This is a genomic window from Xenorhabdus budapestensis (genome assembly GCF_017743015.1).
GTDB lineage: Bacteria > Pseudomonadota > Gammaproteobacteria > Enterobacterales > Enterobacteriaceae > Xenorhabdus > Xenorhabdus budapestensis.
Window position 1 is genome coordinate 3503357 of sequence record NZ_CP072455.1, and the last position, 57671, is coordinate 3561027.

The window sequence follows — 57671 nt, forward strand, 5'->3', positions numbered from 1 at the left end:
ACGTGGCAATAAAGCGTTGTGTAAAACCGGCTTCTTTTAAACTGAAAATCTGATATCTTTCTATTTCGGTCAGTTGTGTATAGGCCATAGTGCATTTTCCTTTGGCGAGAAAGATGCCTACTATAGCAACTGACCGCCTTTCTCAGAAATTGCACTTATTAGTCGAATCCAAGCTATATTTAAACCACGTGAATTTTCAGATTCTGATATTGAGGTTATTGAGTTATCAGAAAAATATGTGAGCAAAGGATATAATGATGAGCTTTATAAATATTATGTTCGTTTTCATGAAAAAAATGATATAAAAACAGGGGCAGCATCAGGTGAGGAAAATTTATTTTTTTATTATAAACAATCAGGAAATTATAAAGTTTGTGGAACATCAACAGATATGTCTGTTCAATATTGTGAAAATAAAACATTTATAGCTAAGTTTTCATTCAGTTCATCATGGACCATTGAAGTAACATCAAAAAATCATCAAAAAATCGGAGTCTGTTTCTGGCTTTATCGCGTATGGCATGGAGCTCTCTGGCAGTATAATGAATGGCAAAAACCTTATAGTTTTTATCTATATGATCAGTATGGTAACTCTGTAAATATCAGGGTGAATGTTACTGGAGGAGGAACTTCTCTTGGGTTCGAAGTTATTAAACATTAGTTGTAGGTGCTATTCCACGCATTCGTGGGTCGTGACGGGGTTCTGTCGCATTAACGACGGCAAATTAGCAAAAATTGCGGTGATTATTTTTTAGGCGAGCAGTAGATAGAAGTATTCCGCGGGAGAAATCGAGATCCCGTACTGTTGCACATACTGACCTTTGCTGAGCATGCAAAGCAATTCTATGCCCGCCAGCAGGGTCTGTGCCTGCCGAAAATTTTTGAACCCCAGCATCAGGCGGATACGCCGTTTAATCCGCCGATGATCCTGCTCTATCAGGTTATTCAGGTATTTGCTTTGCCGAATTTTGATACGATTTTTCTTCGGCTTGCCCGCATTGAGGCCAGCCAGCGCCGCTTTGTTGGCCCCGCTTTTATCGAGGGTCACGACCTCCGGTCGTCCGTGTTGACGAATGCCCTTGTTGAAAAAGCGACGGGCGGCATCGGCATCCCGGTTGGCGGTCAACAGGAAGTCTACCGTATTGCCGGCCGAATCCACCGCCCGGTGAAGATAGCGCCACTGGCCTTTAATTTTGATATCGGTTTCATCCATTCGCCAGCGGCCGCCAACCGCAGGCATCCGGCGTCGGTAACGTTTGACAATCAGTGGAACCAGTCGATGAACCCAGCGGGAGATGGTAGCGTGGTCAACCTCAATCCCCCGCTCCGCCATCATTTCCTCGAGATTGCGCAGGCTCAGGGCGTAGGCCAGATACCAACGAACACATTGGGCCATGATATCAACAGGATAATGGAGGCGTTTAAACGCGTTTCGGATCAGGGACATCGTTCTGGACTCGCTCAAAAACAGGGGAGCTTACCTGATGACCGCTTAATGCGACAGAACCGCCAATCCCAATTTCCCTCCATAATGTCAAAATCAACCGTTTCACCAGTACCAGCGAGGATGCGCTCATTGGCATTGATAATATTAGTCAGTCCGAGCATATCTCTAGCGTTGCCGGTAAAAGAAGACAGGCCTTGTGATAAATAACCGACATCACAAAAATGTTTTACACTGCCTTCTGAAGGTGGGATCTGTTGTGCCAATATTGATGCTAACCAAGATTTGCCAATACCGTTACGGCCCACTAAAGCGTGTTGTTCTGTATGCAAAAAAATATCAATATTAGAAAATAATGGGTTGATTTCACCAGAAAATTGATAGGTTATTTGTCTTGCTTCGATTAATGGTTGATCTTCATATTGCATGAATGATTTTTCCTCAATCTTTAAGATGTAAAATGCTTATTTTTAATTATTGGGCAGAGCCTTATTTGCAATTTTTCCTGTTCATTTCCCAAGTTACCTCACAGTTGTATTTTCTAATTATTGCATTTAAATCAAAAATTTAACCATAAGTGTACAGTGATTGCCACTATGATGTAATTTGAAATCTATTGAGTATCTGTATACATAATATTCTCTTATCTGTGGAAGGTTTGGTAAAAAGAGGTAAGAAGTGACGCAGATCTCGTGATATTAATCCTGTGTTTTTCCCGTAAGGCTGCTTTATTATGGTTTGTGAGAAAGACTATTCTGGAAAAGCATTATGGAAAAAAAACATCTGCATATTGCGGCAGGAATTATTAAAGATAGCAATGATGAAATTTTTATCACCCAACGCCGTGCTGATTCACACATGGGGGGATTTTGGGAGTTTCCGGGGGGGAAGCTTGAACAGGGAGAAACACCAGAACAGGCTTTGATCAGGGAATTAAAAGAAGAAGTTGGTATCACGGTAACTCATTGTGAATTGCTGGAAACTATCACACATGAATTCTCGGACAGAAATATTACCCTTTACTTTTATTTGGTTGATCGGTGGAAGAATGAGCCATTTGGTAAAGAGGGGCAACCTTACCGTTGGATCCCGCAAACTGAATTAGTTGCTGATGAATTTCCACCAGCAAATCGCAGCATTGTCAATTTATTAACTAAAGATTGAACTCATTGAAACAAATATCGCGGTAGTGTCAGATGATTCGATACTACCGTGATATATTTTAGCGAAAAGCACCGTAAACTCTCGCCTAATACAGGCGGGAATATAAAATGTGATTACTAATCCGGTTGTTCACTCCAGTCATCATTTTCTGTGCTGTCGCCCTGGCTGGGGATTTTCTTTTCCTCATTAGCCCACTCGCCCAAGTCAATTAACTGACAACGTTTACTACAAAATGGGCGATGAGGGCTGATTTCACCCCATATTATTGTCTTGCCGCATGTTGGGCATGCGACAGTCAATACTTCAGACATTTTAGTTCTCTTCTCCTGCTTAGTTTGATTGATTATATTAACGGTTCTGTCGCATTAAGCGGTCATCAGGTAAGCTCCCCTGTTTTTGAGCGAGTCCAGAACGATGTCCCTGATCCGAAACGCGTTTAAACGCCTCCATTATCCTGTCGATATCATGGCCCAATGTGTTCGTTGGTATCTGGCCTACGCCCTGAGCCTGCGCAATCTCGAGGAAATGATGGCGGAGCGGGGGATTGAGGTTGACCACGCTACCATCTCCCGCTGGGTTCATCGACTGGTTCCACTGATTGTCAAACGTTACCGACGCCGGATGCCTGCGGTTGGCGGCCGCTGGCGAATGGATGAAACCGATATCAAAATTAAAGGCCAGTGGCGCTATCTTCACCGGGCGGTGGATTCGGCCGGCAATACGGTAGACTTCCTGTTGACCGCCAACCGGGATGCCGATGCCGCCCGTCGCTTTTTCAACAAGGGCATTCGTCAACACGGACGACCGGAGGTCGTGACCCTCGATAAAAGCGGGGCCAACAAAGCGGCGCTGGCTGGCCTCAATGCGGGCAAGCCGAAGAAAAATCGTATCAAAATTCGGCAAAGCAAATACCTGAATAACCTGATAGAGCAGGATCATCGGCGGATTAAACGGCGTATCCGCCTGATGCTGGGGTTCAAAAATTTTCGGCAGGCACAGACCCTGCTGGCGGGCATAGAATTGCTTTGCATGCTCAGCAAAGGTCAGTATGTGCAACAGTACGGGATCTCGATTTCTCCCGCGGAATACTTCTATCTACTGCTCGCCTAAAAAATAATCACCGCAATTTTTGCTAATTTGCCGTCGTTAATGCGACAGAACCATATTAACAGCAGGCCAATTCAAATGACAAATGCGTAGGTACAGTACCGTTTTCACTATCCATTGGTAAGAAACGGATAGCAAAACGGGTTTTGTGGCCGGAGATTTGTGGATAAATCAGTGAGTTCAGTACAATATCTAATTTTAATCTCAATAGATCCCCCTCATCAGCATTTCCTTGATAGAAACCGTTATGACTGATTTGCGCAGAGAACATCGTTGAGTGGCGTATCAACCCCAGAATACTTTCTAATGCTTGTTTTAATGGTAACAAACTGTTCAGCCAGGATTTAACTGTCTCATCCCGGATAGATTGTGGTAGATGCAGCCACAGATGTAATGTCGGTAAGTCAAAACTGCAACATCCTCCCGGGATGCTGAGCCGTTGACGCACCATGCTGATGATACGATCTTCTTTGATTTGCTGGCTAAGGCGCGGAGCATGATGTAATGCGATGCTCCGCTCTTTTAGCTGCTCCATCAGTTTGTGAATCATAGGAGTGTCCACATTAGGTGCACTAAACCATTGTTTTAATTTTATTTGTTGACGATCCAGTTCCTTTAATAATTCAGAGCGTACTTCACCACGTTCCAATATCTCAATTAATTCAGCAATCGTACGAAAAAATGCGAGGCTGTTTGCTTGTGAATCCAGATAGCACTGTTTTTCTAGCTGTTGTAGTGAAGATTCAATCCTCAACCATGAACGCATTTTCTCATTTAGTGGGTGTTCAAAAATAATAGTGGAGGTTGCATCACTCATTACGTTCTTCCTGTCTAACTAATTCTGCTTGTTTCAAATAGTTTTGATGTAATCCGATTATACGTGCAGCGAGATCTTGCTCTTTTTGATCGTTAAGGATGACATCATCCGCCTTTTCCAGGCGTTCTTGACGACTGACTTGCGCGGCCAGAATATTTTCGACTTGTTCACGGTTGACGCCATCACGTGTGATTGTCCGGCTGATTTGTATGTCAGGAGGAACATCAACAACCAAGATACGGTTAGCCAAGTGCATTAAGTTATTTTCTATTAACAGAGGAACGACCCAAATGACATAAGGATAACTGACCTGATTTAATTGCCGTTGTGTTTCTGCATGTATTAGTGGATGAAGAAGTGAGTTGAGCCATTGTTTTTCTTCTGGGGCTGAGAAAATCTTCTGACGTAGCGCGGCGCGGTTTAAACTGCCATCTGATAATAAGATGTCGGAGCCAAAGTGTTCTGAGATTGCTTGTAATGCGGGAGAACCAGGAGTAACAACTTCTCTGGCAATAATATCTGCATCAACAAGCGGGACACCAAGGGATGAAAATACATTAGAGATAGTCGTTTTACCGCTACCAATTCCACCTGTGAGTGCAACAATATAATTCATTCTATCCCTTAAAAGATTTCTGATAGCATATGCAAATTGTAACTCAAGGGATGCACATGGGCTATAAACAAACATGTATAATTTCGGTTCTTACAACCCTCGAGAAAAAATAATGATATTGAAAATATGCAAATTAAGCTGTTACATCAAAATAGTACCTAATTGAAAGATAGGCAGGTACATGGCGAGTAGTAGTAAGCCAACAATCACCGCCATAATCAGCATTAATACAGGTTCAAGTAATTGCACTAATTTATCAGCACAGTTGATAAATTGTTCTTGATACCATAACGCTAGATTACCCAAAAATACTTCAAGTTCACCTGATTCTTCACCAATTATGACAAATTGTTTACATAATGGTGGAAAACAGTCTTCTCTTTTCAAGGCACTGCTCATTGGTATCCCTTGCTGGATCTGTCGGTGAAGGCTTTTTATCCCCGTTATAAATAAAGGATGATGCGTTGCATTCAGTGCGCATTCCAGACCGCTGGTTAAGGTTAATCCTGCTTTCTGTGTCATAAACAGAATATGGAATATTTGGCTGGTATGTTGGTAGCTTGTGAGTTTTCTGAAAAGAGGGAGCTTCAGAAGAAGCATTTTTTCCTTTGAGTACAACACCGGGTATCGTAAACGTAGCCAAGAATAGAGGCTGACCAATATTAATATCGTTGTTAAAAATAGTATGCCCCAGTTAATCAGAAAGTCGGATGCTGACAAAACTCCCTGTGTTAATAAAGGAAGTGAGGCATTAAATGCAGAATATACCTGTTTGAATTCGGGCAGGACAACAATCAACATTAGCAAAATGACAAGGACTGTGATGAAGGCGATTATCAAAGGATAGCGATACGCTTTTCGGATCTTTTTATGCAGTATATTTTGTTGTTCTAATCTATCAATGAGTAGTTGGCAGCAGGTTTCGAGTTGGCCGGTTTGCTCTCCTACTGCGATAATTTGGCAAAATAAGGGAGAAAATAATCGGGGATAGTGTTTCAATGCGGTGGAAAATGGCTCTCCCTGGCTGATTTTTTGAATAAGATCTGTCAGTACACATCGCCAAATGATGTTTTTGCATTCTTGCAATAGGATAGTCAGCCCCTGCAACAAAGGGATACCTGATGTCAGTAATGTATTTAGTTGATGGATGAAATGCAGACGATAAGTAATTTCCTTTTCGCTGTAATAAATAAATTTTTTACATTTTATCGTATAAGGTTGTAAATCAAGTTGACTCAGGTACTGGAAAATAGAGTGTTTGTTTCGGCCAATACTTTCTCCTCTTATAATACTTCCTTTTTTATTAACTGCTTGCCATTGATAAATATATTCCATTTTCATTCTGTACTCTCTGCCTTAATATCTATTGGATACGTTTCTTGTCCTGTAATTTGATAAATCTCTTCCAGTGTTGTTGTGCCCTGTTCTACTAATTCCAATCCAGCAGAAAAAAGAGTTGTTTGCTGGTGTAAGATGGGCAGACAGGGAAATTTGTCAGAAGATTTTTCTGATAAAGCTTGCTGGAATTCAGGCTTGATTTCGAGAAATTCATAGATGGCTGTTCTGCCATAATAACCAGAAAAACAGTGTTCACAGCCGACGGCTACCCATTGCTGCACAGTAATTTGTTGTTTTATTTCTCTGTTTTCAAAATGTATGATCGTAGGTTCTTCCATTTTTTGTCGGCAATGAGGGCAAAGTTTGCGAACTAATCGTTGGGCAATAATTAATTTTACACATGATGCAGTGGTATAGCCTGGAATCCCAAGATTTTGCAGGCGAGATAGTGTGTCTATTGTGGAGTTCGTATGCAGGGTGGATAAAACCAGATGGCCTGTTTGAGCGGCTTTCATCGATATTTCAGCCGTTTCGTTATCACGAATTTCACCAACCATGATGATATCAGGATCTTGCCGCAGTAATGCCCGTAAAACTTTAGCGAAATCGAGTCCAATTTTGTTATTTACCTGTGTTTGATTGATGCCCGTTAAAGGAATTTCTACCGGGTCTTCAACACTACAGATATTCTTCTTCGCTTGATTTAAATATTTCAGGCAACTATACAATGTGATAGTTTTACCGCTTCCTGTCGGGCCTGTGACTATAATCATTCCCTGTGGTACACGAAGTTTCTGCTTTAAAAGCTGTAACTGGGACTCAGATAGACCGAGTTGTTCCAATGATAATTGGTGTATGGTGTTTAAAATTCGCAGAACAATTTTTTCTCCATACAGCGTTGGCAAGGTAGATATACGTATTGCATAACTGATTTTATGATCATTCCAGTTAAATTGCCCATCTTGCGGTTGGCGTTTTTCAGCGATATTAAGTTTTGCCATGATTTTTAAGCGAGCAGGAATACCCGTATTTATTTGAGAAGAGGGTGATGGCATAGAATGCAACACACCATCAACCCGAATGCGTATCCGATAGTTGTATTGAGAAGGCTCAAAATGAATATCTGATGCTCTTTTCTGTATAGAGATTGAGATTGTCTGATTAATTAACTGAATGACAGGCGTATCAATATTTTCGGTATAGCTGTCATTCAATTGTGCATCATTGTGGTTATTGTCTGGAATACCTAAGTTTTCTGTTCGATAGATTTCTGTTTCATCATTTTCAGCACAGTAACTTTCTGTACAAGGTATAAATGATCCTTCTTGTGTCAACATGGATTCAATTTTAGCTTTTGGCCAAATATCAAAATTAATTATTGCACCAGAAATAAAACGTAGTGAAGAAATGAACTCTTCATTAGGGGATTGGCTACAGGCAATAGTTATGGTGTAAGCATCCCTTTTTATAATAATTGCCTGATGTTTTTGGCAGAGTTCTTTGATTTTTCTTTCAATTAAAATATTTTCCGTGTTTTTCATTTATTATATTCCTTTGTTGTTTAAATAGATTAATGGTTTTAGTTTGTCCAAATCCCATCTTGGAAAACTGATATTTTTCCATAAGAATGCTTGATCATAGATTGCAATTATTAACTAATGACTAAATTAATGACTTTTAAAACTTCAGTGTCTCCTGACATTTTATTTTCAATGATTCGTTTTCGGCATTACATACCGTTTGCCAATGTGTAATACCTGTTTTAATGTCCTGAATTGGTTTTAAGATGGCATTGAGTCCATTGAGATTTTGTTTACCAACGATAGTTATTTCTCCCATTTTTACAGTTATGGTACTGATATAACGGCTATTGTGACCAGATGGAATGGATGTATGGCCAGTGTTGCATTCTTTGTAGCTTTCTGTTTCAAAATGGCAAATTTCAACACCGGATTTATAAGGTACAATTGCCTGGAGCACATCGGTTAATGCAGCCTTTTGAATATAGCCTTGATAGCTGGGAATACCAATTGCACCAAGGATAGATACAATTGCCATCACAACCATGACTTCCATTAATGTAAATCCTTGTTGATTCATATTATCTCCTTTTTATTTTCTTCTTTTATGTGTTTTTCTGCATATTCTCTCTATATTTTTTCAGAGCAATGCATGATTTTTAATATGAGTTGGTGCTAATAAGGATGGAGATTTTTTTTAAAAAGAAAATGGTGTTAGTACATTTTGTGGAAATGGTTCGAAAAGATAACTATTGATTACATTTTTTACCGGAAAATTTTCGAGCCTACTCGCAAGTGAAAGCACGAGCGAAAATATCTTTCGATTGAAAATGCTAACATACTGATCTGTTACATTTTGATCGGTTGTCTTCCAATTTAGTGGAAAAATTAGCGATGAAACAGTTCGATGGAGTAAGAGAATGAAGTTAAATGAAGGGTGGATTGACGATGCCAGAAAAGTTACTTCTCCACATTATGATTTGCGCCCGGAAAGTGAAATCCCATCATTACTTGTCATTCATAACATTAGTTTACCACCTGGTAAGTTTGGCGGGCCGTATATTGATCAGTTATTTATGAGAACGTTGGATCCCGATGAAGATCCTTTCTTTGAAGAGATAAAAGGGCTGCGTGTTTCTGCTCACTGTTTGATTCGCCGGTTCTGTCGCATTAAGCGGTCATCAGGTAAGCTCCCCTGTTTTTGAGCGAGTCCAGAACGATGTCCCTGATCCGAAACGCGTTTAAACGCCTCCATTATCCTGTCGATATCATGGCCCAATGTGTTCGTTGGTATCTGGCCTACGCCCTGAGCCTGCGCAATCTCGAGGAAATGATGGCGGAGCGGGGGATTGAGGTTGACCACGCTACCATCTCCCGCTGGGTTCATCGACTGGTTCCACTGATTGTCAAACGTTACCGACGCCGGATGCCTGCGGTTGGCGGCCGCTGGCGAATGGATGAAACCGATATCAAAATTAAAGGCCAGTGGCACTATCTTCACCGGGCGGTGGATTCGGCCGGCAATACGGTAGACTTCCTGTTGACCGCCAACCGGGATGCCGATGCCGCCCGTCGCTTTTTCAACAAGGGCATTCGTCAACACGGACGACCGGAGGTCGTGACCCTCGATAAAAGCGGGGCCAACAAAGCGGCGCTGGCTGGCCTCAATGCGGGCAAGCCGAAGAAAAATCGTATCAAAATTCGGCAAAGCAAATACCTGAATAACCTGATAGAGCAGGATCATCGGCGGATTAAACGGCGTATCCGCCTGATGCTGGGGACAGACCCTGCTGGCGGGCATAGAATTGCTTTGCATGCTCAGCAAAGGTCAGTATGTGCAACAGTACGGGATCTCGATTTCTCCCGCAGAATACTTCTATCTGCTGCTCGCCTAAAAAATAATCACCGCAATTTTTGCTAATTTGCCGTCGTTAATGCGACAGAACCTTTAATAAACTGAAACAGCGCCGGAAAGTATCATGTGACGGAATACGGTTCTGTCGCGTTCCCCTTATTATTCTATATTTACACAAAACACCCATAAAAGGGGTTTATATGTGAATGTATAATTGGTATGATAGCCATCTATACACAAAAAAACCATATCAAGGGTATAGCTGTGGAGATAATGGAATGGATAGGATTACAGCAATTAACACATTAGACAAGTTCAGCAAAATGGGAAAACGTATTTTCCTTTTGCGGGATTTGGAAGTTATCTTTGCTGACGACCCTCCTCGGACACTGCAAAAATCTATTGATCGCCTCATCAATGCCGGATTGCTAGTCCGTATCACCAAAGGTGTTTATGCGTATGCGCGGGATGGTCTGGGGTCTTATCCGCTGGAGACAATTTCAACAAATATCCGTCGTGGCGAATACAATTACGTCAGCCTAGAATCGGCGTTGTCTCAGTATGGCCTGATTTCACAAATTCCCATCGACCGACTGACGATTATGTCTACTGGCAGATCGGGAGAATTTGAAACGCCGTGGGGAGTTATTGAGATCACCCACACCAGCAGGGAGCCAAGCGAAATTCTGAAAGGAACATTGGAAAACCGGGGACCACTGCGCATCGCAAGAAAAGAAACGGCTCTTCGTGACTTGAAAAGAGTGGGGAGAAACATGCACCTGGTTCAAATGGAGGAATTTGCGCATGCCTGAGCACGTCAATTTTAACGCCCTTGTCGATGAGGTCATTACCCAAGATGGGCTTGCCAATATCAGGCCTGTCGTGGAGAAAGAGCTGCTGCACTATGACATTCTGTTTTGCCTCGCTAAAGACGGTTTGCTCAGGGAAATTACCTTTCAGGGCGGCACATCGTTAAGACTCTGCTATAGTTCCAACCGATTCAGCGAAGATCTAGATTTTGCTGGTGGCCGTGACTTTTGTTCAACGGACATGAATAGGATTAAGGAGAGCGTGGAAAGTTATCTGGAGGCGCGTTATGGGATTGAAGTCACGGTGAAGGAACCCAATGAGCTTCGAAAGGAGCCGGAGTATGCCGATGTGAAAATCGATAAATGGCAAATCTCCGTCACAACAGCCCCGGAAAGAAAAGATTTACCAAAGCAACGCATCAAAATTGAGATCGCCAACGTTCCGGCGTATACAAGAGATGCGCGTCCATTAAAGCGGAATTACTCCGTGCTGCCTGATGGCTACTCCGAAACCATCGTATCGGTCGAGACACTGGCTGAAATCATGGCGGATAAGTTGATTTCGTTCCCTGTGACAACATCTCACATTCGCCATCGCGATATGTGGGATTTGGTGTGGCTGAAACAGCAAGATGTTGAGCCCGATTTAGACCTAATCAAGAGCAAACTATCAGATTATCGTATTACTGATTTTTACAAACTCGTTCAGGCACGACTGGACTCTATCGACAGCCTTATTGCTTCCGGTAACTTCCAGACTGAAATGAAACGATTTATTCCCGCGCCCGTTTACAACAGAACTATCGAGCAGGATCCTTTTTTACACTATCTCACAACGATCCTAAAAGAATTGCTAACGACTGTGCAAAAAGGATTGTACTCACCGGGAACCCGTACCGTTCCATTCAAAATGTAACGATTAAACCTGTAATCATTCTTAGCCCGACGGGTTCTGTCGCATTAACAGAGAAAGTTTGTACGGAGGTGGGAATGATGACTCTTTATGCAGTCAATCGATAAAATATCTCTGCCGGTGACAATGTCTTATCTTCGGGTTGTGAATATTGCCCTTTACGCAGCATCGAAACGAGCTCTATCCTCGCTAAAATCGTTTGGGCCCGGCGAAACGATTTAAAACCTAACATGGGTCGTATCCGACGTTTGACATGGCGATGCTCTTGCTCAATGCGGTTATTCAGGTATTTATTTTGCCGGATTTCAATCCCCTGCTGAGGCGATCCTTCCGCATTGAGGAGGGTGAGCGCGGCGGTATTGGCCCCACTTTTATCGATAGTCACGACGGCGGGTCTGCCGTGCTGGCGTATCGCTTTACGGAAAAAACGCCGGGCTGCCGTTGCATCGCGGCGAGCGGTCAGCAGGAAGTCAATCGTCTGACCGTCGGTATCGACCGCCCGGTAAAGGTATTTCCACTGACCTTTAATTTTGATATCGGTTTCATCCATTCGCCAGCGTCGCCCTGTGGGACGTTTGCGTCGACGGAATACCTTATCCAGTAATGGAATCAGTCGGATAACCCAGCGATGTATCGTGGCGTGGTCGATGAAGAGCCCCCGTTCTGCCATCATCTCTTCCAGATTGCGCGAACTCAGCGTATAAGCGAGATACCAACGGACACCTTGGGCAATGATATCGACAGGATAATGGAGGCGTTTGAACGCGTTTCGGATCAGGGACATCGCTCTGGATTCGCTCAAAAACAGGGGAGCTTACCTGATGTTCCGCTAATGCGACAGGACTCTGTTTTCTCGTAAGTTTTGTACGGTTCGTAAAGAAACTCCCAACTTTTCAGAGGCACGATCTTGCGTCCAGTTCAATCCTCGCTGCCAAAGGCGCAATTCAAAACCCATCATCAACTTCATACCTTTTAGTACCTAAAGCTTTGTTCATTATATCATTACAAGTGCAAAATTTGTACTTGTAATGATATAAGCTATTCGGTGCATTCAAGCAGAAATTTACGATACTATTTAAGTATATTTTTAATGCACTAATGAACAGGATACCTTTAAACAATAAATGAGCTGATGGAGTTTTCTAGTAGCTTGTGTGTTCAGGTTGTCTGTTGATTCATTGTGTTAGATACACAATATCCAGAGTATCAAAAACAATTAGAAAGATAGAATAAAAAATAAAACATGATTTAAATTAATGGTTCTGTCGCATTAAGCGGTCATCAGGTAAGCTCCCCTGTTTTTGAGCGAATCCAGAGCGATGTCCCTGATCCGAAACACGTTCAAACGCCTCCATTATCCTGTCGATATCATGGCCCAATGTGTTCGTTGGTATCTGGCCTACGCCCTGAGCCTGCGCAATCTCGAGGAAATGATGGCGGAGCGGGGGATTGAGGTTGACCACGCTACCATCTCCCGCTGGGTTCATCGACTGGTTCCACTGATTGTCAAACGTTACCGACGCCGGATGCCTGCGGTTGGCGGCCGCTGGCGAATGGATGAAACCGATATCAAAATTAAAGGCCAGTGGCGCTATCTTTACCGGGCGGTGGATTCGGCCGGCAATACGGTAGACTTCCTGTTGACCGCCAACCGGGATGCCGATGCCGCCCGTCGCTTTTTCAACAAGGGCATTCGTCAACACGGACGACCGGGGGTCGTGACCCTCGATAAAAGCGGGGCCAACAAAGCGGCGCTGGCTGGCCTCAATGCGGGCAAGCCGAAGAAAAATCGTATCAAAATTCGGCAAAGCAAATACCTGAATAACCTGATAGAGCAGGATCATCGGCGGATTAAACGGCGTATCCGCCTGATGCTGGGGACAGACCCTGCTGGCGGGCATAGAATTGCTTTGCATGCTCAGCAAAGGTCAGTATGTGCAACAGTACGGGATCTCGATTTCTCCCGCAGAATACTTCTATCTGCTGCTCGCCTAAAAAATAATCACCGCAATTTTTGCTAATTTGCCGTCGTTAATGCGACAGAACCCTTCTTTATTTAAACTTAGTGCTTAACTTTTAGCGCTTAATTTTCCCCGTCCCCGGCAATATATCGGGCGATAATATCCCCCATTTCATCAGTGCTGACTGCTTTGTCATTACCTGCTAAATCAGCCGTTCGATAACCCTGTTCCAGTGCGTCATTGATAGTGTTTTCAATAGTATCTGCAATATCATCACGTCCAAGGCTATAACGTAGTAACAGTGCTGTGGATAAAATCTGGGCGATTGGGTTAGCGATATTTTTGCCAGCGATGTCGGGAGCAGAGCCGCCAGCAGGTTCATATAAGCCAAATCCTTTTTCATTCAAGCTGGCAGAAGGCAACATGCCCATTGAACCGGTGATCATGGCACATTCATCGGATAAAATGTCACCAAAAATATTAGAGCACAACAGAACATCAAATTGAGAAGGATCTTTGATCAACTGCATGGTGGCGTTGTCGATATACATGTGATTGACTTCAACGTCAGGATATTCCTTCGCAATCTCACTAACGACTTCACGCCACAAAATAGAGCTTTGCAAAACGTTCGCTTTATCAATTGAAGTGACTTTGTGCTGACGTTTGCGAGCGGATTCGAAAGCAATACGGGCGATTCGTTCTATTTCAAAGCGATGGTAGATTTCAGTGTCAAAAGCGCGTTCGTATTTTCCTTCACCTTCTCGTCCTTTGGGTTGACCAAAATAGATCCCGCCAGTTAACTCACGCACGCATAAAATGTCGAAACCTTTCTCCGCAATATCATGACGAAGCGGGCAAAAAGATTCTAAGCCAGAATATAAACGCGCTGGTCGCAGATTGCTGAATAGTCTGAAATGCTTGCGTAATGGTAACAATGCGCCCCGTTCTGGCTGACTGGCTGGTGGTAAATGTTCCCACTTGGGGCCCCCAACGGAGCCAAACAGGATGGCATCTGCTTTTTCACAACCAACGATTGTTGCTTCAGGTAAAGGGCAACCATGTCGGTCAATGGCAATTCCCCCAATATCGTATTCGCTGGTTGTGATGCGAATATTAAAACGATGACGGATAGCTTCCAACACCTTGTAGGCTTGCTTCATGACTTCAGGGCCAATGCCGTCACCAGGTAATACTGCAATATGATGGTGAGTTGATGTTTGTTTGTTTGCAATAGAGTGGTTTGACATCGTTATTCCGCTTCCTTTGTAACGTTCTGAGACACGTTTTTCTGGGAAATATTCTGGTTAATATTTTTAGAAAGAAAGACTTGTATACGTTGCTTTTCTTTTTTAACCTGTTCTGCCTGCCAAATATTGTTCAGGGCGTGGATCATCGCCTTAGCAGATGACTCAATGATATCCGTTTCCAAGCCCATACCATGAAAACGGCGGCCAAAGCATTCCACAATAATATTTACCTGTCCGAGAGCATCCTCACCATGACCTTTGCTGGATAACTGATAGGAGATCAATTTCAGTGGATAACCCGTAACGCGATTAATCGCATGATAGATAGCATCGACAGTCCCATTTCCGGTCGCAGCTTCAGATTTAATTTCATCACCACAAGTCAGACGCACAGTTGCTGTTGGGACAATATTGGTTCCGGATTGGATGCTAAAATAATCCAGTTGATAATATTCATTTTCCTGATGTTGTCGATTAATGAATACCAATGCTTCCAGATCGTAATCAAATACCTGACCTTTTTTGTCTGCTAACCGCAGGAAGGCTTGGTACAGTGCATCAAGATCATAATCCTGTTCCTGATAGCCCATTTCAGTCATGCGATGCTTTACGGCAGAGCGGCCAGAGCGGGAAGTCAGATTCAGTTGGGTATCTTTCAGGCCGATGGAATCTGGTGTCATGATTTCGTAAGTTTCGCGGTTTTTCAGAACACCATCCTGATGAATACCTGACGAATGGGCAAAAGCATTACTGCCTACAACTGCTTTATTAGCTGGAATCGGGGTATTGCAGATTTGGCTGACTAATTGGCTGGTACGATAAATTTCTTTGTGATTAATGTTGGTATGCACTCCCAACATCTGTTGGCGGGTTTTGATTGCCATGATCACTTCTTCCAGTGAACAGTTTCCGGCACGTTCGCCTAAGCCATTAATGGTTCCCTCAATCTGCCTGGCTCCGGCCTGAACTGCGGTAATAGAATTGGCTACTGACATGCCTAAATCATCATGGCAATGGACAGAAATAATGGCTTGATCAATATTAGGCACCCGATCAAATAAAGTTTGGATAATACCGCCAAATTGGTAGGGTATTGTGTAACCGACTGTATCAGGAATATTGATCGTTGTTGCTCCTGCTTTGATAGCCTGTTCTACGATATGACATAAGTTATCGATATTGGAACGACCTGCATCTTCACAGGAAAACTCGACATCATCGGTATAATTGCGTGCTCGTTTGATAGAACGAATTGCCATTTCGACAACATCGTCAAACCCTTTTTTTAATTTATGTTCGACATGCAGGCTGGAGGTGGCTAAAAATACATGCAGACGAAAAGCTTCTGCAACTCTCAAAGCTTCAGCCGCAACGTCAATATCATTATCAACACAGCGAGACAATGCACAGATGCGGCTGTTTTTAATCTCACGGGCAATAGTCTGGACTGATTCAAAATCCCCCGGAGAAGAAACCGGGAAGCCAGCTTCAATGATATCAACGCCCAGTCTCTCCAATGCATAAGCGATTTGCAGTTTTTCTTTCACACTTAAGCTGGCTTGTAACGCCTGTTCCCCGTCGCGCAGAGTTGTATCGAAAATAATGACTTGCTGGCTCATGGTCATGCTCCTGTCAATTGGCTGTTATGTTGAGTTTTAGAGCGCCGAGCCGGTATAAAAAAACCCGCGTACGGCGCGGGTTTTTTTATCTCTGGTAAAGGTTAAATTAGAATTCAGTCTACCAGCATACCGCGCACATTAAAGGCGATTAGTAGTAGGCTTAGTAGACGGAAATTGTGAATCATGTAAGTCAACCTTTAAAAATCTGTTAAACGAGTATTATCGATTCGATATATTTATTGATACGTTATCTGCAAAACAATGTCAAGCAGCATAAATAATGACTTAAGAATAAATAATATTCATTGATAGCTCTTTTTTTGTGCTTATTTTAGCCTTGGTGACTATTTTTTACATTTTTAGCGATGTTTTTATCTATTTTTCATATCAATATATGAAGTAAAATCCGGCCTTAAAGGATAATAGATATGATGTTTGTGCTTTTATACAGATGTTCATTGAAGAGACAGGGATGAAATGAATATTCACTATGGTGTTCTTAGATATATAAATAATAATTATTTATATATTAATAAAAACAATTATTAATGATATTAATTGCTTATGTCATTTTTAGTTGGGAATTGCTAATTGTGATTCATGTAAATTCTTAACCTTTCTGAAGACAATTTTTATAAAAATAAACTTTCTTAAGATAGTTATAGACATTAATTTCTGATAGATAGTTTATTTTTGATGATTTTTAGCGATATATAAAAAGTTGGTTTTGGTTCATATAAGTTTGGCAGTTGGAATACAGTTATTTTATTATTGAATTATTTCTAATTGTTATCCTGTTATTCTCGACTGCTTTTTATACCTAATTCTCTAAGATAAATTGGAATCCATAGGGTATAGATAAGAATATTTCTTATACAAGTGACAATCTCAATTAAATTATAACTAATTGGGTAAATGATCTCATTAATTGATATGGCTTTTTAAAATGTCGAAATTTTACATACATGGTAAAGCTGCCAATATTAATTCCTTAATGAGAACGCTGCAATAAATATAGTGGAGTGAAATTAAATAATGGTTGGATACAACTCAGTGACTACGGGTATGGGAAGAAAAGAACCATGTGAAGTTCAATTACGTAGTGTAGATCTCAATTTGCTTACTGTTTTTGATACCGTTATGCAAATGCAGAACATTACACGCGCAGCTCAGGCATTAGGTATGTCACAACCAGCGGTCAGTAACGCAGTTTCTCGCTTAAAAACGATGTTTGATGATGAGTTATTTGTACGGCATGGGCGGGGTATTCAGCCAACAGCAAGGGCAAAGCAGCTTTTCGGGCCACTTAGGCAGGCACTTCAGATTGTACATAATGAATTACCCGGAGCCGGGTTTGATCCCGATAATAGTACAAGAACATTTAATCTTTCTATTTGCAGCCCACTTGATATCCGTTTAGCCGCTCAAATTGTTGGAGAAATAAAAAAACACTCTCCGAATATTGATGTGGTGATTAAAACACAAATTAGCGACAATATTGAGAGGCAATTAAAATATCATGAAATAGGATTTGTGATCAGTTATACCAAATTTGAACATCCTGATTTTCAGCATTTCCCATTATTTAATGACGAGTTGGTTCTGGCTGTTTCTAAAAACCATCCCAGAATTGATGAATGTATCAATCAACAGCAATTGCTGGAGGAGAGGCATGCGATTGTGACATTAGATAATACTGATTCATTCAGTAAACCTTACTACGAAAATAGTGAATTATTGGATTCGATCTCTTTTCAGGGAACAGATTTAAATAGCGTTCTCAACATTGTGTCTCAGACTTATCTGGTTGCTATAGCTCCTAAATGGATGGTTGAACACTATTCCAAACAATTAAATATACGAGCGGTATCACTGTCCAATAGCGACATTTCTCGTCCTTGTTATTTAATATGGCATGCTTCTATGAACAGAGATAAAGGACACCAATGGATGAAATCGTTACTAAGAGATCTTAGTGCACAAGAATAAGGTGTATTTTACTCTACTTATCTATATGTATTTGATAAATCCTGCAAACTTCCCCCGTCAGGGGGGAGAAGATCTTAAAAATATTCTTCCCCCTTTCATCAGGAATGGGTAGACTGCGCAAAAATAGCTAACACATGTAAGCTGAAAAGTAGTCAGTTATCTTTGCTGAATATGATGAACCGAAGATTTAGAACAGGAATATATTGTGATAACAAATTCTTTGCACTCCTATCACTTGATCACGCGATTACAGCAGCAAATCAGCAAGTATCCTGAAAAGATTGCATTTCGCCAATGGTCACCATCAGAACAGTTTGAGATGAGCTGGCAGGATGTGGATAGGAAAACAAAATCCATCGCAAAATCCTTGTTATCGCTTGGTGTGGAGATTCAGGAAAAGGTCGGTATTTTTGCGCATAACTCAATGGCATGGTCATTAGCGGATCTGGCTATCTTACAGCTACGTGCTGTCACTGTACCGCTTTATTCCACCAGTAGTCGTGATCAAGCCGCATTTATTCTTAATGATGCAGGCGTACGGGTTTTATTCGTTGGAGGACAGGAACAATATGATGTTGCTGTGACTCTGATAGCGTTATGTCCGCAGCTTACTCATCTGGTTGTATTGGATGAATCTGTTGATTTACAAGAATGTCCACAAACATTGTATTTATCGGCATTTATTGCGACCGATTGGTCACAGTATCAATCTGAACTCGATAGCCGTATCGCAGGGCAGAATTTGCATGATCTCTTTACTCTGATTTATACCTCAGGCACAACAGGAGAGCCTAAAGGTGTCATGCTGGATTATCAGAATGTGGCTGCTCAACTTTATCTGCATGACCGGCGACTAACGTTGACTGAGCAGGATGTATCTCTGAGCTTTCTGCCGTTATCTCATATTTTTGAGCGTGCATGGAGTTATTACGTCATGCATACAGGCGCTTTGAATGTTTATCTGACTGACACAAATTTTGTGCGTGAGGCGATGGTTGATGTGCGACCGACAGTGATGTGCTCTGTCCCTCGTTTTTATGAAAAAGTATATAGTGCGATCCTTGAAAAAGTTTCCCGTGCTCCGTTTTGGCGCAGAATGATTTTTCACTGGGCGATCAAACGGGGTGAAAGTCGTTGGTTACGTCAATTAAACAGTAAGAAAGGATGCCCATTTTCGTTATGTGGCGAAAAACTGGCTGATCGGTTGGTATTGGACAAACTCCGCCAAATATTGGGGGGCCGGATCCGTTTTCTGCCAGTCGCGGGAGCACGCCTTGACGATTCCATCATGCATTTCTTCTTGTCTGTTGGACTCAATATTAAGTATGGCTATGGTATGACTGAAACTTGTGCCACTGTTTCCTGTTGGGAAGAAAAAAATTATCTGTTAGGTTCAATTGGTAATCCATTACCCGGAGTTGATGTTCGTATTAGTACAGAGGGCGAAATTCAGGTTCGTGGCCCAATCGTGATGAAGGGATATTTCAATCGGCCGGAAGAAACTGTCCATGCTTTCACCGAAGATGGTTGGTTGCGCACCGGAGATGCCGGAGGGGTAGATGATAATGGTAATTTGTTCATTACAGAACGCCTGAAAGATTTAATGAAAACATCAACGGGAAAATATATTGCTCCACAATTGATTGAGGGGACATTAGGTCAGGATCGTTTTATTGAACATATTGCTGTTATTGCTGATACCCGTCAGTTTGTTTCTGCACTGATTGTGCCCAGCTATGAAGCGCTGGAGGATTACGCAAAATCCATTAATCTCCATTATCACAATCGTCTTGAGTTACTGCGTAATCATCAGGTTATCGAGTTATTTGAACAACGCCTGAAAGAATTACAAAAAAATATTGCGAAATTCCATCAGGTGAAACGTTTTACTCTGTTGCCAGAGGCTTTTTCCATGGAAAAAGGTGAATTAACACCAACGCTAAAATTGCGGCGCAAGGTGATCTCACAGCATTATCAGAGTGAAATTGAATCTATGTATCGGGATTGAAGGGAAATGGGCAAATAAAGATTATTGAAAAATACAGCATAAAAACACGGCAGTTTCTGGTTCAAATTAACTCAATGGCAATATCTTTATTAAAAAAATGTTTTTAGTATGTGAATTGATGTTTGATAACCTTGGTATCTAACGTTATGTTAATGGCTTAGTGTATTCATGAAATGAGCGTTATTAAATACGCTTATTGAATATTCACTTTATATAAATAAGAAATGGAATAAGTAAGGTTGTTTTTCTTGATAGCCTTATGAAGTTCTGACATTAACTTGCAAACAGAGCCTGGAGGCAAACTCGATGGAGATGTTGTCAGGAGCCGAAATGGTCGTCAGATCGTTAATCGATCAGGGCGTTGAACATGTATTCGGTTATCCGGGCGGGGCAGTTCTGGATATTTATGATGCCCTGCATACGGTTGGGGGAATAGAGCATATTCTGGTTCGTCATGAACAGGGAGCTGTTCATATGGCAGATGGATATACTCGTTCAACGGGAAAAACAGGGGTTGTATTGGTCACTTCAGGGCCAGGAGCAACCAACGCTATCACGGGAATTGCAACAGCCTATATGGATTCAGTTCCGATGGTTGTGTTGTCTGGTCAGGTGCCCAGCTCTCTGATAGGTAATGATGCTTTTCAGGAATGTGATATGGTAGGGATCTCCCGTCCTATCGTAAAACATAGTTTTCTGGTGAAGAAAGCAGAAGATATCCCAAGTACAATCAAGAAAGCCTTCTATCTGGCGGCAAGCGGCCGTCCAGGGCCGATTGTTATTGATTTCCCTAAGGATACCGTCAATCCAGCACTGAAATTTCCATATGTTTATCCAGAAAAAATCAGGATGCGTTCTTATAACCCCACTATACAGGGGCATAAGGGACAGATTAAGCGTACGCTGAAAACACTGCTGGATGCGAAAAAGCCAGTGCTGTATGTGGGTGGTGGCGCCATCAGCTCGGGGTGTTCACCGCAATTGCTGAAACTGGCGGAGCGTTTTCATATTCCTGTTGTCAGTTCGCTGATGGGGCTTGGAGCTTTCCCTGCTACTCATCGGCAGAGTTTGGGAATGTTGGGAATGCATGGCACGTTTGAAGCCAACAAAGCAATGCACAATTCTGATGTTATTTTCGCTGTGGGGGTGCGTTTTGATGATCGCACTACCAATAATCTTGCTAAATATTGCCCGGAAGCGACGGTATTACACATTGATATCGATCCGACATCGATTTCTAAAACTGTAACGGCTGATATTCCGATTGTGGGTGACGCTAAACAGGTACTTGGTCAGATGTTGGAGTTGTTGGATACAACGGAAGATACACAAGACCCGGATGCCATAAAAGATTGGTGGCTTTCCATTGAACAGTGGCGTAGTCGCAAGTGCCTTGATTATGATCGCACCAGTCCGAAGATAAAACCGCAGGCGGTGATTGAAACTCTTTATCGCCTGACCGAAGGAAAAGCCTATCTCGCATCAGATGTTGGCCAGCATCAGATGTTCGCCGCACTGCATTATCCATTTGATGAGCCAAGACACTGGATTAACTCCGGTGGCTTAGGAACTATGGGATTTGGTTTGCCCGCAGCACTGGGTGTTAAGTTGGCGAAACCAGAAGCGACAGTTGTATGTGTGACAGGAGATGGCAGTATTCAGATGAATATTCAGGAACTGTCCACTGCATTGCAGTATGGTTTGCCGGTGCTGGTACTGAACTTAAACAACCGTTTTTTAGGGATGGTGAAACAGTGGCAGGATATAATTTACTCAGGTCGCCACTCTCAATCCTATATGGAGTCACTACCTGATTTCGTCAAATTAGCAGAGGCTTATGGTCACATTGGTGTATCTATCCGAACGTATGATGAATTGGAAAATAAACTGACCCAGGCTTTGCGTGAAGTGACTGAAAACCAGCGTCTGGTTTTTGTTGATGTTACCGTTGATGAAACAGAACACGTTTATCCAATGCAGATCCGGGGTGGAGCAATGGATGAGATGTGGTTAAGCAAAACAGAGAGGACCTGATCATGCGCCGGATTTTGTCTGTATTACTTGAAAACGAATCAGGAGCATTGTCTCGTGTGGTGGGGCTGTTTTCCCAACGTGGCTATAATATTGAAAGTCTGACAGTGGCACCAACGGAAGACCCAACATTGTCACGTATGACTATTCAAACCAAAGGCGATGCTAAAGTACTAGAACAGATTGAAAAACAACTGCACAAGCTGGTGGATGTTCTGCGAGTCAACGAGTTAACGGCTGGTGCTCATGTTGAACGTGAAATTATGTTGGCAAAGTTGCAGGCCAGTGGATATGGCCGTGAAGAAATCAAACGTAGCACAGATATCTTTCGCGGGCAGATCGTTGATGTCACTTCAACGTTGTATACCGTCCAGTTAGTGGGCACGAGCGAAAAACTGGATGCGTTTCTTGATGCTGTGCGCGAGGTGGCAGAAATCGTGGAAGTTGCACGTTCAGGCATTGTTGGCGTTAGCCGTGGTGAGAAAATTATGCGATGAAAGATCGCAATCTGCGGGTTAATATACAGATATTTACCGGGCCCTACTGTAAAGTAGGGCTTTTTCTATCATATTACTGAGAGGTTAATGTGAAACTGGATGAGATCGCCCGCTTAGCAGGGGTTTCACGTACTACGGCCAGTTATGTTATCAATGGTAAAGCCAAACAGTATCGGGTCAGCGATAAAACAGTAGAAAAAGTGATGGCAGTGGTCAGGGAGCATAACTACCATCCTAATGCTGTTGCCGCTGGTCTCCGGGCGGGGCGTACCCGTTCAATTGGTTTAGTGATACCGGATTTGGAAAACACGAGTTACACCCGCATCGCTAACTATCTTGAACGTCAGGCGCGGCAACGCGGATATCAGTTATTGATAGCCTGTTCTGAAGATCAGCCAGATAATGAAATGCGTTGTGTTGAACATCTTTTGCAACGGCAAGTGGATGCTATTATTGTTTCCACCGCTCTTCCTCCTGAACATCCATTCTATCAGCGTTGGACAAATCGCTCTCTGCCGATTATCGCACTTGATCGTGCATTGGATAGTGAACATTTTGTCAGTGTTGTCGGTGATGATCTTGAAGATGCGAAAATGCTGGCACAGGAATTGAGTCAATTCCCGTCAGAATCTGTTCTTTATTTGGGAGCACTGCCTGAATTATCAGTTAGTTTCTTACGCGAGCAAGGGTTCCGCGAAGCATGGGAAAATGATCCGCGTGAAGTGAACTATCTTTATGCGAACAGTTATGAACGTGAAGCCGCAGCAGAAGTTTTTGCTTCATGGTTGGAAAATAATCCAGTGCCTCAGGCGTTATACACAACTTCATTTGCTTTGCTCCAGGGCGTGATGGATACCATTCTTAAGCGCAGTGGGCGATTGCCGGAACAATTAGTCATTGCAACATTTGGTGACCATGAATTGCTCGATTTCCTTGAATGTCCGGTATTATCAGTGGCACAACGCCATCGTGATGTTGCTGAACAGGCTTTGTCGCTGGTATTAGCTAGTCTGGATGAAAAACAGAGACCAGAGCCGGGAATAACACGTATGCGCCGTCATTTATGTCGCCGCGGAAGTTTGAGCCGTAGAGCCTGATGGGGTGCCCTCATGTAATATGAGGGTGCTATATGCCATATCATGTATCTAAAATTATTCAAATAAATTCGTTGACTTAATTTTGAGATTATTCTTACTAAAATTTTTCTAATCGAAAATCTATGAGTGAAAAAATAGTGAATATGCTATTGAAGGTGAAAAAAAATAGATTTTTTCTTTTAAAATAACATTATAAATGAAAGTTATTTCTTTAATGAGAGAAAATATCCTATTTATTTGATATTAAAATAATTATGGTTTTTAGTATTCTATTTTATTTCGTTTTATTATTACTTTTTATACTATTTTAACTTGAGTATATTTTTATTATTGATAGATTACCACTGATTAACAATTGGGCAATAATGAGATATGCATTACATAAATTAATTTAAGTGGTAATTATTTGCCCTAAAAAAATTTTTTCAGGTTAACCCTGCCAGCATAATTAAATAATTCAGATTTATCATAATGTTATATTTTATTAATATTACTAAATCTGAAAAATCCTTCTTTTTCTCTCTTAAATCTTTCTGTAAATCTAGCTAAAGCACATCGGCTCTGGCTTGACAAGGTTTTCATACCATCCGTAAACTCTTAATTGTGGTGATTTGTGGGATAATGTGGAGATTTGGGCCACTAAGGGGTAACCTGAGTATGTTTCGTGGAGCAACGCTGGTTAATCTCGATACTAAAGGGCGACTTACTGTACCTACCCGATATAGGGAAACATTGAATACGGAATCAAAAGGTCAAATGGTTTGTACAATTGATCTTCACCAGCCGTGTCTGTTGCTTTATACATTACCCGAATGGGAAATCATCGAAGAAAAATTATCTCGCTTATCCAGCATGAATCCAGCTGAACGTCGCGTTCAACGTTTGTTATTAGGACACGCTAGTGAATGCCAAATGGACAGTGCAGGGCGTCTTTTGTTAGCCAATACCTTGCGTCAGCATGCAGGGCTAACAAAAGAAGTCATGCTGGTTGGGCAGTTTAATAAATTTGAATTGTGGGATGAGCAAGTTTGGTATCAGCAGGTACAGAGTGACATTGCTGCTGAACAATCCACACATGAACCTTTATCAGCAAGGCTACAGGATTTATCACTATAAACATGGCAAATAGTCATTTTAAGCATACCAGTGTATTACTGGATGAAGCTGTCAATGGACTGAATATCCGGGAAGATGGAATTTATATTGATGGAACATTCGGGCGAGGGGGGCACTCTCGCCTGATTCTATCAAAGTTGGGGCCGAATGGTCGTTTGATGGCAATAGATCGCGATCCGCAGGCCATTGAAGCATCAAAAGCAATTACTGACCCGCGTTTCTCGATTACTCATGGGCCATTTTCAGACTTGGCTGCCTATGTAAGAGATGCAGGTCTGGCTGGAAAAATTGATGGTATATTGCTGGATTTGGGAGTGTCTTCACCGCAACTAGATGATCCTGAACGTGGTTTCTCATTTATGCGTGATGGGCCTCTGGATATGCGGATGGATCCCACCCGGGGACAACCAGCCTCAGAATGGTTGATGAAGGCTGAAGCAGATGATATTGCGTGGGTACTGAAAACTTTTGGTGAAGAACGTTTTGCCAAACGTATTGCGAGAGCCATTGTTGCTCGCAATCAGGAAGAACCCATCATGCGGACCAGAGAATTGGCAGAGCTAATTGCTCAGGCGAGTCCAATTAAGGAGAAACATAAGCATCCTGCGACACGCAGTTTTCAGGCTATCAGGATCTACATTAACAGTGAACTGGAAGAAATAGAACGTGCATTGGAAGGTGCATTACAGGTTTTAGCACCACAAGGGCGATTATCAGTCATCAGTTTCCACTCGTTGGAAGATCGCATAGTGAAACGCTTTATCCAGCAACATAGTCAGGGGCCACAGGTTCCAGCAGGTTTGCCTCTTACCGAAGTGCAATTAAAAGCATTAGGGGGGCGTAGTCTGAAATCAATTGGCAGGTTGAAACCCTCAGGGGATGAAGTGGCAACTAATCCGAGAGCAAGAAGCTCGGTATTGCGATTTGCTGAAAAGGCAGGTGAATAATGGCAGGTGAACGTCATGGATTAGTGGGAGTCATTGGCAGCGATTTAATCCGCAATGCCAAAATCCCATTGATTTTACTGGTGGCTGTAGTGATTTCAGCGATCAGTGTTGTGACGGTCACCCATCAGACCCGCTTATTGACTGCGGAGAAGGAACGTCAGGCAATTCAGATTGATGCTCAGGATATTGAATGGCGTAACTTGCTCCTTGAAGAAAATGCATTGGGTGACCACAGTCGGATCGAATCTATAGCGACTGAAAAATTTCATATGCAACATGTCGATCCGGTACAAGAAAACATTGTGATTACTCAATAAGTCCAGTTGACAACTAAAAGGTAGGCGATGAAAGCTGCACGCTCTTTAAAGTTGAAAAAACAAGAAGATAAAGCCAGTTTTGTCAGATGGCGTTTTGTCTTGCTGTGTGGAGGCATTTCGCTTGCTTTAATCGGGCTTTTGATTCGAGTGGCTTATTTGCAGATCATCAATCCTGACCGTTTGGTGAAAGAAGGGGATTCCCGCTCTCTGCGTGTCCAATCTATTCCGACTGCCCGTGGCATGATTAACGATCGTAATGGACGCCCACTGGCAGTCAGTATACCTGTAGATGCTGTCTGGGCGGATCCCAAAGAAATCTTTGAAAAAGGCGGTATTACGGATGACACCCGTTGGAAGGCGTTGGCTGATGCGCTCTCCATTCCTCTTGATCAGTTAACCAGTAAAATCAATGAATATCCTAAAGGGCGTTTTGTTTATCTTGCTCGTCAAGTTAATACCTCTATTGGTGATTATGTTGGAAAACTGAAACTTCCGGGTATCTATCTGCGTCAGGAGTCCCGCCGTTATTATCCGGCAGGACAGGTGACTGCACATATTATTGGTGTGACCAATATTGATGGCAATGGTATCGAGGGGGTGGAAAAGAGTTTCGATAGCTGGCTGACAGGTAAGCCGGGAACCCGGACTGTTCGTAAAGATCGTACCGGACGAGTTATTGAAGATGTTTCATCTACAGACAGAAGAGCTGCCCATGATTTGGCTCTCAGTATTGATGAGCGTCTTCAGACTTTGGTTTATCGGGAATTGACGAAAGCTGTGGTACTTAACAAGGCGGAATCTGGCTCTGCCGTATTGGTAGACATTAACACCGGCGAAGTGTTGGCAATGGCAAACAGCCCGTCTTATAACCCGAATAATCTGGCGGGAACGCCAAAAGATGCCATGCGTAATCGTACCATTACTGATATGTTCGAACCCGGTTCTACAGTGAAACCGCTGGTTGTGATGAGTGCGCTGAATAGTGGCATTGTTAAAGAAAATACCGTGTTGGATACCAGACCTTACCGATTGATGTATGGTTCGAGGGGACATGAAATCAAAGACGTAGCTCCACGTCCTGAGTTAACCATCACGGGGATTTTACAGAAGTCGAGTAACGTTGGTGTTTCTAAACTGGCGTTAGCGATGCCTGCCTCGGAGCTGGTAGATGTTTATTACCGCTTCGGGATGGGGAAACCGACCGATTTGGGGTTGGTCGGAGAAAAGAGTGGTGTGTTTCCAAAAAATAGACAACGGTGGTCTGATCTTGAGAGGGCCTCCTTCTCTTACGGCTATGGGCTGATGGTAACACCGTTACAGTTAGCGCGAGTCTACGCAACAATAGGCAGCTTCGGTATTTATCGCCCATTGTCAATTACTAAGGTCGATCCCCCAGTTCCGGGTACTCGAGTATTTCCTGAGAATATCATGCACACAGTGGTGCACATGATGGAGAGTGTGGCATTACCTGGTGGAGGTGGGGTACGTGCGGCGATAAAAGGTTACCGCATTGCAATCAAAACCGGTACAGCGAAAAAAGTCGGGCCGGATGGTAAATATGTCAATAAATATATCTCTTATACCGCAGGAGTTGCGCCTGCGAGTAACCCACGTTTTGCACTGGTTGTGATTGTCGATGAGCCACAAGCAGGTAAATATTATGGCGGTGCAGTTTCAGCGCCTATTTTCGGCAACATCATGAGTGGTGTTCTCCGTACGATGAACGTTGAGCCTGATGCATTGCCTGCGAACGATAAAAAAGAGTTCGTAGTTAATAACTAATTTGTGACGAATAAATAAAGAGGATAAAAGTGGAAGATCGTAATTTACGCGATTTATTGGCTCTTTGGGGAGTTGATGCTCCTGAGCTTCCGCTGCGAGAAATGACATTGGACAGCCGCAAAGTGGCTGCCGGAGATCTGTTTGTTGCGGTTAAAGGGCATCAGACAGATGGTCGAAAATACATTCCTCAAGCCATCGCTCAAGGGGTCGCTGTGGTGATCGCTGAAGCGAAGGGAAAAGCGGATAACGGCACCATTCAGGAAATGCACGGTGTTCCGGTTATCTATTTTGATGATTTAAATAATAAACTGTCGAAATTGGCAGGTGAATTTTATCAACATCCGGGTAATAAATTAAAACTGGTAGGTGTGACGGGAACCAACGGTAAAACCACGACAACGCAATTATTGGCGCAGTGGAGTCAGGCTCTAGGAGAAACCAGTGCGGTAATGGGCACGGTAGGGAATGGCCTGCTAGGTACGACAGTTCCCAGTGAAAATACCACAGGTTCCGCCGTTGATATTCAGCTTGATTTACAACAGCTCGTCAGTCAGCAAGCGACTTTTGCAGCAATGGAAGTTTCTTCACACGGCCTGGTTCAAGGGCGAGTAGCTGCATTACCTTTTCAGGCTGCTGTTTTCACTAACTTAAGCCGTGATCATCTTGACTATCACGGTGACATGAAAAATTACGAAGAAGCCAAATGGTTGTTGTTCAGTAACCATGATGTCAAACAGAAGATTATTAATGCCGATGATGAGGTTGGGCTGAAATGGCTCTCTTATCTGCCAGAAGCTGTTGCTGTCACGATGGAAAATCGTTTGCCGAAAAGTTGGCAGGGGCGTTGGTTATCAGCGGAGGAAATTTGTTATCACGATAAAGGTGCTTCCATTACATTTACCTCTAGCTGGGGAGCAGGAACTATCGAGAGTCCTCTGATGGGAGCCTTTAATGTCAGCAACCTGCTATTGGCGCTTGCAACACTATTATCACTGCAATATCCATTGGAAAAATTGTTGAAGACGGCATCCTGTCTGATGCCAGTCTGTGGACGTATGGAGGTCTTTTCGGCATCAGGTCACCCTACGGTTGTCGTAGATTATGCTCACACGCCGGATGCATTGGAAAAAGCACTGGCTGCTGCACGGCTGCATTGTAAAGGGCAGCTTTGGTGTGTATTTGGTTGTGGGGGGGATCGCGATAAAGGCAAACGTCCACTGATGGGAGGTGTTGCGGAACAAGAGGCTGACCGAGTTGTTGTTACTGATGATAATCCTCGTAGTGAAGAACCTCAGTCCATTGTTGCGGATATTTTGACAGGTTTCATCAACCCGGGAAGTGTAATGGTTATTCATGGGCGTGTTGAGGCTGTCACCAGTGCCATCATGCAGGCGGATGAGGAAGATGTTGTGCTGGTAGCAGGTAAAGGCCATGAGGATTACCAATTAGTGGGTAATCGTCGGCTGGATTATTCAGATCGCCTGACGGTTGCGCGTCTATTGGGGGTGACCGCATGATCTCATTGACACTACAGCAACTGGCACAAATTACAGAAGGAACGTTACATTGCATTTCCGAACAGCAGGCTGCTACAGCTCAGATTCAATCTGTAGAAACTGATAGCCGCAAAATAGCTCATGGTGATCTGTTCATTGCTTTAAAAGGGAAAAATTTTGATGCCCATAACTTCGCGACTGATGTTGCGAAACGGGGAGCAGGAGCATTATTGGTTAGCCGGCCTCTTGAGGTTGATTGTCCTCAAGTGATCGTGCGGGACACCCGTTTGGCAATGGGCAAACTGGCAAGCTGGGTTCGCCAGCAAAGTAATGCGCGAGTTGTTGCATTGACCGGTTCTTCTGGCAAAACATCAGTGAAAGAGATGACCGCAGCGATCTTGCGTCAATGTGGTAATACGCTGTATACCGCGGGGAATTTCAATAACGATATCGGTGTGCCATTAACCCTGTTCAGACTCACACAGGAACATCAGTTTGCTGTGATTGAATTGGGCGCTAACCACATTGGTGAAATTGCTTATGCCACTGAAATGGTATGTCCTGAAAGTGCACTGGTAAATAACCTGTTTTCTGCTCATCTGGAAGGATTTGGCTCGTTGGCGGGAGTTGCAAAAGCAAAAGGTGAAATTTTTGTAGGGCTTTCACCAACAGGAACCGCCATTATCAATCTGGAGAGCAATGACTGGCATAACTGGCAGCAGGATATCAGTGAGCAACAGACAGTATGGCGTTTTTCTATTACCCCGACAGCAGAAGCTGATTTTTACGCGACAGATATTCAAGAGCAGTTGTTGGAAACACATTTTTGCCTGCATACACCAATTGGAAGTCGTAACGTCATGTTACCGCTACCCGGCAAACATAATATTGCCAATGTGTTAGCCGCCAGTGCGCTGGCAATTTCAGTGGGCGCCTCCCTTGATGATATTTACGCTGGCCTAATGGAGCTGAAAGCTGTCCCGGGACGTTTATTCCCTGTTTATTTAGCCGAGGGAAAAATGGTACTGGATGACACCTATAACGCCAATCCGGGTTCCATGATTGCCGCAGCGCAAGTGTTATCCCGGATGCCGGGCTATCGAGTGATGGTTGTCAGCGATATGGGTGAATTGGGAGAACAGGCGGTTGAGTGTCACCGTCAGGTTGGTGAAGCCATAGCATCTACAAACATCGATCAACTAATTAGCGTCGGACCTTTAAGTGTGCATATTTCTGATACAAGTGGTCGGGGGCAGCATTTTGCAAACAAGGCTGAATTAGTTGCAGCACTGCTTCCTTTACTGAAAAAACACGAAACGATTTCTGTATTAATTAAAGGTTCACGCAGTACCAAAATGGAAGAGGTAGTGAACTCATTGAAGGAGAACTTCCAATGTTAGTTTGGCTAGCCGAATATCTGGTTAAATATTACACCGGTTTTAACGTCTTTTCCTATCTGACGTTCAGAGCCATTGTCGGCTTGCTGACTGCATTGTTTATTGCACTGTGGATGGGGCCAACTTTAATTGCTTACCTGCAAAAATTACAGATTGGTCAGGTTGTGCGCAATGACGGGCCGGAATCTCATTTTAGTAAGCGCGGAACACCAACTATGGGCGGGTTGTTGATCCTGTTCTCCATTACCATTTCTGTTCTGTTATGGGCGCGTCTGGATAATCTTTACGTTTGGTGTGTACTGGTCGTTCTGCTGGGTTATGGCATCGTAGGATTCGTTGATGATTATCGAAAAGTTGTTCGTAAAGATACCAAGGGGCTGATTGCCCGCTGGAAATATTTCTGGCAGTCCGTATTGGCACTTGGCGTAGCATTTACAATGTACAGCATTGGTAAAGATACACCAGCGACACAACTGGTTGTGCCATTCTTCAAAGAGGTGATGCCGCAGCTTGGTCTGCTGTATATCCTGCTGACTTATTTTGTGATTGTAGGCACCAGTAATGCCGTTAACCTGACGGATGGTCTGGATGGATTGGCAATTATGCCAACAGTGTTTGTAGCAGCCGGCTTTGCATTGGTGGCGTGGGCGACAGGTAATGTTAATTTCGCTAACTATCTGCACATTCCATATTTAAGCCGTGCAGGTGAACTGATGATTGTTTGTACTTCGATTGTCGGAGCAGGGCTGGGTTTCTTGTGGTTTAACACTTATCCGGCACAAGTATTTATGGGAGATGTTGGCTCATTGGCTTTGGGCGGGGCACTGGGAACTATTGCGGTATTACTGCGTCAGGAATTCCTGCTGGTCATTATGGGCGGAGTATTCGTTGTGGAAACTCTGTCTGTCATTTTGCAAGTTGGTTCGTTCAAGTTACGAGGACAACGTATTTTCCGTATGGCACCTATTCATCACCACTATGAACTGAAAGGCTGGCCAGAACCGCGGGTTATTGTGCGTTTTTGGATTATTTCTTTGATGCTGGTGCTGATTGGTCTGGCAACATTAAAGGTACGTTAATCATGACTAGCTATATGGGCAAAAAAATCGTCATTGTTGGATTGGGCTTAACTGGCCTCTCTTGTGTCGATTTTTTCATAGCACGCGGTGTGATTCCACGTGTGATAGATACCCGTAGCGTGCCGCCGGGAATTGATAAGTTAGCTGATAACGTTGAATGTCATACAGGCAGTTTCAATACACAATGGTTGATGGAAGCTGACTTAATTGTCTCCAGCCCGGGTATTGCACTGGCAACACCTGAATTGCGGGCAGCGGCTGACGCCGGGGTTGAAATTGTCGGAGATATTGAACTGTTTTGTCGTGAAGCAACAGCACCAATTGTGGCTATTACCGGTTCAAATGGCAAAAGCACAGTGACCAGTCTGGTTGGTGAGATGGCAAAAGAAGCGGGATGGCAAGTTGGGGTAGGTGGTAACATCGGCATCCCGGCTTTAGAGCTGTTGAAGCCATCGTTTAAACAGTCATCGTGCCAGTTATATGTGCTGGAGCTTTCCAGTTTTCAGCTTGAGACGACTTACAGCCTGTGGGCAGCCGCAGCGACAGTGTTGAATGTCACTGAAGACCATATGGTTCGTTACCCTGAAGGGTTGGCACAATACAGTGCTGCAAAACTGCGTATCTATGATCAGGCAAAAGTATGTGTAGTGAATGCACAAGATGAGCTGACCCTGCCAATGGCAAGTAAAGATAGCCGTTGTATCAGTTTTGGGGTAGGCCATGGTGATTATCAACTTGATAGTGAACGTCAGCAATTGATCGTCAACCAACAACCACTGTTGTCCACACAAGAAATGTGTCTGACCGGGCAACATAACTACACCAACGGACTTGCAGCATTAGCACTGGCGGACGCTGTAGGTATACCTCGTGAGGCGAGCTTGCGGGCACTGCGAACATATCAGGGGTTGGCACATCGTTTTCAGGTAGTACACATGAGAAATGGTGTTCGTTGGGTAAACGACTCTAAAGCAACAAATGTAGGTAGTACTCAGGCTGCTCTGAGTGGCCTGACCCTGGAAGGTACACTTTATCTTTTAGTGGGTGGAGACGGAAAAGAGGCGGATTTCACGCCGCTCAGACCTTATATATTGGGGAATAACATTCGTCTTTACTGTTTTGGTCGTGATGGCAATCAGTTGGCACAATTGCGCCCGGAAATTTCCAGATTGACGGATACGATGGAACAGGCGATGCGGGAAATTGCACCGAAATTGATTGCCGGAGACATGGTGTTATTGTCACCGGCTTGTGCGAGTCTTGATCAGTTTCATGGTTTTGAACATCGGGGGTGTGAATTTGCCCGTTTGGCGGAGGAGCTAGGCTAATGACCATTCCAGGCCTTGGTAAATTTAAAAATTGGCTGACGGATAATGTGGAGACAGATCCCACAGATATCGTCATGTATGATCGTACCCTGGTCTGGATGATATTTGGGTTAGCCGTGATTGGTTTTGTGATGGTGACATCCGCCTCAATGCCGGTTGGTCAACGCCTTGCACAAGATCCATTTATCTTTGCACGTCGCGATGCAATTTATCTGATTCTGTCGTTTAGTTTGTCACTTATCACACTACGCATTCCGATGGAGTTTTGGCAGCGTTACAGCAACGTCATGTTATTGGTCACGATCATGATGTTGATCCTGGTGCTGTTTGTTGGCAGCTCAGTTAATGGAGCATCACGTTGGGTAGCGATTGGCCCCCTGCGTATTCAGCCGGCGGAATTGTCGAAGTTATCGCTCTTTTGTTATCTCTCCAGTTATTTGGTGAGAAAAGTGGAAGAGGTGAGAAACAACTTCTGGGGGTTCTGTAAACCAATGGGGGTCATGATTGCGCTGGCTATCTTACTGTTGGCACAGCCTGATCTGGGAACAGTGGTAGTGCTGTTTGTGACAACATTGGCTCTGCTGTTTCTGGCGGGGGCAAAATTATGGCAATTCCTTGCCATCATTGGCTGCGGGATCTTTGCTGTAGCCGTGTTGATTGTGGCTGAACCATACCGAGTGCGCCGGGTGACCTCTTTCCTGAACCCGTGGGATGATCCCTTCGGTAGCGGTTACCAGCTCACGCAATCCCTGATGGCATTTGGTCGTGGAGATTTTCTTGGGCAAGGGCTAGGGAACTCTGTTCAGAAGCTGGAATACCTGCCGGAAGCCCATACTGACTTTATTTTCTCTATTTTAGGAGAAGAATTAGGTTATTTGGGTGTGGTTTTAGTGTTGGCAATGGTATTCTTCGTCGCTTTCCGCGCAATGATGATTGGTCGCCGGGCATTACAGCTTGATCAGCGTTTTGCCGGTTTTCTGGCATGTGCCATTGGTATCTGGTTCAGCTTTCAGGCATTTATCAATGTCGGCGCTGCCTCTGGAATGTTGCCGACGAAAGGGCTGACATTACCCCTTATCAGTTACGGTGGTTCGAGTTTGATCGTGATGTCAACAGCCATCGTTTTATTATTGCGAATTGACTATGAAGTGCGTCTGGCAAAAGCACAGGCGTTCGTAAGGAGCCCTAAATGAGTGGCAAAAACCGGCGGTTAATGGTAATGGCAGGTGGTACTGGAGGCCATGTGTTTCCGGGATTGGCGGTTGCCCATTATTTAAAAGAACAGGGCTGGGATATTTGCTGGTTAGGAACGGCTGATCGTATGGAGGCTGATTTAGTTCCGAAACATGGCATAGATATTGAATTTATCCAGATTTCGGGATTGCGGGGTAAAGGGATAAAAGCGCTGCTTGCCGCCCCTGTCAGAATTTTTAAGGCGATCCGGCAGGCTAAAGCAATTCTCCAACGCTATCAACCGGACGTGGTGCTGGGAATGGGCGGATATGTTTCGGGACCGGGCGGCATTGCAGCGTGGTTGTGCGGTATTCCGGTTGTTCTGCATGAGCAAAATGGTATTGCCGGATTAACTAACCGTTGGCTGGCGAAGATTGCGAAAACAGTCTTACAAGCATTTCCGGGAGCATTTCCTGAAGCACCTGTGGTTGGTAATCCGGTGCGTAAAGACGTATTGGCATTACCTGTGCCGGAAGAGCGCTTTGCAGGCAGACAAGGGCCTGTCCGCATGTTAGTTGTTGGGGGGAGTCAGGGGGCGAGGATCCTAAACCAGACTATGCCGGAAGTGGCCGCCCGCATGGGAGACAGCATTATTATATGGCATCAGGCCGGAAAAGGTGCGCAAGAAGAGACGCAGAAAAAATATGCGGACGCAGTCAACGCTGAATTCAAAGTGGCTGAGTTTATTGATGATATAGCACAGGCTTATGCGTGGGCCGATATCGTAGTATGTCGTTCCGGTGCATTGACCGTCAGTGAAGTGTCAGCAGCAGGATTACCCGCGATTTTTGTGCCATTCCAGCATAAAGATTGTCAGCAATACTGGAATGCCTTACCACTGGAGAAAGCAGGGGCGGCAAAGATACTCGAACAACCTCAATTTACGGCTGATGCTGTGGTGGAATTGCTGAAACAGTGGCAGCGCCCGCAATTGCAGGAAATGGCGGAAAAAGCCCGTTCTGTTGCCATTATTAATGCAACTGAACAAGTGGCTGCGGCATTAATTGATACTGCCGAAAAATATTCAGGCCGTTCTAAATAGTTCTATGTGTTCCGAATAACAGTAGAACAGTGATGTAAACATAACGAGTGAAGATTAAAACGTGAATATACAACAGTTGGCGAAACTAAGAGCTTCAGTGCCTGAAATGAGAAAAGTCAGGCATATCCACTTTGTTGGCATCGGTGGTGCTGGCATGGGTGGTATCGCCGAGGTGTTGGCTAATGAAGGTTACCAAATAAGTGGTTCTGATCTGGCTCCCAATCCTGTTACACAACAGCTGATTGCTCTGGGAGCAACCATTTATTTTAATCACCGTGCGGAAAATGTGCGTAATGCCAGTGTCGTTGTTGCATCCACCGCAATTCCTGCTGACAATCCGGAAATTATTGCTGCCCGTGAAGCACGCATTCCGGTTATCCGTCGTGCAGAAATGTTGGCAGAGCTGATGCGTTATCGACATGGGATTGCGATTGCAGGAACACATGGCAAAACCACGACAACGGCGATGATTGCAGGTATCTATGCTCAGGCTGGCCTTGATCCTACATTTGTCAATGGTGGATTAGTCAAAGCAGCGGGGACTCATGCTCGTCTCGGTACTAGCCGTTACCTGATTGCAGAAGCGGATGAAAGCGATGCTTCTTTCCTGCATTTACAGCCTATGATGGCCGTTGTGACTAATATTGAGCCGGATCATATGGATACCTATCAGGGTGATTTTGAAAACCTGAAGCAAACATTTGTCAACTTCCTGCATAACTTGCCGTTTTACGGTCGCGCGGTGATGTGTATTGATGATCCGGTTGTGAAGGAGTTAATTCCCCGCATCGGGCGTTATGTCACGACTTATGGCTTCAGCAAAGAGGCTGATGTTCGTATTACCCATTATGAACAAAAAGGTGCTCAGGGCTTTTTCACTATCAGCCGTGAGAATTTGCCTGAACTTCATGTAATTCTGAATGCGCCTGGGCGGCATAACGCATTGAATGCCGCTGCTGCGGTTGCTGTTGCGACTGAAGAAGGAATTGATGATACCGCTATTCTGGCATCACTGGCTGAATTTCAGGGAACCGGTCGTCGTTTTGATTTTCTTGGAGAATTTTCCCTCAGGAATATTAATGGCAAAGAAGGCGGTGTGATGTTGGTGGATGATTATGGCCATCACCCGACCGAAGTCGATGCCACGATTAAAGCGGCACGAGCAGGTTGGCCAGATAAACGTGTTGTCATGGTATTCCAGCCTCATCGCTATACGAGGACGCGTGATCTATATGATGATTTTGCCAATGTTTTAAATCAGGTTGATGTTTTATTAATGCTGGATGTGTATTCGGCAGGAGAAACGTCGATTCCAGGGGCGGACAGTCGTTCCTTGTGCCGTACTATCAGAAGTCGAGGGAAGTTAGATCCTATATTCGTGTCAGAACCGGAACAAATTTCGGTCATGTTGTCACAAATAATGGAAAACAACGACTTAGTATTAGTACAGGGTGCCGGAAATATCGGTAAAATAGCGCGCAATTTGGCTGAAACAAAACTACAGCCATCTTTTAATGAGGGAGGACATCATGGTTGATAAGGTTGCTGTTCTATTGGGAGGAACTTCTGCTGAGCGAGAAGTTTCACTGCAATCGGGGCAAGCTGTTCTGGCTGGGTTGAGAGAAGCAGGCATTAATGCACACCCAGTCGATACAAAATACTTTGATGTGACTAAACTCAAAGAAGAAGGGTTCAGCAAAGTCTTTATTGCTCTGCATGGGCGTGGTGGAGAAGATGGTACATTGCAAGGTGTACTGGAATTTTTGCAGATCCCCTATACCGGTAGCGGTGTAATGGCATCCGCCTTATCAATGGATAAATTGCGCACAAAACAACTATGGCAGGCAGTTAATTTGCCTGTTCCTCCTTATGTCGTGATTAACTCGCAAAAATTTGAACAACTTAATGATTTTCGACTCAAAGAATATGTTCAAGAATTAGGGCTGCCGCTCATGGTGAAGCCAAATCTGGAAGGTTCCAGTGTCGGCATGACCAGAGTGAATGACTATTCAGAACTGCGTGGTGCATTGGAACTGGCGTTCCAATATGACGCAGATGTACTGGTTGAGACGTGGCTATTTGGCCCTGAGTATACAGTGGCATTTCTTGGTGATGAGATTCTTCCCTCCATTCGGATTCAGGCACCAGAAGTATTTTATGACTATGAGGCTAAATATGTTTCCAACGAAACGAAATATTTCTGTCCAAGTGGCTTGAGCGCAGAAAAAGAGCAGGAGTTGGCTGATATCGCATCAAAAGCCTATAAGGTGCTTGGCTGCTGTGGTTGGGGACGGGTTGATATTATGGATGATGGCAATGGTAATTTTTATTTATTAGAAGTGAACACTTCTCCAGGTATGACGAGTCATAGCCTAGTGCCCATTGCTGCACGTCAGGCAGGCTTAAATTTTTCACAGTTAGTAGCGAGAATTCTGGAGCTGGCCGATTGATATGTCACAGGCTGCCCGGAATACGCGGGAGATTGAAGTTAGAAGCTCCCGCCCCAGTAATGGTTATTATCTGACTGGGATCCTCTTCTTCTTGATAGTGGTTGGCACTATCACATGGGGAAGCTGGATGACATTAGAGTGGATGAAGGATTCAGACAGGCTGCCACTTTCAAAATTGGTGTTAACCGGTGAGCGGCATTACACCACGAATGATGATGTCAGACAGGCCATTCTGTCACTGGGAACGCCTGAGACATTTATGACACAGGATGTGAATGTCATTCAGGAACAGATAGAGCAACTACCATGGATTCGGCAAGTCACTGTACGTAAACAATGGCCTGATGAACTGAAAATTCATCTGGTAGAATACGTGCCTTATGTGCGTTGGAATGATACTCGCATGCTGGATGCAGAAGGAAGAGTGTTCAGTTTACCTATTGAGCGTAGTTCCGGGGGACGTTATCCCATGCTTTATGGCCCGGAAGGCAAAGAAAAAGTCGTATTGGCAGAATATCGCACAATGGCTGTACAGCTTGCTGCACATAAAATGAAATTGAAAGCAGTGATCATGACGGCGCGTAATTCCTGGCAACTGGTACTAGATAATGATATCCGGTTGGAATTAGGCAATAAAGATCAGGAAGAACGAATTCAACGTTTTATTGAACTTTATCCTGTGTTGCAGAAAAACACGGGAAAACGTGTGGCCTATGTGGACTTACGTTATGACAGTGGTGCTGCGGTAGGTTGGGCTCCTTTATTAACTGATGCGCCAGCTTTAATGAACGGGCAAGAAAATAAATAGTGACTGGCAATAATACAGAGACAGGCAGAATAACGATGATCAAATCAACGGACAGAAAATTAGTAGTTGGCCTTGAAATCGGGACAGCAAAGGTATCTGCCCTGGTTGGTGAAATTCTGCCCGATGGTATGGTTAATATTATCGGAGTGGGAAGTTGTCCATCCCGCGGCATGGATAAAGGTGGTGTCAATGATCTTGAGTCAGTCGTTAAGTGCGTTCAGCGTGCGATTGACCAGGCTGAATTAATGGCAGATTGCCAAATATCTTCAGTTTATCTGGCGCTATCTGGCAAGCATATTAGTTGTCAGAATGAGATTGGTATGGTGCCAATTTCAGAAGAAGAAGTGACACAGGATGATGTGGACAGTGTAGTCCATACCGCCAAATCGGTTCGTGTTCGCGATGAACACCGTATTTTGCATGTAATCCCACAGGAATACGCTATCGATTATCAGGAAGGGATCAAAAACCCAGTTGGGCTTTCTGGCGTGCGGATGCAGGCCAAAGTTCATTTGATTACCTGTCATAACGACATGGCGAAAAACATTGTAAAAGCTGTTGAGCGTTGTGGCTTGAAAGTTGACCAGCTTATTTTTGCAGGATTAGCAGCAAGTTATGCTGTTTTGACAGAAGATGAACGTGAATTAGGTGTATGTGTCGTTGATATCGGCGGCGGAACGATGGATATCGCTGTATATACTGGCGGTGCATTGCGTCATACCAAAGTGATCCCATATGCAGGAAATGTTGTTACCAGTGATATTGCCTATGCATTTGGTACACCTCCGAGTGATGCTGAAACCATCAAGGTGCGCCATGGTTGCGCGTTAGGTTCGATAGTCAGCAAGGATGAAAGCGTCGAAGTCCCAAGTGTAGGAGGGCGTCCTCCCCGTAGTTTGCAACGCCAGACATTGGCTGAGGTTATTGAGCCACGTTATACCGAACTGCTGAATTTAGTTAATGATGAAATTTTGCGATTGCAGGAGCAGTTGCGTCAGCAGGGAGTAAAACATCATCTGGCCGCAGGTATCGTTTTAACAGGCGGGGGTGCTCAAATAGATGGATTGGCTGAATGTGCTCAACGGGTATTCCATACTCAAGTACGTATTGGTCGTCCTCTGAACATTACCGGCTTGACAGATTATGTGCAGGAGCCTTGCTACTCAACAGCAGTCGGGCTTCTGCATTATGGCAAAGAATCTCACCTTGGCGGAGATTCTGATGCTGATAAAAGAACGTCAGTAGGCGGCTGGTTCAAAAAAGTCAGTAGCTGGCTGAGAAAAGAATTTTGATTTTTTATACAGAGGCCGTGAAAATGATGCTGGCCTCGACATAAAGGCACAAAACGGAGAGAAATTATGTTTGAACCACTGGAATTAACCAATGACGCGGTGATTAAAGTCATCGGCGTCGGCGGTGGCGGCGGTAATGCTGTTGAGCATATGGTGCGTGAGCGTATTGAAGGTGTAGACTTCTTTGCGGTTAACACTGATGCTCAAGCATTGCGCAAAACAGCTGTCGGTCAGACTATCCAGATTGGCAACGGCATTACAAAAGGATTAGGCGCTGGTGCAAACCCTGAAGTCGGTCGTACAGCGGCGGAAGAAGATCGCGAATCATTGCGTACTGCACTGGAAGGAGCCGACATGGTGTTTATCGCTGCCGGTATGGGCGGTGGTACAGGAACTGGTGCTGCTCCTGTTGTGGCTGAGATTGCCAAAGAACTTGGTATTTTGACTGTTGCTGTTGTTACCAAGCCATTTAATTTTGAAGGCAAGAAACGTATGGCCTTCGCGGAACAAGGTATCACTGAGCTATCCAAACATGTGGACTCATTGATTACCATTCCAAATGACAAGTTACTGAAAGTATTAGGGCGTGGTATCTCCTTGTTGGATGCATTTGGTGCAGCCAATGACGTACTGAAAGGTGCGGTTCAGGGTATCGCTGAACTGATCACCCGCCCCGGATTGATGAATGTTGACTTCGCTGACGTTCGTACCGTGATGTCTGAAATGGGTTATGCCATGATGGGCTCAGGTATTGCACAAGGTGAAGATCGAGCAGAAGAAGCGGCTGAAATGGCCATCTCCAGCCCATTGCTGGAAGATATTGATTTGTCCGGAGCGCGTGGTGTTCTGGTCAACATTACAGCAGGTTTTGATTTGCGTCTGGATGAATTTGAAACGGTCGGTAATACCATCCGTGCATTTGCTTCTGACAATGCGACAGTGGTTATCGGTACGTCACTGGATCCAGATATGAATGATGAGCTGCGTGTCACTGTTGTGGCTACTGGTATTGGGATGGATAAACGTCCTGAAATTACGCTGGTGACTAACAACAAATCATCTCAATCAAATACATTGGATCGTCGTTACCAGCAGATGCCTGGTGGAATGTCGTCATTGTCTGATGAGAATAAACCGGCTGCAAAAGTGGTCAATGATCAAAATACACAAACAAGTAAGGAACCTGATTATCTAGATATTCCGGCATTTTTGCGTAAGCAGGCTGATTGATAGCTAAAAAATTGGTTTCTCCGCTTTTTGTGCTAAAATATTCTGCCAATCATATTTTATAGTGGTTGGCAGGATCGGTAACATTGCGAGATATAAACGATGATCAAACAAAGGACATTAAAGCGTATTGTTCAGGCGACAGGGGTCGGTTTGCACACCGGTAAAAAAGTCACATTGACAATGCGTCCAGCACCGGCTAATACCGGGGTCATCTATCGTCGTACTGACTTGAATCCTCCGGTAGATTTTCCGGCAGATGCCAAATCCGTGCGTGATACTATGCTCTGCACTTGTCTGGTAAATGAACAGAATGTGCGGATTTCAACCGTTGAGCACTTGAATGCGGCATTGGCGGGTCTGGGTATCGATAACATTATTATTGAAGTTGATGCACCAGAAATTCCAATTATGGATGGTAGTGCCAGCCCATTTGTTTTCCTGTTGTTGGATGCAGGTATTGAAGAACTGAGCGTTGCGAAAAAATTTGTGCGCATGAAAGATACAGTACGCGTGGAAGATGGTGATAAATGGGCTGAATTAGTACCATATCACGGTTTTAGTCTGGATTTTACCATTGATTTTAAACATCCCGCTATTGACTCCAGCTCTCAGCGTTATAGCCTGGATTTCTCTGCGGACTCTTTTGTTCGTCAGATTAGTCGTGCGCGTACTTTTGGATTTATGCGTGACATTGAGTATCTGCAATCTCAGGGCTTGTGCTTAGGTGGCAGCTTTGATTGCGCAATTGTGGTAGATGACTACCGCATACTCAATGAAGATGGCTTGCGTTTTGAAGATGAGTTTGTCCGACATAAGATGTTGGATGCCATCGGTGATTTATTTATGTGTGGTTATAACATCATCGGCGCATTTACTGCGTTTAAATCAGGTCATGCATTGAACAATAAATTGCTGCAAGCAGTTCTGGCACAAGAAAGTGCTTGGGAATTTGTCACATTTGAAGATGAAACTGAAATGCCGTTGGCTTTCCGTGCTCCATCTACAGTGTTGGCATATTAATACAAATGTTATTAATACAGACGTTATTGATAAAACATGTATTGAGAATATTCTTATGATTCATCAGTGGGTTATGTTATCTATTACACTTCTCTCGCTGATGTTTTTTATTCAGCGCTAGTCCTTCATCTTGGCTGTACTGGTACTCTCTCCGGCCAGCGCAGCCAATCGTTCCAATTTCCTTTTCAATTTTTCAGGGCAGTGTTCAGCCAATATCTTCAATGTTTCTGCACTTTCATGGCTTAACTGGCGTATTGGTAAATCCCGATTATCATTATTAAGTTTTTTTGCTGAAATTTTTTCGACATTCTGTCCATTATTACGACTTTTAACCATTAATGATGGATTAATCCTGATGTCGATAGAGGATAAAGATGGTAGAATTTCGCATCTTAGGGCTGAGAGTAAGATAGGGATTTCATAGTAAAGTCTGGTTTTCCAACTGGCATTACCTGCTTCCAGTACCAGAATTTGTTTACGATAATTTGCGACCCGGCACCAGGGACGTAGTTGTACCGGAAGCAAACTGAGGACGGTACGATTGAGTTTCAGTAATGCAATGGCATGCCGTTGAATGGTTTGAAGTGGGCTTTTGCCAGCCGTTGCTGCATTTTCAAACAATGGTTCAGACAACAACGTTTCTAGTGATTGTGGGCGGCTATCTCGCATAATGAAGATGGTTCCGTATTTATTAATGAAGGGATAATGAGTATTTTAAATCTTTGGCGACAATTTGGTAGGCGTTATTTTTGGTCTCGCCTTTTACTGGGCATGGTCGCCACAGGAATTGGTGTGCCTCCTGCTCTGGCAAGTGTGACAGAAAATATTCTCCATACGAATACTTCATCTGCTCAGAGAAAACACAATCAGGTGCTTTCGTCATTTGAACATTTGTTTCAATTACAAAATTCTTGGCGTCAACCTTCTAATTACTTAAATTATTGGCAGCAACATACTGTTCGCAATGTTATTCGTCGACTTTCTTTTGCTTTTTCTATTACTGAACCTGTCAGGCACGAAGAAGCAAAAGAAAGTATCCGAATTGCCATGCCATTCATGCAACAGCTAATGCTGGATACGTTACATGCTATGCTGATACAAGCACCAATCCGATTTGAATCTGCGGTTGATGTTGCAGTTTTGGCGGCAATCTCTCCTGACATCCATACACCAGCGCTTTGGGTTGCTCAAATTCAAGGTATTCGGGCTGGGCCTGTGGCTAACCATAGTCTTTATCTTAATGCGATTGCCTGATGTCTAAATGAATAGGGCAGTCATGAAATACTAGTCATAAAAGACACAATTGGTTGGCTGCAACTGTGGCCTTATCTGAGATGTATTAATTATGTTGATTAAATTACTTACTAAGATTTTTGGTAGCCGTAATGACCGCACTTTGCGTCGGTTGAGTAAAGTGGTTGATGTTATCAATCGTATGGAGCCTGATTTTGAAAAGCTGTCAGATGAAGAGCTGAAAGTAAAAACTGATCAATTCCGTGCCCGACTCAAAGAAGGAGAATCACTGGATAAGATCCTGCCGGAAGCTTTTGCCACGGTTCGTGAAGCCAGTAAGCGTGTATTTGGCATGCGTCACTTTGATGTGCAATTGTTGGGCGGTATGGTACTCAATGAGCGTTGTATTGCCGAGATGCGTACTGGTGAAGGTAAAACTCTGACAGCAACGTTGCCTGCTTATCTGAATGCGTTGAGTGGACGTGGTGTTCATGTTGTTACCGTGAACGACTATCTGGCGCAACGTGATGCTGAGAATAACCGACCGTTGTTTGAATTTTTGGGTCTGAGTGTTGGCATCAATTTGCCGGGTATGCCAGCTCCGGCCAAACGTGCAGCCTATGCGGCAGATATTACTTATGGCACCAATAACGAATACGGTTTTGACTATCTGCGCGACAACATGGCATTTAGTCCGGAAGAGCGTGTACAGCGCAAACTGCATTATGCGTTGGTGGATGAAGTTGACTCCATCCTAATTGATGAAGCTCGTACTCCATTGATTATTTCCGGGCCAGCGGAAGACAGTTCTGAGCTCTACATTAAAGTTGACAAACTGATCCCTAAATTAATCCGCCAGGAAAAAGAAGATTCAGATACCTTTCAGGGAGAAGGTCATTTCTCTGTTGATGAAAAAACACGTCAGGTTAACCTTACTGAGCGTGGTCTGGTTCTGATTGAAGAACTTTTGGTGAATGCTAAGTTGATGGATGAAGGTGAATCTTTGTATTCACCGACCAACATTATGCTGATGCACCATGTTACCGCAGCATTGCGTGCTCATGTGCTGTTTACCCGTGATGTGGACTATATCGTCAAAGATGGTGAAGTCATCATTGTTGATGAACATACTGGGCGTACCATGCAAGGGCGCCGTTGGTCTGATGGCCTGCATCAGGCAGTAGAAGCCAAAGAGCGTGTTGAAATCCAGAATGAGAACCAAACGCTGGCTTCCATTACATTCCAGAATTACTTCCGTCTGTATGAAAAATTGGCGGGTATGACAGGTACTGCGGATACTGAAGCCTTTGAATTCAGTTCTATTTACAAACTAGATACCATTGTTGTACCGACAAACCGTCCGATGATCCGCCAGGATTTACCTGATTTGGTTTACATGACTGAAGCGGAAAAAATTGATGCGATCATAGAAGACATCAAGGATCGTACAAGTAACGGTCAGCCGATATTGGTGGGAACTATCTCAATTGAGAAATCAGAGCTGGTTTCCAATGCACTGACCAACGCAGGCATTGAGCATAACGTTCTGAATGCGAAATTCCATGCAATGGAAGCTGACATTATCGCACAGGCCGGACAGGCAGGTACTGTAACTATCGCAACTAACATGGCAGGACGTGGTACAGATATCATGCTGGGGGGAAGTTGGCAGGCAGAGATTGCCAGGCTGGAAGAACCTACGGAAGAGAAAATCGAACAAATCAAGGCAGCATGGCAAGAGCGTCATGATGCTGTACTGGTAGCAGGCGGTTTGCATATTATTGGCACAGAGCGCCATGAATCACGTCGTATTGATAATCAGCTGCGTGGTCGTGCTGGACGTCAGGGGGATGCGGGTTCTTCACGCTTCTATCTGTCAATGGAAGACTCTCTGATGCGTATTTTTGCTTCTGAGCGTGTTACAGGAATGATGCGCAAACTGGGTATGCAGCCGGGTGAAGCCATTGAACATCCGTGGGTGACCAAAGCCATTGCAAATGCTCAGCGTAAAGTCGAAAGCCGTAACTTCGATATCCGTAAGCAATTGTTGGAATATGATGATGTTGCCAATGATCAACGTCGCGCGATTTATGCACAACGTAACGATTTGCTCGATGTGAGCGATGTCAGCGAAACTATTTCCAGCATCCGTGAAGATGTTTTCAAAGTCACTATTGATGCTTATATTCTACCTCAATCTCTGGAAGAGATGTGGGATGTGTCTGGCTTGCAGGAACGTTTGGTCAACGACTTTGATTTGGCTCTGCCTATAAAAGAGTGGCTGGATAAAGAGCCAGAGCTGCATGAAGAAACGTTGCGTGAGCGTATTCTTGAGCAGGCAATTGAACTTTACAAACAGAAAGAAGAAATTGTCGGTGCAGAAATGATGCGTAATTTTGAAAAAGGCATCATGTTGCAAACGCTGGATACATTGTGGAAGGAGCACTTGGCTGCGATGGATTACCTGCGTCAAGGTATTCACCTACGTGGCTATGCGCAGAAAGATCCAAAACAGGAATATAAGCGCGAATCCTTCGCTATGTTTGCCAATATGCTGGAATCATTGAAATACGAAGTGATCAGCACTTTGAGCAAAGTTCAGGTCAGAATGCCGGAAGAAGTGGAAGCACTTGAGCAGCAGCGTCGTGCGGAAGCAGAACGTCTGGCAAGGCAACAGCATTTAAGCCATGAAATTGAGCAAGGTGCTTTGATGTCAGAAGCCGAAGCACAAATGGCAAGCGGTGCCAGTAAAGTCGGGCGTAATGATCCTTGTCCATGTGGTTCAGGCAAAAAATATAAACATTGTCACGGTCGTTTATAATTAAAATTAGTCATAAACAGCCAGCGATTCATTCTCGCTGGCTACTTTACCTAATTCTAAGAACTTATTTCCCCAGTACTTGTTCCTGCATATTGCCAACATTCTCAAGAAACTGATCGTCATGAGAAATCAATACCATGGCACCAGTATAATCATGTAGTGCTTGCTGAAGTAACTCTAGTGACTCAATATCCAGATGATTATCCGGCTCGTCCAACAGCAGCAAAGCTGGTGCGGAAGGCCCACAAAATAGACAAGCAAGAGCTACCTTAAGTTGTTCACCTCCGCTCAGATAACTGACAGGTTTTAAGGTTCTGTCGCATTAAGCGGTCATCAGGTAAGCTCCCCTGTTTTTGAGCGAGTCCAGAACGATGTCCCTGATCCGAAACGCGTTTAAACGCCTCCATTATCCTGTCGATATCATGGCCCAATGTGTTCGTTGGTATCTGGCCTACGCCCTGAGCCTGCGCAATCTCGAGGAAATGATGGCGGAGCGGGGGATTGAGGTTGACCACGCTACCATCTCCCGCTGGGTTCATCGACTGGTTCCACTGATTGTCAAACGTTACCGACGCCGGATGCCTGCGGTTGGCGGCCGCTGGCGAATGGATGAAACCGATATCAAAATTAAAGGCCAGTGGCGCTATCTTTACCGGGCGGTGGATTCGGCCGGCAATACGGTAGACTTCCTGTTGACCGCCAACCGGGATGCCGATGCCGCCCGTCGCTTTTTCAACAAGGGCATTCGTCAACACGGACGACCGGGGGTCGTGACCCTCGATAAAAGCGGGGCCAACAAAGCGGCGCTGGCTGGCCTCAATGCGGGCAAGCCGAAGAAAAATCGTATCAAAATTCGGCAAAGCAAATACCTGAATAACCTGATAGAGCAGGATCATCGGCGGATTAAACGGCGTATCCGCCTGATGCTGGGGACAGACCCTGCTGGCGGGCATAGAATTGCTTTGCATGCTCAGCAAAGGTCAGTATGTGCAACAGTACGGGATCTCGATTTCTCCCGCAGAATACTTCTATCTGCTGCTCGCCTAAAAAATAATCACCGCAATTTTTGCTAATTTGCCGTCGTTAATGCGACAGAACCGATTCGCCGGGATGGTGAAGTTGTACAGTATGTTCCTTTCGATAAAAGAGCTTGGCATGCGGGTGTTTCCTGTTATTGTGATCGTGAAACGTGCAATGATTTTTCAATAGGTATTGAGTTGGAAGGGACGGATTACGAACCATTCACTGAAATCCAATACTTTAAGTTGGTGGAAGTGACTCAGCTAATTATCAAACAATACCCTGATATTCGTAACAATATTACAGGGCACAGTGATATCGCACCGGGTAGAAAAACCGACCCAGGGCCTTATTTTTACTGGGAATATTATCGGCAATTATTGAAGGAGCGAATTGGATGACCCTCTTTATTCTATTGTTAATACTGGCATGGGAACGCATTTTTAAAATGGGAGACCATTGGCAGCTGGAACATTATCTGGCACCTTTTTTTGCCAGAGTAAAATTATATTCACTGTGGGTAAGTTTAGGGATGACCCTTGTGGTTGTTTTTTTGACCTGGAAGCTCATTGAGGTTTTGAGCACAGTGGCTTTTGGTATGCCGGCAATTTTATTGTGCATCATGATTAGTTTGTTATGTGTTGGTGCGGGTTCTTTGCGTCATAGTTATCGTGAATATCTCCGAGCCGTGCGTATTGATGATTTAGATCAGCAAAATATGCATCTTACCCATTTGACAATGGGGCAAGGAATTCCATCGAATACAACAAAAGATGAACGATTGTGTGAAATACAGAACGCGTTAATCTGGATTAATTTCCGTTACTATCTTGCTCCAATTTTCTGGTTAGTCGTGATGGGTAAATTTGGCCCGGCAATTTTGATGGGGTATGGTTTTTTGAGGGCTTATCAAGGATGGTCAGCACGATATGGGACTACCGTACAGCGTGCTCAATCAGGGGTTGATGCGCTATTAAATTGTCTGGATTGGATCCCTGCGCGTTTGGCGGGTATAGCTTATGCTCTGTTGGGACATGGCGAAAAGGCATTACCTGCCTGGATTGCATCACTTAGTGACTTGCGGACATCCCAATATAAGGTGGTCAGTCAATTGGCACAATTTGCATTGAGTAAGGAACCTCATCTGGATCTTTTGAATACCCCCCTTGCAGCAGTGAAAATCGCGAAAAAAGCAACATTTACCATTGTGATCATTGTTGCCTTATTGACGATTTATGGGACGTTAGCCTAGTTGAGAAATGAGTGGGTATATAAGCTTAGCGAAAGACGCTGTAAACTTTTGATAGGGTCAAGAACAGTCACTTTGGGGCGTAACACAAAAAAACTCCCGCCAGTGTCAGGTTTGACATATTATGGCGGGAATTGCATGAAAAGGAGCTTTATACCGTCCATCTTTCAGGTTGCTTCTTTGATGGCTGTGAGCATTCACTTGCTACAGTGATGCAACTTAAAATCTATTGGTACATATCAAATTAGCCTGAACCTATTCATCCTTAATAGTTTTTCATCCTGAAAAATTGGAATATTCCCTGAGTTGGAACTTGGTGTGACCACTTGAAGAAAATATCCATAACATTCTTGTTATTCCTGAGGGGAGGGTATTGCGTTCAAAATGTCTTGCTGTTTTTCCTAACCATTCATTTGCCACTGCTGTGTAACTTGAATATGTAGCTCGCAATCTATCCAGTATATTGATTATGTATATCGAAAATACAGTAGTGATTCTTTAGTTATGATTGGGAATTAACCATTGGAAATCTTACCAATAACATGATTGTGCTGCTGTTATGTTAAGAGAATATATCCCTTTCCTCTTTCACTATGTGTTACAAACTAATAATAATGTATAAATTTAAATAATAAATAAACGAATGAATTGATATACTAAATAAATTATAACAATAGATAATGAATTTGCGTTCTGCCCTTTAATGCTAACCTATTTTATTGTCTAAAAGTCCCGTTTAGTTATAATTTTCTGATAAAAATTAAAATAATTTGTTAAAATTTGCAGGTTTTTATGATTTAGCCCAAGGTCTTTATAGACAGCTAATCAATACTTTGTTACTTTATGGCCTGTATTCTAAATTGGTATTACCAATTGACTAAATCCCGACTACGACTAAATGAAGTCAATTGAATGAGGTTGATTGTCTGGAAGTTAGTCTGAATACCCTGCCAAACAGGGCATAGTTCAAATAACTAATTCACATAGAAATAGTTCGAAAGTAACGTTTACTTACTGAATGGCTTACAGCAAATATGGCTTATAGCAAAATTCGCCAACCAAAGTTATCAGATGTGATTGAGCAACGTCTTGAACACCTCATTCTCGAAGGCTCATTACGTCCTGGAGAAAAACTTCCGCCTGAGCGTGAACTGGCGAAGCAGTTCGAAGTATCACGCCCTTCATTACGCGAAGCCATCCAAAAACTGGAAGCTAAAGGTTTTCTTTTCCGTCGTCAGGGTGGAGGAACGTTTGTACAGAATAATCTCTGGCAAAGTTTCAGTGATCCACTCGCCCAACTTATTGCAGAGAATCAAGAATCACAATTTGATCTCCTGGAAGCGCGCCATGCGCTGGAAGGTATTGCAGCTTATTACGCTGCTCTCAGGGGAACGGATGAAGATTTTAAACGTATTGAGAAAAATCACTTTGCTATCCAAGAAGCACAACAAAGCGGGGATATCAATGCGGAATCAGATGCTGTCCTGCAATATCAACTCGTTGTCACAGAAGCAGCCCATAACGTGGTATTGCTGCATTTATTGCGTTGTATGATCCCGATGCTGGAACAGAATATCCGGCGTAATTTCGAATTCATTTATACCCGTAAAGAAATGCTGGCGGCAGTGAGTAACCATAGGGCAGATATTTTTCACGCAATAATGGCGAGAGAGCCGGAAAAAGCTCGTGAAGCTTCATATCGCCATTTGTCTTTTATAGAAGAAGTTTTATTGGATCTGACTCGTGAGCATACTCGTCGTGAGCGCTCACTAAGACGGCTCCAACAACATCAGGACTAAGAGCCTATCCCCCGGGTCGTCATGGATTAATACAACTCCCAAATGGGATAGATTCTAAACTTGACTGTACAGATCCTGGCTGCTGCGTCTGTACAGTCGTTAGCTCTTTATTTAAGGGTTTTAGCGGCAACATATAGCAGGGCCTATCTTCCGGTCATGACTGACTGAATGTCAAAGGGTATGACCAGAAGATAGGCTCCAAAACAACCATTAGAAATAGATAACAGATAAGGAACACACCATGTCAGATATTTTGAAAAATGACGTGGATCCGATCGAAACTCGCGATTGGTTACAGGCGATCGAATCGGTCATCCGTGAAGAAGGTGTTGAACGCGCTCAATTCTTGATTGATCAGGTTTTGAACGAAGCACGTAAAGGTGGCGTTAACGTTGCGGCTGGTACTGCAAACCGTGATTACATCAACACTATTCCGGTTGAGGATGAGCCGGCTTACCCTGGTAATCTGGATTTGGAGCGTCGCATTCGTTCTGCTATTCGCTGGAATGCGATCATGACCGTTCTGCGTGCATCCAAGAAAGATCTAGAACTGGGTGGTCACATGGCTTCATTCCAGTCTTCCGCTACTGTTTATGAAGTTTGTTTTAACCACTTCTTCCGTGCTCGTAATGAGAATGATGGTGGCGACTTGGTTTACTTCCAGGGTCACATTTCTCCAGGCGTTTATGCACGTGCATTCCTTGAAGGTCGTTTGACTGAAGAGCAGATGAACAATTTCCGTCAGGAAATTGGCGGTAATGGTTTGTCTTCTTACCCACATCCAAAATTGATGCCTGATTTCTGGCAGTTCCCGACTGTTTCAATGGGTCTGGGGCCAATTTCTGCTATCTATCAGGCTAAATTCCTGAAATATCTGGAACACCGTGGCCTGAAAGATACTTCTAAACAAACTGTCTATGCTTTCCTGGGTGATGGCGAGATGGATGAGCCAGAATCCAAAGGTGCGATCACTATCGCAACTCGAGAAAAGCTGGACAACCTAGTCTTCATCATCAACTGTAACCTGCAACGTCTTGATGGTCCAGTAACCGGTAACGGTAAAATTGTTAATGAACTGGAAGGCATTTTCGACGGTGCTGGCTGGCAAGTACTGAAAGTCCTGTGGGGTGAGCGTTGGGATGCACTGCTGCGTAAAGATACCAGCGGTAAACTGGTTCAACTGATGAATGAAACTCTGGATGGCGACTACCAGACATTCAAGTCCAAAAATGGCGCGTATGTTCGTGAGCACTTCTTCGGCCGTTACCCAGAAACTGCGGAATTGGTCAAAGACATGACTGATGACGAAATCTGGGCTCTGAACCGTGGTGGTCACGATCCTAAGAAAGTTTTCGCTGCACTGAAAAAAGCGCAGAAAACTACAGGTAAACCAACTGTAATTCTGGCTCAGACTATCAAGGGTTACGGCATGGGTGATACCGCTGAAGGTAAAAACATTGCTCACCAGGTTAAGAAAATGAACATGGAAGGCGTTCGTCAGTTCCGTGATCGTTTCAATGTGCCTGTATCTGATGAGCAAATTGAAAACCTGCCATACGTGACTTTCGACAAAGACTCTGAAGAATCTAAATATCTGCATGAGCGTCGTAATGCACTGGGTGGTTACCTGCCAAGCCGTCGTGTTAACTTCGACGAAAAACTGGATATCCCAGTTCTGGAAGATTTCAGCTCTCTGCTGGAAGAACAATCTAAAGAAATTTCTACCACTATCGCTTTCGTTCGTGCACTGAATATCATGCTGAAGAATAAGTCGATCAAAGATCGTCTGGTTCCAATCATTGCTGATGAAGCACGTACTTTCGGTATGGAAGGTCTATTCCGTCAGATCGGTATCTACAGCCCGAATGGTCAGCAGTATACTCCGCAAGACCGTGAGCAGGTTGCGTACTATAAAGAAGATTCTAAAGGCCAGATCTTGCAAGAAGGTATCAATGAGCTGGGTGCTGCGTCATCCTGGCTGGCTGCTGCAACTTCATACAGTACCAACAATCTGCCAATGATCCCGTTCTACATCTACTACTCCATGTTCGGATTCCAGCGTATCGGTGATCTGTGTTGGGCCGCGGGTGACCAGCAGGCTCGTGGTTTCCTGATCGGTGGTACTTCTGGCCGTACAACGCTGAACGGTGAAGGTTTACAGCACGAAGATGGTCACAGCCATATTCAGTCTCTGACTATCCCTAACTGTATCTCTTACGATCCAGCGTTCGCTTATGAAGTAGCTGTCATCATGCATGATGGTTTGGAGCGTATGTATGGTGAAAAACAAGAAAATATCTACTATTACATTACTACCCTGAACGAAAACTACCACATGCCAGCAATGCCTGAAGGCGCTGAAGAAGGTATCCGTAAAGGTATCTACAAGCTGGAATGCATGGAAGGCGCAAAAGGTAAAGTTCAGTTGCTGGGCTCTGGTTCTATCCTGCGTCACGTTCGTGAAGCAGCTAAGATCCTGTCTGACGAGTATGATATTGGTGCTGACGTTTACAGCGTAACTTCCTTCACTGAACTGGCTCGCGATGGTCAGGATTGTGAGCGCTGGAACATGCTGCATCCATCAGAAGAACCACGCATTCCTTACATTGCTCAGATCATGAACGACGCACCGGCAGTCGCTTCTACTGACTACATGAAGCTGTTTGCTGAGCAGGTTCGTAACTTCGTACCAGCAAGTGAATTCCGCGTATTGGGTACTGACGGTTTCGGTCGTTCTGACAGTCGTGAAAACCTGCGTCATCACTTTGAAGTTGATGCTTCTTACGTGGTCGTTGCTGCTCTGGGTGAATTGGCTAAACGTGGCAAAGTTGATGTGAAAGTGGTTGAAGAAGCAATCAAAAAATACAACATCAATCCAGAAAAAGTTAACCCACGTCTGGCATAAGAGGTAAAGATTAATGTCTATCGAAATTAACGTACCTGATATTGGTGCAGATGAAGTTGAAGTTACCGAGATTCTGGTGAACGTTGGTGACACAGTAGAAACAGAACAGTCACTGATCACTGTTGAAGGTGATAAGGCCTCCATGGAAGTTCCATCTCCACAGGCGGGGGTGGTTAAAGAAATCAAAGTTGCGGTTGGCGATAAAGTTGAAACCGACAAACTGATCATGATTTTTGAATCCGCAACTGGTGTAGCAGAAGCTGCACCAGTACAGCAGGAAGAGGCTCCGGCAGTAGCGCTTGTAGCGGCTACAGCAGCGGCGTTTGTAGCGGCTGAAAGCAAAGAAGTTGCTGTACCAGATATCGGTGGTGATGAAGTTGAAGTTACCGAAATCATGGTAAAAGTCGGTGACGCCATCACTGAAGAGCAGTCACTGATCACCGTTGAAGGTGATAAGGCTTCTATGGAAGTTCCGGCTCCATTTGCGGGTACAGTGAAAGAGATCAAAATCGCAGCTGGCGATAAAGTAAAAACCGGCTCCCTGATTATGGTATTCGAAGTTGCCGATACAGCACCTGCGGCAGCTCCAGCAGCGACTCCGGCTCCTGCGGCGGAATCTGCGAAAGCAGCACCAACGCCAGTAACCAGCCAGCCAGCAGAAGGCAAAAGTGAGTTTGCAGAAAACGATGCTTACGTTCATGCGACTCCAGTTATTCGTCGTCTGGCACGTGAATTTGGCGTAAATCTGGCTAAAGTAAAAGGGACGGGCCGTAAAGGTCGTATCTTGCGTGAAGATGTTCAGGCTTACGTGAAAGATGCAATCAAACGTGCAGAAGCAGCACCTGCGGGTGGTGGTCTGCCGGGTATGCTGCCTTGGCCGAAAGTTGATTTCAGCAAGTTTGGTGAAATCGAAGAAGTTGAAATGAGCCGTATCCAGAAAATCTCCGGTGCTAACCTGAGCCGTAACTGGGTAATGATCCCTCACGTTAACCTGTTCGATGAAGCGGATATCACTGAGGTTGAAGAATTCCGTAAGCAACAGAACAAAGAAGCTGAGAAGAAACAGCTTGGCGTGAAGATCACTCCGCTGGTATTCGTTATGAAAGCGGCTGCGAAAGCACTGGAAGCAATGCCTCGCTTTAACAGCTCTATCTCCGAAGATGGCCAGAAGCTGATCCTGAAAAAATACGTTAACATCGGTATCGCGGTTGATACACCTAACGGTCTGGTTGTTCCTGTATTCAAAGATGTTAATAAGAAAGGCATCGTTGAACTATCAAGAGAACTGGCAGAAGTATCTAAGAAAGCGCGTGCTGGTAAGCTGACTGCTTCCGATATGCAGGGTGGTTGCTTTACTATCTCAAGCCTGGGTGGTATCGGTACAACTGGTTTTGCACCAATCGTGAACGCACCAGAAGTGGCAATTATGGGGCTGTCCCGTTCTTCTATGAAGCCGGTCTGGAATGGCAAGGAATTCGTTCCTCGTCTGATTCTGCCTATGTCTCTGTCTTTCGACCACCGTGTGATCGATGGTGCAGATGGTGCTCGTTTCATCACTTACATTAATCAATTGATGAGCGATATTCGCCATCTGGTGATGTAATGCGAAGGCCGGTAAATATGCCGGCCTAATAATTATGATCGTGACAGGTATTTTATACTTGCATCTGGCAGGTTGCGATTTCTGTCACGTTTACGCGCTTTTCAGGTTATTTACAATTCTGTAAACTGCTCGCGGTGTGTACGTCCCGGTGGAATATGTTTTTTTCGTCTGACCCGCCGGACAAATAATTAAGAGGTCATGATGAGTACTGAAATTAAAGCCCAGGTAGTGGTGCTTGGAGCAGGCCCGGCAGGGTATTCTGCTGCTTTCCGTTGTGCAGATTTAGGTTTGGATACCGTTCTGGTTGAGCGCTACTCTACTCTAGGTGGTGTTTGCCTTAATGTGGGTTGTATCCCATCTAAAGCATTGCTTCACGTTGCAAAAGTGATTGAAGAAGCAAAAGCGCTGTCACAACACGGTATCGTGTTTGGTGAGCCACAAACTGATATTGATAAAATCCGTCTCTGGAAAGAAAAAGTTATTTCCCAGTTGACAGGTGGTCTGGGCGGCATGGCTAAGGGCCGTAAAGTTAACGTTGTTAACGGTGTTGGTAAATTTACAGGTGCTAACACTCTGGTAGTAGAAGGCGGGAACGGCACAACAACGATTAATTTTGATAATGCCATTATCGCAGCGGGTTCACGCCCAATTCAACTGCCATTCATTCCACATGATGACCCTCGCGTATGGGATTCTACCGATGCACTGGAACTGAAAACTGTTCCGGGACGCTTGTTGGTTATGGGCGGGGGTATTATCGGCCTGGAAATGGGTACTGTTTACCACGCTCTGGGTTCTCAGATCGACGTGGTGGAAATGTTCGATCAGGTTATTCCTGCTGCGGACAAAGACGTTGTTAAAGTGTTCACTAAGCGTGTCAGCAAGAAATTCAACCTGATGCTGGAAACTAAAGTGACCGCTGTAGAAGCTAAAGAAGATGGCATCTACGTGACAATGGAAGGTAAAAAAGCACCAGCAGAACCTCAGCGATATGATGCGGTTCTGGTTGCTATCGGCCGTGTACCAAACGGTAAACTGATCGATGCTGGCAAAGCGGGTGTTGCTGTAGATGACCGTGGTTTTATCCATGTTGATAAGCAAATGCGCACTAACGTACCTCATATCTTCGCTATCGGTGATGTCGTTGGTCAGCCAATGTTGGCACACAAAGGTGTTCATGAAGGTCATGTTGCAGCAGAAGTTATCTCTGGTAAAAAACATTACTTCGATCCAAAAGTTATTCCATCTATCGCGTACACTGAACCAGAAGTTGCATGGGTTGGTTTGACTGAGAAAGAAGCAAAAGAGAAGGGCATCAGTTACGAAACTGCGACTTTCCCATGGGCTGCTTCTGGTCGTGCGATCGCATCTGACTGTTCAGATGGTATGACTAAACTGATTTTCGATAAAGAAACCAATCGTATTATCGGTGGTGCTGTTGTTGGTACTAACGGTGGCGAACTGCTGGGTGAAATTGGTCTGGCTATCGAAATGGGTTGTGATGCAGAAGATATTGCTCTGACTGTTCATGCTCACCCAACACTGTATGAATCAATCGGTATGGCTGCGGAAATGTACGAAGGCAGCATCACTGACTTGCCAAACCCTAAGGCGAAGAAAAAGAAATAATTCTTTATACTTTGCAGTAGGTTAGCAAAGATATTAAACGGCTTCCAAAGATGGGAGCCGTTACTTACAATATATGGCATTGCCAATTAAATAAAGAGCGGGATTTAGTTAATCGATAGCCATTAGGGATAACACTCCAGCGATTGCTTATTCTAGGGTCCAAACGCATTTCAACGGCTCCAAAATTAGAATTGCCTGTAAATACAAAACATAATCGTTGATAAATCGGTATGGCATAGCGCTCAGCGTAGAGTTTCAATATGCCTGAATGATTTAACGAAATGGAAAAATTCACCGCATGTTCAATCAGTAAACTTCCATATCCTTGACCGCCGGGATAGGTCAATATATATCCTATTAGATCAGCGGTATCGTATGAAATTACTGACGATGCTGGAATGAATATCATGATGCCAACCGGTTCAGGAGCACAAAAACAGACAAAATAACGATGCGTATTTATATTTCCTCCGATACTTGCATTAGTATAAATATTGTTTATTGAATTTGCCGTGTTAATAAATGATTGGTGTCTTCTCATATCGGGGTGAGCCAAAGCCTCATTTCGCTTTAACCCGTTCAGTGCTGATATCATGCCTTCTTTGGAAACTTCTTTGATAATCGTTTTATAATCGGGATAACTTCTTTCTTCAAGGATGGGGCTTAAATGAGAAGTAGATGGTATATCATTTCTTATTGGGATATTTGGCATAATATCCTCCATGACGACGCATTTTGTGTAACATTTGGTATTTTTTACTATTGCCTGACGGTATTTATTGCTTTTTTAGGCTAAAATAGCAACAAACAGCATTTAGTACTTTAATACACCTTTTAAGC

The 57671-nt window shown here is 44.0% G+C and carries 48 protein-coding genes and 5 pseudogenes (1 of these 53 cut by a window edge); 38 read left to right on the top strand and 15 right to left on the bottom strand.

Annotated elements, in window-relative coordinates:
• Nucleotides 1-88, bottom strand: the 5' end (the start) of a protein-coding gene (locus HGO23_RS15400; protein ID WP_209027116.1) for an IS30 family transposase. Its footprint begins 881 nt before the window's first position; 88 of the gene's 969 nt are visible here — the first part of the coding sequence; its start codon is at nucleotides 86-88; its stop codon lies beyond the left edge, outside the window.
• Nucleotides 89-238: 150 nt separating this feature from the next.
• Here HGO23_RS15400 and HGO23_RS15405 point away from each other — a divergent pair, with 150 nt between their 5' ends.
• A complete protein-coding gene (locus HGO23_RS15405; RefSeq protein WP_209027185.1) occupies nucleotides 239-661 on the top strand; it encodes a hypothetical protein in 423 nt (140 codons plus the stop codon).
• Between the two features lie 90 nt (nucleotides 662-751).
• On the opposite strand, the gene HGO23_RS15410 is transcribed toward HGO23_RS15405, so the two are convergent.
• Nucleotides 752-1447, bottom strand: a complete 696-nt coding sequence (locus HGO23_RS15410; protein WP_209027182.1) for an IS6 family transposase — start codon at nucleotides 1445-1447, stop codon at nucleotides 752-754.
• A 14-nt stretch (nucleotides 1448-1461) separates the two neighbouring features.
• A complete protein-coding gene (locus HGO23_RS15415) occupies nucleotides 1462-1872 on the bottom strand; it encodes an ATP-binding cassette domain-containing protein (RefSeq protein WP_209027186.1) in 411 nt (136 codons plus the stop codon).
• A 340-nt stretch (nucleotides 1873-2212) separates the two neighbouring features.
• On the opposite strand from HGO23_RS15415, the gene mutT reads away from it, so the two are divergent.
• Nucleotides 2213-2608, top strand: a complete 396-nt coding sequence (mutT, locus tag HGO23_RS15420; RefSeq protein ID WP_099136355.1) for an 8-oxo-dGTP diphosphatase MutT — start codon at nucleotides 2213-2215, stop codon at nucleotides 2606-2608.
• Nucleotides 2609-2724: 116 nt separating this feature from the next.
• Here mutT and yacG read toward each other — a convergent pair whose 3' ends face one another.
• Nucleotides 2725-2919: a DNA gyrase inhibitor YacG gene (yacG, locus tag HGO23_RS15425; protein WP_099136356.1), complete on the bottom strand. Its 195-nt coding sequence runs from the start codon at nucleotides 2917-2919 to the stop codon at nucleotides 2725-2727.
• Between the two features lie 103 nt (nucleotides 2920-3022).
• Here yacG and HGO23_RS15430 point away from each other — a divergent pair, with 103 nt between their 5' ends.
• Entirely contained in the window at nucleotides 3023-3718 is a 696-nt protein-coding gene (locus tag HGO23_RS15430; RefSeq protein WP_209027182.1) for an IS6 family transposase, read from the top strand.
• 55 nt (nucleotides 3719-3773) lie between these two features.
• Here the strand turns inward: HGO23_RS15430 and zapD are convergent, their stop codons facing one another.
• The 5 genes from zapD to ppdD form a co-directional block, all read right to left on the bottom strand.
• Nucleotides 3774-4532 (bottom strand): cell division protein ZapD, encoded by a 759-nt coding sequence (gene zapD / locus HGO23_RS15435; RefSeq protein ID WP_209027187.1) that lies wholly within the window; start codon nucleotides 4530-4532, stop codon nucleotides 3774-3776.
• A complete protein-coding gene (coaE, locus tag HGO23_RS15440; RefSeq protein WP_209027188.1) occupies nucleotides 4525-5148 on the bottom strand; it encodes a dephospho-CoA kinase in 624 nt (207 codons plus the stop codon). The genes zapD and coaE overlap by 8 nt, the downstream gene beginning before the upstream one ends.
• 141 nt (nucleotides 5149-5289) lie before the next feature.
• Nucleotides 5290-6489, bottom strand: coding sequence for a protein transport protein HofC (gene hofC / locus HGO23_RS15445; protein ID WP_209027189.1), 1200 nt, complete (start codon nucleotides 6487-6489; stop codon nucleotides 5290-5292).
• Nucleotides 6486-8027, bottom strand: coding sequence for a type II secretion system protein GspE (gene gspE, locus HGO23_RS15450; protein ID WP_209027190.1), 1542 nt, complete (start codon nucleotides 8025-8027; stop codon nucleotides 6486-6488). The genes hofC and gspE overlap by 4 nt, the downstream gene beginning before the upstream one ends.
• A 136-nt stretch (nucleotides 8028-8163) precedes the next feature.
• Nucleotides 8164-8586 carry a prepilin peptidase-dependent pilin gene (ppdD, locus tag HGO23_RS15455; protein WP_209027191.1) on the bottom strand — a complete coding sequence of 141 codons (423 nt, stop codon included), beginning with the start codon at nucleotides 8584-8586 and terminating at the stop codon, nucleotides 8164-8166.
• Between the two features lie 340 nt (nucleotides 8587-8926).
• On the opposite strand from ppdD, the pseudogene HGO23_RS15460 reads away from it, so the two are divergent.
• The 4 genes and pseudogenes from HGO23_RS15460 to HGO23_RS15475 all read left to right on the top strand — a co-directional run.
• Nucleotides 8927-9166, top strand: a pseudogene (locus tag HGO23_RS15460) (peptidoglycan recognition protein family protein); the annotation flags it as partial.
• A 59-nt stretch (nucleotides 9167-9225) separates the two neighbouring features.
• Nucleotides 9226-9901, top strand: a pseudogene (locus HGO23_RS15465) (IS6 family transposase).
• Nucleotides 9902-10139: 238 nt separating this feature from the next.
• On the top strand, nucleotides 10140-10673 hold the full coding sequence (gene abiEi / locus HGO23_RS15470; protein ID WP_086110732.1) for a type IV toxin-antitoxin system AbiEi family antitoxin: 534 nt from the start codon (nucleotides 10140-10142) through the stop codon (nucleotides 10671-10673).
• Entirely contained in the window at nucleotides 10666-11586 is a 921-nt protein-coding gene (locus HGO23_RS15475; protein ID WP_209027192.1) for a nucleotidyl transferase AbiEii/AbiGii toxin family protein, read from the top strand. Before abiEi ends, HGO23_RS15475 begins: the two co-directional genes overlap by 8 nt.
• A gap of 85 nt (nucleotides 11587-11671) precedes the next feature.
• Here the strand turns inward: HGO23_RS15475 and HGO23_RS15480 are convergent, their stop codons facing one another.
• Nucleotides 11672-12367 carry an IS6 family transposase gene (locus tag HGO23_RS15480; protein ID WP_209027193.1) on the bottom strand — a complete coding sequence of 232 codons (696 nt, stop codon included), beginning with the start codon at nucleotides 12365-12367 and terminating at the stop codon, nucleotides 11672-11674.
• A gap of 535 nt (nucleotides 12368-12902) precedes the next feature.
• On the opposite strand from HGO23_RS15480, the pseudogene HGO23_RS15485 reads away from it, so the two are divergent.
• Nucleotides 12903-13578, top strand: a pseudogene (locus HGO23_RS15485) (IS6 family transposase).
• An 88-nt stretch (nucleotides 13579-13666) separates the two neighbouring features.
• On the opposite strand, the gene leuB reads toward HGO23_RS15485, so the two are convergent.
• Together leuB and leuA are read right to left on the bottom strand one after the other, a co-directional pair.
• Nucleotides 13667-14794 carry a 3-isopropylmalate dehydrogenase gene (gene leuB / locus HGO23_RS15490; protein WP_209027194.1) on the bottom strand — a complete coding sequence of 376 codons (1128 nt, stop codon included), beginning with the start codon at nucleotides 14792-14794 and terminating at the stop codon, nucleotides 13667-13669.
• A 2-nt stretch (nucleotides 14795-14796) separates the two neighbouring features.
• Nucleotides 14797-16413, bottom strand: coding sequence for a 2-isopropylmalate synthase (gene leuA / locus HGO23_RS15495; RefSeq protein WP_244589943.1), 1617 nt, complete (start codon nucleotides 16411-16413; stop codon nucleotides 14797-14799).
• A gap of 1035 nt (nucleotides 16414-17448) precedes the next feature.
• On the opposite strand from leuA, the gene leuO reads away from it, so the two are divergent.
• From leuO to lpxC, 21 genes are all read left to right on the top strand, one after another.
• Entirely contained in the window at nucleotides 17449-18402 is a 954-nt protein-coding gene (gene leuO / locus HGO23_RS15505; protein WP_099136333.1) for a transcriptional regulator LeuO, read from the top strand.
• A gap of 208 nt (nucleotides 18403-18610) precedes the next feature.
• Nucleotides 18611-20410: an AMP-dependent synthetase/ligase gene (locus HGO23_RS15510; RefSeq protein WP_425330522.1), complete on the top strand. Its 1800-nt coding sequence runs from the start codon at nucleotides 18611-18613 to the stop codon at nucleotides 20408-20410.
• 306 nt (nucleotides 20411-20716) lie between these two features.
• Nucleotides 20717-22444, top strand: coding sequence for an acetolactate synthase 3 large subunit (gene ilvI / locus HGO23_RS15515; protein ID WP_099136335.1), 1728 nt, complete (start codon nucleotides 20717-20719; stop codon nucleotides 22442-22444).
• A gap of 2 nt (nucleotides 22445-22446) precedes the next feature.
• Entirely contained in the window at nucleotides 22447-22938 is a 492-nt protein-coding gene (gene ilvN / locus HGO23_RS15520; protein ID WP_169923067.1) for an acetolactate synthase small subunit, read from the top strand.
• Between the two features lie 89 nt (nucleotides 22939-23027).
• Nucleotides 23028-24035, top strand: coding sequence for a catabolite repressor/activator (cra, locus tag HGO23_RS15525; protein WP_209027196.1), 1008 nt, complete (start codon nucleotides 23028-23030; stop codon nucleotides 24033-24035).
• Nucleotides 24036-24692: 657 nt separating this feature from the next.
• Complete coding sequence (mraZ, locus tag HGO23_RS15530) at nucleotides 24693-25151, top strand: division/cell wall cluster transcriptional repressor MraZ (protein WP_099136337.1); 459 nt, start codon at nucleotides 24693-24695, stop codon at nucleotides 25149-25151.
• Nucleotides 25152-25153: 2 nt separating this feature from the next.
• Nucleotides 25154-26098, top strand: a complete 945-nt coding sequence (gene rsmH, locus HGO23_RS15535; RefSeq protein WP_099136338.1) for a 16S rRNA (cytosine(1402)-N(4))-methyltransferase RsmH — start codon at nucleotides 25154-25156, stop codon at nucleotides 26096-26098.
• Nucleotides 26095-26415 (top strand): cell division protein FtsL, encoded by a 321-nt coding sequence (gene ftsL, locus HGO23_RS15540; RefSeq protein ID WP_047681743.1) that lies wholly within the window; start codon nucleotides 26095-26097, stop codon nucleotides 26413-26415. Before rsmH ends, ftsL begins: the two co-directional genes overlap by 4 nt.
• Nucleotides 26416-26442: 27 nt before the next feature.
• Complete coding sequence (locus HGO23_RS15545) at nucleotides 26443-28197, top strand: peptidoglycan glycosyltransferase FtsI (RefSeq protein WP_209027197.1); 1755 nt, start codon at nucleotides 26443-26445, stop codon at nucleotides 28195-28197.
• A 29-nt stretch (nucleotides 28198-28226) separates the two neighbouring features.
• On the top strand, nucleotides 28227-29714 hold the full coding sequence (murE, locus tag HGO23_RS15550) for a UDP-N-acetylmuramoyl-L-alanyl-D-glutamate--2,6-diaminopimelate ligase (protein ID WP_209027198.1): 1488 nt from the start codon (nucleotides 28227-28229) through the stop codon (nucleotides 29712-29714).
• Entirely contained in the window at nucleotides 29711-31093 is a 1383-nt protein-coding gene (gene murF / locus HGO23_RS15555; RefSeq protein WP_099136341.1) for a UDP-N-acetylmuramoyl-tripeptide--D-alanyl-D-alanine ligase, read from the top strand. The genes murE and murF overlap by 4 nt, the downstream gene beginning before the upstream one ends.
• Nucleotides 31087-32169, top strand: a complete 1083-nt coding sequence (mraY, locus tag HGO23_RS15560; protein ID WP_209027199.1) for a phospho-N-acetylmuramoyl-pentapeptide-transferase — start codon at nucleotides 31087-31089, stop codon at nucleotides 32167-32169. The genes murF and mraY overlap by 7 nt, the downstream gene beginning before the upstream one ends.
• Before the next feature lie 2 nt (nucleotides 32170-32171).
• Nucleotides 32172-33497: a UDP-N-acetylmuramoyl-L-alanine--D-glutamate ligase gene (murD, locus tag HGO23_RS15565; RefSeq protein ID WP_209027200.1), complete on the top strand. Its 1326-nt coding sequence runs from the start codon at nucleotides 32172-32174 to the stop codon at nucleotides 33495-33497.
• Complete coding sequence (ftsW, locus tag HGO23_RS15570; protein ID WP_099136344.1) at nucleotides 33497-34690, top strand: cell division protein FtsW; 1194 nt, start codon at nucleotides 33497-33499, stop codon at nucleotides 34688-34690. The genes murD and ftsW overlap by 1 nt, the downstream gene beginning before the upstream one ends.
• Entirely contained in the window at nucleotides 34687-35772 is a 1086-nt protein-coding gene (gene murG / locus HGO23_RS15575; RefSeq protein WP_099136345.1) for an undecaprenyldiphospho-muramoylpentapeptide beta-N-acetylglucosaminyltransferase, read from the top strand. The genes ftsW and murG overlap by 4 nt, the downstream gene beginning before the upstream one ends.
• 61 nt (nucleotides 35773-35833) lie before the next feature.
• Complete coding sequence (gene murC, locus HGO23_RS15580) at nucleotides 35834-37309, top strand: UDP-N-acetylmuramate--L-alanine ligase (protein WP_099136346.1); 1476 nt, start codon at nucleotides 35834-35836, stop codon at nucleotides 37307-37309.
• Complete coding sequence (locus HGO23_RS15585; RefSeq protein WP_209027201.1) at nucleotides 37302-38222, top strand: D-alanine--D-alanine ligase; 921 nt, start codon at nucleotides 37302-37304, stop codon at nucleotides 38220-38222. Before murC ends, HGO23_RS15585 begins: the two co-directional genes overlap by 8 nt.
• A gap of 1 nt (nucleotide 38223) precedes the next feature.
• On the top strand, nucleotides 38224-39030 hold the full coding sequence (ftsQ, locus tag HGO23_RS15590) for a cell division protein FtsQ (protein WP_099136348.1): 807 nt from the start codon (nucleotides 38224-38226) through the stop codon (nucleotides 39028-39030).
• 35 nt (nucleotides 39031-39065) lie between these two features.
• Nucleotides 39066-40322, top strand: coding sequence for a cell division protein FtsA (ftsA, locus tag HGO23_RS15595; protein ID WP_038269974.1), 1257 nt, complete (start codon nucleotides 39066-39068; stop codon nucleotides 40320-40322).
• Between the two features lie 66 nt (nucleotides 40323-40388).
• On the top strand, nucleotides 40389-41552 hold the full coding sequence (ftsZ, locus tag HGO23_RS15600; RefSeq protein WP_099136349.1) for a cell division protein FtsZ: 1164 nt from the start codon (nucleotides 40389-40391) through the stop codon (nucleotides 41550-41552).
• 99 nt (nucleotides 41553-41651) lie between these two features.
• Nucleotides 41652-42572, top strand: coding sequence for a UDP-3-O-acyl-N-acetylglucosamine deacetylase (gene lpxC / locus HGO23_RS15605; RefSeq protein ID WP_209027202.1), 921 nt, complete (start codon nucleotides 41652-41654; stop codon nucleotides 42570-42572).
• A 117-nt stretch (nucleotides 42573-42689) separates the two neighbouring features.
• Here lpxC and HGO23_RS15610 read toward each other — a convergent pair whose 3' ends face one another.
• Complete coding sequence (locus HGO23_RS15610; RefSeq protein WP_209027203.1) at nucleotides 42690-43241, bottom strand: DUF721 domain-containing protein; 552 nt, start codon at nucleotides 43239-43241, stop codon at nucleotides 42690-42692.
• A gap of 36 nt (nucleotides 43242-43277) precedes the next feature.
• Here HGO23_RS15610 and secM point away from each other — a divergent pair, with 36 nt between their 5' ends.
• On the top strand, nucleotides 43278-43826 hold the full coding sequence (gene secM / locus HGO23_RS15615) for a secA translation cis-regulator SecM (protein ID WP_099136352.1): 549 nt from the start codon (nucleotides 43278-43280) through the stop codon (nucleotides 43824-43826).
• A 91-nt stretch (nucleotides 43827-43917) separates the two neighbouring features.
• On the top strand, nucleotides 43918-46626 hold the full coding sequence (gene secA / locus HGO23_RS15620) for a preprotein translocase subunit SecA (RefSeq protein WP_209027204.1): 2709 nt from the start codon (nucleotides 43918-43920) through the stop codon (nucleotides 46624-46626).
• Nucleotides 46627-46690: 64 nt separating this feature from the next.
• Here secA and HGO23_RS15625 read toward each other — a convergent pair whose 3' ends face one another.
• Complete coding sequence (locus HGO23_RS15625) at nucleotides 46691-46852, bottom strand: hypothetical protein (RefSeq protein ID WP_244967827.1); 162 nt, start codon at nucleotides 46850-46852, stop codon at nucleotides 46691-46693.
• 145 nt (nucleotides 46853-46997) lie between these two features.
• Between HGO23_RS15625 and HGO23_RS15630 the strand changes: the two are divergent.
• From HGO23_RS15630 to lpdA, 7 genes and pseudogenes are all read left to right on the top strand, one after another.
• Nucleotides 46998-47673 (top strand): annotated as a pseudogene (locus HGO23_RS15630) (IS6 family transposase).
• A gap of 50 nt (nucleotides 47674-47723) precedes the next feature.
• A pseudogene (gene ampD, locus HGO23_RS15635) lies at nucleotides 47724-48047 on the top strand (1,6-anhydro-N-acetylmuramyl-L-alanine amidase AmpD); the annotation flags it as partial.
• Nucleotides 48044-48898: a beta-lactamase regulator AmpE gene (gene ampE, locus HGO23_RS15640; RefSeq protein ID WP_209027205.1), complete on the top strand. Its 855-nt coding sequence runs from the start codon at nucleotides 48044-48046 to the stop codon at nucleotides 48896-48898. The pseudogene ampD and the gene ampE, both read left to right, overlap by 4 nt.
• Before the next feature lie 1031 nt (nucleotides 48899-49929).
• Nucleotides 49930-50694 carry a pyruvate dehydrogenase complex transcriptional repressor PdhR gene (gene pdhR, locus HGO23_RS15645; RefSeq protein WP_099136364.1) on the top strand — a complete coding sequence of 255 codons (765 nt, stop codon included), beginning with the start codon at nucleotides 49930-49932 and terminating at the stop codon, nucleotides 50692-50694.
• A 241-nt stretch (nucleotides 50695-50935) separates the two neighbouring features.
• Nucleotides 50936-53599 carry a pyruvate dehydrogenase (acetyl-transferring), homodimeric type gene (gene aceE, locus HGO23_RS15650; RefSeq protein ID WP_099136365.1) on the top strand — a complete coding sequence of 888 codons (2664 nt, stop codon included), beginning with the start codon at nucleotides 50936-50938 and terminating at the stop codon, nucleotides 53597-53599.
• A gap of 13 nt (nucleotides 53600-53612) precedes the next feature.
• On the top strand, nucleotides 53613-55202 hold the full coding sequence (aceF, locus tag HGO23_RS15655) for a pyruvate dehydrogenase complex dihydrolipoyllysine-residue acetyltransferase (protein ID WP_209027206.1): 1590 nt from the start codon (nucleotides 53613-53615) through the stop codon (nucleotides 55200-55202).
• A 201-nt stretch (nucleotides 55203-55403) separates the two neighbouring features.
• Entirely contained in the window at nucleotides 55404-56831 is a 1428-nt protein-coding gene (lpdA, locus tag HGO23_RS15660) for a dihydrolipoyl dehydrogenase (RefSeq protein ID WP_099136367.1), read from the top strand.
• Nucleotides 56832-56895: 64 nt separating this feature from the next.
• Here the strand turns inward: lpdA and HGO23_RS15665 are convergent, their stop codons facing one another.
• On the bottom strand, nucleotides 56896-57543 hold the full coding sequence (locus HGO23_RS15665) for a GNAT family N-acetyltransferase (protein ID WP_209027207.1): 648 nt from the start codon (nucleotides 57541-57543) through the stop codon (nucleotides 56896-56898).
• Nucleotides 57544-57671 lie beyond the last annotated feature (128 nt).

Coding starts and splice junctions, on each gene's coding strand:
- HGO23_RS15545 (WP_209027197.1), top strand. CDS start 26,443: ATGAAAGCTGCACGCTCTTTAAAGTTGAAAAAACAAGAAGATAAAGCC.
- leuA (WP_244589943.1), bottom strand. CDS start 16,413: ATGAGCCAGCAAGTCATTATTTTCGATACAACTCTGCGCGACGGGGAA.
- ppdD (WP_209027191.1), bottom strand. CDS start 8,586: ATGAATCAACAAGGATTTACATTAATGGAAGTCATGGTTGTGATGGCA.
- mraZ (WP_099136337.1), top strand. CDS start 24,693: ATGTTTCGTGGAGCAACGCTGGTTAATCTCGATACTAAAGGGCGACTT.
- ftsW (WP_099136344.1), top strand. CDS start 33,497: ATGACCATTCCAGGCCTTGGTAAATTTAAAAATTGGCTGACGGATAAT.
- aceE (WP_099136365.1), top strand. CDS start 50,936: ATGTCAGATATTTTGAAAAATGACGTGGATCCGATCGAAACTCGCGAT.
- ftsA (WP_038269974.1), top strand. CDS start 39,066: ATGATCAAATCAACGGACAGAAAATTAGTAGTTGGCCTTGAAATCGGG.
- murG (WP_099136345.1), top strand. CDS start 34,687: ATGAGTGGCAAAAACCGGCGGTTAATGGTAATGGCAGGTGGTACTGGA.
- HGO23_RS15610 (WP_209027203.1), bottom strand. CDS start 43,241: ATGCGAGATAGCCGCCCACAATCACTAGAAACGTTGTTGTCTGAACCA.
- abiEi (WP_086110732.1), top strand. CDS start 10,140: ATGGATAGGATTACAGCAATTAACACATTAGACAAGTTCAGCAAAATG.
- ampE (WP_209027205.1), top strand. CDS start 48,044: ATGACCCTCTTTATTCTATTGTTAATACTGGCATGGGAACGCATTTTT.
- murD (WP_209027200.1), top strand. CDS start 32,172: ATGACTAGCTATATGGGCAAAAAAATCGTCATTGTTGGATTGGGCTTA.
- secM (WP_099136352.1), top strand. CDS start 43,278: ATGAGTATTTTAAATCTTTGGCGACAATTTGGTAGGCGTTATTTTTGG.
- ilvI (WP_099136335.1), top strand. CDS start 20,717: ATGGAGATGTTGTCAGGAGCCGAAATGGTCGTCAGATCGTTAATCGAT.
- leuO (WP_099136333.1), top strand. CDS start 17,449: ATGGTTGGATACAACTCAGTGACTACGGGTATGGGAAGAAAAGAACCA.
- HGO23_RS15430 (WP_209027182.1), top strand. CDS start 3,023: ATGTCCCTGATCCGAAACGCGTTTAAACGCCTCCATTATCCTGTCGAT.
- mraY (WP_209027199.1), top strand. CDS start 31,087: ATGTTAGTTTGGCTAGCCGAATATCTGGTTAAATATTACACCGGTTTT.
- ftsZ (WP_099136349.1), top strand. CDS start 40,389: ATGTTTGAACCACTGGAATTAACCAATGACGCGGTGATTAAAGTCATC.
- HGO23_RS15585 (WP_209027201.1), top strand. CDS start 37,302: ATGGTTGATAAGGTTGCTGTTCTATTGGGAGGAACTTCTGCTGAGCGA.
- HGO23_RS15415 (WP_209027186.1), bottom strand. CDS start 1,872: ATGCAATATGAAGATCAACCATTAATCGAAGCAAGACAAATAACCTAT.
- leuB (WP_209027194.1), bottom strand. CDS start 14,794: ATGTCAAACCACTCTATTGCAAACAAACAAACATCAACTCACCATCAT.
- lpdA (WP_099136367.1), top strand. CDS start 55,404: ATGAGTACTGAAATTAAAGCCCAGGTAGTGGTGCTTGGAGCAGGCCCG.
- coaE (WP_209027188.1), bottom strand. CDS start 5,148: ATGAATTATATTGTTGCACTCACAGGTGGAATTGGTAGCGGTAAAACG.
- hofC (WP_209027189.1), bottom strand. CDS start 6,489: ATGAAAATGGAATATATTTATCAATGGCAAGCAGTTAATAAAAAAGGA.
- ftsQ (WP_099136348.1), top strand. CDS start 38,224: ATGTCACAGGCTGCCCGGAATACGCGGGAGATTGAAGTTAGAAGCTCC.
- yacG (WP_099136356.1), bottom strand. CDS start 2,919: ATGTCTGAAGTATTGACTGTCGCATGCCCAACATGCGGCAAGACAATA.
- lpxC (WP_209027202.1), top strand. CDS start 41,652: ATGATCAAACAAAGGACATTAAAGCGTATTGTTCAGGCGACAGGGGTC.
- zapD (WP_209027187.1), bottom strand. CDS start 4,532: ATGAGTGATGCAACCTCCACTATTATTTTTGAACACCCACTAAATGAG.
- secA (WP_209027204.1), top strand. CDS start 43,918: ATGTTGATTAAATTACTTACTAAGATTTTTGGTAGCCGTAATGACCGC.
- pdhR (WP_099136364.1), top strand. CDS start 49,930: ATGGCTTATAGCAAAATTCGCCAACCAAAGTTATCAGATGTGATTGAG.
- rsmH (WP_099136338.1), top strand. CDS start 25,154: ATGGCAAATAGTCATTTTAAGCATACCAGTGTATTACTGGATGAAGCT.
- mutT (WP_099136355.1), top strand. CDS start 2,213: ATGGAAAAAAAACATCTGCATATTGCGGCAGGAATTATTAAAGATAGC.
- HGO23_RS15480 (WP_209027193.1), bottom strand. CDS start 12,367: ATGTCCCTGATCCGAAACGCGTTCAAACGCCTCCATTATCCTGTCGAT.
- gspE (WP_209027190.1), bottom strand. CDS start 8,027: ATGAAAAACACGGAAAATATTTTAATTGAAAGAAAAATCAAAGAACTC.
- murF (WP_099136341.1), top strand. CDS start 29,711: ATGATCTCATTGACACTACAGCAACTGGCACAAATTACAGAAGGAACG.
- HGO23_RS15475 (WP_209027192.1), top strand. CDS start 10,666: ATGCCTGAGCACGTCAATTTTAACGCCCTTGTCGATGAGGTCATTACC.
- aceF (WP_209027206.1), top strand. CDS start 53,613: ATGTCTATCGAAATTAACGTACCTGATATTGGTGCAGATGAAGTTGAA.
- HGO23_RS15410 (WP_209027182.1), bottom strand. CDS start 1,447: ATGTCCCTGATCCGAAACGCGTTTAAACGCCTCCATTATCCTGTTGAT.
- HGO23_RS15665 (WP_209027207.1), bottom strand. CDS start 57,543: ATGCCAAATATCCCAATAAGAAATGATATACCATCTACTTCTCATTTA.
- ilvN (WP_169923067.1), top strand. CDS start 22,447: ATGCGCCGGATTTTGTCTGTATTACTTGAAAACGAATCAGGAGCATTG.